The organism is Ralstonia psammae (genome assembly GCF_958405935.1).
GTDB classification, from domain to species: Bacteria; Pseudomonadota; Gammaproteobacteria; order Burkholderiales; family Burkholderiaceae; genus Ralstonia; species Ralstonia psammae.
In genome coordinates this window covers 1-53,742 of sequence record NZ_CATZBU010000009.1, presented here as the reverse complement: position 1 = coordinate 53,742, position 53,742 = coordinate 1, and the positions used below count along the sequence as shown (strand labels likewise).

Sequence of the window (53,742 nt, the reverse complement as noted above, 5' to 3'; positions counted from 1 at the left end):
ATGGCGTCGACCACGCCTTGAGCCTGCGCGGGCAAGTTGACAAGGGTCACTAGCAGCAGCGCACAGATGGCGGCTGGCAATCCCAAGAGTCGGCTGAGCTTCATGACGTTTTCCTGTTGCGCGTGTGTCGTCTGCCTGTGCCCGTCAGACTTTCACGATCTTGACGGCGCATTTCTTGAAATCCGTCTGCAGCGAGATCGGGCAGGTTGCATCCAGTGTGACCTTGTTGATGAGCTGGCTCGCGTCGAACCAGGGCACGAAAACCAGGCCCTTCGGCGGCTGGTTGCGGCCGCGCGTTTCAATGCGGGTGCGCATCTTGCCGCGCCGCGAGATCACCTCGACCTCAACACCACGTCGCAGCCCCAGCGTCTTCGCATCTTCCGGGTGCATGAAACAGACCGCATTCGGGAACGCGCGATACAGCTCGGGCACACGGCGCGTCATCGAGCCTGAGTGCCAGTGCTCCAGCACGCGGCCGGTCGACAACCAGAACGGGTATTCCTTGTCCGGCACTTCTGGCGGCGCCTCATAGGGCAGGGCGAAGATCACCGCCTTGCCGTCGGGGTTGCCGTAGAACTGATAGCCGGTGCCGGCCTTCACATATGGATCGCTACCTTCCTTGTAGCGCCAGCGCGTTTCCTTGCCGTTGACCACCGGCCAGCGCAATCCGCGCGCCTTGTGATAGTCGTCGAACGGTGCCAAGTCATGGCCGTGGCCGCGCCCGAAGCTTGCGTATTCTTCGAACAGGCCCTTCTGGAGGTAGAAGCCGAACGCCTTGGCTTCGGCATTGCTGTATTCCGGGTCGACGTCCTTGAGCGGAAACTTGTCGACGTTGCCGTTGCGGTAGAGCACGTCGTAGAGCGTCTTGCCGCGCAGCTCCGGCTTCTTGGCGATGAGTTCTTCCGGCCAGACTTCTTCTACCTTGAAGCGCTTGGAGAATTCCACCAGTTGCCACAGGTCGGAACGCGCCTCACCCGGCGCATCAACGAGCTGATGCCAGAACTGCGTGCGGCGCTCGGCGTTGCCGTAGGCGCCTTCCTTCTCAACCCACATCGCGCTCGGCAGAATCAGGTCGGCAGCCAGTGCGGTAACGGTCGGGTACACGTCGGAGACAACGATGAAGTTCTCCGGATTGCGATAGCCCGGATAGCCTTCCTGGTTGATGTTGGCCCCGGCCTGGATGTTGTTGTTGACCTGCACCCAGTAGGCGTTGAGCTTGCCGTCCTTGAGCATGCGGTTCTGCAGCACGGCGTGATAGCCCGGCTTTTCCGGGATCGTGCCTGCCGGCAGCTTCCAGATGTGCTCGGCTTCTTCGCGGTGCTTCGGGTTGGTCACCACCATGTCGGCCGGCAAGCGGTGCGAGAACGTGCCCACCTCGCGCGCGGTGCCGCAGGCCGAAGGCTGGCCCGTCAGCGAGAACGGGCTGTTGCCCGGCGTGGCGATCTTCCCCGTCAGCAGGTGCAGGTTGTAGATCATGTTGTTCGCCCACGTGCCACGGGTGTGCTGGTTGAAACCCATGGTCCAGAACGACACGACCTTGATCTTCGGATCGGCGTACAGCTCGGCAAGCTTCTGGAGCTGCTGCTTGAACTCCTTTTCCTTGCTCTTGTCCGGGTTCGCCAGCTTGGTGGTGTAGTCCAGGTCGTACGTCGAGACGAACTTCGCAAACTCGTCGAACGAGATCGGCTTGGAGTCGCCCACCTTGTCGGCGTTCTTGGCGGCCTTCTGCACGGGGTTGTCGGGCCGCAGGCCGTAGCCGATGTCCGTCACGCCCTGCTTGAAGACGGTGTGCTTGTTGACGAAGTCGGTGTTGACCTTCTTGTTGGTGATGATGTAGTTCGCGATGTAGTTCAGCATCGCGAGATCGGCCTGCGGGGTGAAGACGATCGGGATGTCGGCCAGATCGAATGAGCGATGCGTGAACGTCGACAGCACCGCCACCTTCGTCTTGGGCGCGGACAGGCGCCGGTCCGTCACGCGCGACCACAGGATCGGATGCATCTCCGCCATGTTCGAGCCCCACAGTACAAACGCGTCGGCCACTTCGAAGTCGTCGTAGCAGCCCATCGGCTCATCCATGCCGAAGGTGCGCATGAAGCCCGCCACGGCAGAGGCCATGCAATGGCGCGCGTTGGGGTCGAGGTTGTTCGAGCGGAAGCCCGCCTTCATCAGCTTGACGGCGGCGTAACCCTCAAAGATCGTCCACTGGCCCGAGCCGAACATGCCGACAGCGGTCGGGCCCTTTTCCTTGATGACGCGCTTGAACTGCACCGCCATCTCGTCGAACGCGCGGTCCCAACTCACGGGCGTGAAATCGCCGTTCTTGTCGTACTTGCCGTTCTTCATGCGCAGCAGCGGCTGGGTCAGCCGGTCCTTGCCGTACATGATCTTCGAGAGGAAATAGCCCTTGACGCAGTTCAGGCCGCGATTGACCTCGGCCTTCGGATCGCCCTGCGTGGCCACCACGCGGTTGTCCTTGACGGCAACTTCAACGCCGCAGCCCGTGCCGCAGAACCGGCAAGGCGCCTTCGACCACTTCAGCTGCGTCAGTTCTTTGTCGGTGACGAGGTTGGCGGCACTGGCAGGAAGCGTGACGCCCGCGACCGAAGCGGTAGCGGCAGCGGCGGTCTGCTTAATGAACGCGCGGCGAGAGACTTTCATCGTCCATTTCCTCATTCATGGCGTCTGCCATTTCGTTGTGCTGGTAGATCAGGGCGGTGTTCAGCACGCCGTCGATCTGCTGAATGAACGTCAGGTGGGCCGCGATGGCGCGCGAGCTGGGCGCTTCAAGCGTGACCACGAGCTTTCCGTTGTCGCTGGCTGCATGAATTTCACTGCCGGCGAGGGTTTCGATGGCTTCGCTTACCGATGCAATATGGGTTGGCTGCGCCTGGACCATGACCCCGGCGATATGCCACTCGTCGTCATCGAGCGGCGCGGGCCGAACGGGGATATCTATTTCTTTTTTTGTGTTTCGCATGACCCTGTTTTAGCGATAAACGCCTTTTCTAATCAGTGCTGCGCGAACATACGACCCGACTCGCCCTCAAAACCCCCGAGCGGGTAAATCAATGCGTTGGCGGGCCGCTCAGCAATTGGGTTGCCCACACGATAAAGCCGTATCCTGCGACGATAATGACGGAAAGAACCGGCACCATGACAGCCGTCAGAAACAGAAAGCTTCGCAGCTCTTCGGATTTACGTTGCGCGTCGATGTTTTGGGGCTGTTCCACGATGACTCGACCAATAAGGGCGGCGCAAATGGCGCGCGAACGTTTTCCAGTAAAGTGAACGTTACACAGGAATTCAAGGTTTTCGCATGATCCCCGTGGGACATGTGTGGCGCAACCAATATGTCGGAGGGGTGTGATCTAGCGCAAGACTTGCCGAATTCACGAGCACGAAGCATTGACGGGCACGCGCCATAAATACCAGGCGGCGACGGTTCGATATGGGCTCCATGCAAGACCGATGGTCTCCATCTGCCTGCGGGTGGGCGTGGTATCGAGCCGCTTCAGACGGCGGTAGCCATCGCGTACGCCGAAATCGTCGGCGGGCAGGATGTCGGCGCGCTCCAGCGTGTAGATCAGCAGCATCTCGACCGTCCATCGGCCCACCCCGCGCAGTGTCACCAGCCGATCGATGAGCGCTTCGTCGGGCATCGTCAGCGCGTGTTCGCGTGTGGGGACGACGCCGTCGAGCGCGGCTTGTGCAATGCCGCGAATGGTCGCCAGTTTGGTCGCAGAGAAACCGCACGCGCGCAGCGCTGCCTCCTCCGTGGCGAGCACCTGCTGCGGTGCAGGAAATGTGGCGGCCGGATAGAGCGCGAGGAAACGGCCGAGGATGGCGTCGCCCGCCTTGGCGTGCAGCTGCTGATAGGCGATGGCCCGGATCAGCGCTTCATAAGGTTCACGTGCAGGCTTGGCGGCGTGGCGGCACGGGCCGATGGCGGCGATATGCCGAGCCCAATCTTCGTCCAGCGTGGCCAGGAAGGCTGCGGCTTGCCGGTGGGCACTTGCGGACAGGTCTGCGGCGATGGTCATGCGGTGGTTTGCCGGTCAGCCGGCCTTGCGAAACGTGAGGTTGATGCGCTGACTGCCCAGCAATGGGTGCGGGTGGTCTTTGAGCGGCGCAACGCCGTGATAGCGCAGGCGGTCCGGCCCGCCCCAGACGACCACATCACCGTGAAAGAGGGGAATGCGCTGCGTCTTGTCGGCGCGGCGATGTCCGCCAAACAGGAAGATGGCCGGCATGCCGAGCGATACGGAGACGATGGGGGCGCCGTAGTCCTGCTCGTCTTTATCCTGATGCAGCGACAGGCGCGCGCCTGGCACATAGCGGTTGATGAGACAGGCATCCGGCGTGAAGCCCGGGAAGCCTGCTTCGGCGGCAGCGCTGCTCGCCAGGCGCAGGAACACCTCGGGCAGCGGCGGCCACGCGTTTCCCGTGAGCGGGTCGAGCGTGGCGTAGCGGTAGCCGCGGCGGTCTGAGGTCCAGCCGAGCGTGCCGCTGTTGGTGAGCGCGACCGACATCTCGAAGCCGCCCGGTGTGACCATGTGGCGAAACGCTGCCTGCTGCGCGATGGCATCCACCGCTGCGAGCAGGGCCGGCGCATCCGCCAGCGCAATGCCGCGCAGTACAAACGCCGCCTCGCCGAGCACGATGCGCGCGTCGTCAGCGGGTGTGTGGTCGGCAAACAGATCGCCGGTCGTCATGGTGGGCTGGCTATAGCGCGTCATGGAAGATGATGCCCACAGTATGCCGCTGGCCCGAACGCAGGCGGCTCACACCGTGGCGCATGTTCACGCGATACGTGCCGCGTGTGCCTTGTACGGGTCGATGGTGTACCGCAAAAACCACGGCATCGCCTTTGCGCAATGGCACCACCTCGGGCCGCGACTGCATCCGTGGGCGCTGCTCCGTCATGACGAACTCGCCGCCGGTGAAATCCACGCCGGGCTCCGACAGCAGGATGGCCACCTGCAGCGGGAAGACGTGCTCGCCGTAGAGGTCCTGATGCAAGCAGTTGTAGTCGCCGGGGCCGTATTGCAGGATCAGCGGCGTGGGGCGCAACTGGCCCGCTTCGTGGCAGCGGCGCAGGAAATCGGCGTGCTTGGTCGGGTAGCGCACGTCGATGTCCATGGCTTGGTTCCAGCGGTTGGCGATGGCGGCCAGCGGCGGGTAAAGCGACGTGCGCAACTGGGCGATCAAGTCTGGCAGGGGATAGGCGAAATACTGGTATTCACCGCGCCCGAAGCCATGGCGCTCCATCACTACGCGCGAGCGGTACAGGCGGTCGTGCGGGTACAGCGCGGCCAGGGCTTCGCAGGCGTCGTGGGCGAGCAGGCCCGGTAATACGGCGCTGCCGACATCGTTAAGGGCGTCTTCAACGGCATGCCAGTCGATGCCATCAGGATGGGGAGGATGCCCCGCGCTGGCACGCGCGGCGGCCGTGGAAGGCGGCATATGCGCTCCTTCGTCGGAGATTCGATATGCCAAGCCTACGCTCACGGGAGTGCGCGTGGCACTCCGGAGCTTGCGGTCAAATTCAGGCTTGTGCGGCTAGGCTGACGGGCATGGTGGTGGCGGCCAGCTTGGTCAGCGCATCACCGGTGGCGCGGCAGATGCGCCACTCGGGCAGCACATCGGCGCCCATGGCTTCGTAGAAGGCGATGGACGGCGCGTTCCAGTCGAGCACGCTCCATTCGAAGCGGCCGCAGTCCCGCTCTTGCGCCAAGCGCGCCAGGTGGATCAGGAGTGCCTTGCCGATGCCCAGGCCGCGGTACTCGGGCTCCACGAACAGGTCTTCCAGATACAGACCCGGCTTGCACAGGAAGGTCGAGAAGTTGTGGAAGAACAGCGCAAAGCCCACGGCCCGGCCATCGACTTCCGCCAGCACCGCTTCGCAATACGGGCGCGGCCCGAACAGCATCGTCGCCAGCGCCTCGGGCGTGGTCTGCACGAGGTGCGTGAGCTTTTCGTACTCGGCCAGCGCAGAGATCAGACTAACGAGCGAGGCACAGTCATCCGGCGTGGCGGGTCGCAGCGTGAAGCGGGTCGCAGTGGTGGTTGTCATTGTGATTGCGATTCGAGTGAGGTTTGGACCAGGCGTGCCACCTGGTCGACGTAATCGGGCGCGAGGCAGTCGACCACGTGCCGCTCGGGCGTGCTGCGCAACCACGTGATCTGGCGCTTGCACAGCTGGCGCGTCGCAGCGATGCCTTGTTCGCGCAGGGCAGCCATGTCGATTTCACCGTCGAGGTAAGCCCACGCCTGGCGATAACCGACGCAGCGGATGGACGGCAGCGTAGGCGAAAGATCGCCGCGGCGGCGCAGGCGCTCCACCTCGTCGAGCAGGCCGCCGGCGAGCATCGCATCAAAGCGCTGTGCGATGCGCGCATGCAGCACGAGGCGGTCGGACGGCTCCAGCGCAATTGTCAGATAGGGCGCGGCCGCATCGTGCTGCTGGAACGCATTCGCGCCGACCTCACGCGCGAGCAGGGCAGACATGGGCTGGCCCGTCAGCCGATACAGTTCCAGCGCGCGCTGGATGCGCTGCGCATCGGTCGTGTGCAGTCGCGCAGCCGTCACCGGATCGACCAGGGCGAGTTTCGCGTGCAGCGCCGGCCAGCCATCGCGCGCGGCTTCGGCATCGATCTCTGCGCGGATGGCAGGATCGGCGCCGGGCAAATCGGAGAGGCCTTGCGTGAGTGCCTTGTAGTACAGCATCGTGCCGCCGACGATCAGCGGCAGCTTGCCGCGTGCGCGGATGGCATCGATCAGCGCATTCGCATCATTTGCAAACTGCGCGGCGGAATACGCATCCAGCGGATCAATGATGTCGATCAGGTGATGCGGTGCGATGGCTTGTTCTTCGGCGCTGGGCTTGGCGGTGCCGATGTCCATGCCGCGATACACCAGCGCGGAATCCATGCTGATGATCTCGATCGGCCAGCGCTCAGCCAGCTTCAATGCGGCGGCGGTTTTGCCGGACGCAGTAGGCCCGAGTAGGCAAATGGCGCGCGGTGCGCTCGCAGCAGACACAGTCATCGGAATTTACTGGCCGCGCAGGAAGAGGCGATCCAGGTCCGCTACGGTGAGCTGGATCCACGTCGGGCGACCGTGGTTGCATTGGTCGGCGCGTTCGGTGGCTTCCATCTGGCGCAGCAGGGCGTTCATCTCGTCCAGGTTCAGGCGGCGGTTGGCGCGCACGGCGGAGTGGCACGCCAGCGTGGCAAGCAGTTCGTTCTGGCGTTCGGCCAGCACTCGTGAGCCGCCGTAGGCTTGCAGATCGCGCAGCACGTCGCGCGCGAGGGCTTGTGCATCGGCCTTCTGCAGCAGCGTTGGCACGGACCGCACTGCCAGCGTGGTGGGCGACACGGCGGAGATATCGAAGCCGAGCAGCGTGAGCGTGTCGCGGAATTCCTCTGCGGTGCCGATCTCCACCGGGCTTGCGGCAAACGTGACCGGAATCAGCAGCGGCTGCACTTCGACGCGCTTGGCTTCCAGTGCGGTCTTGAGCTGTTCGTAGAGGATGCGCTCGTGCGCGGCATGCATGTCGACGAGCACCATGCCGCGCGTGTTCTGCGCCAGCACGTAGATGCCGTGCAACTGGGCGACGGCAAAGCCGAGCGGGTGCGCATCGTCGTCATCGGCCTGTGGCGCAGCAGCAGGTTCCGCGACGGCGGCAGCAGGCGCTTGCGCAGTCGCGGTGCCGCCATCGAACAACGTCGCGGCGCTCGGGACATCGGTCATCCAGGCGGGGCGGCTCGACGGCATTGGCGCGCTATCGCCGCGCATCATCGACAGATATTCCGCACGCGGCTGCGCAATGCCGAGCGACGTCTGCCGTGCGGCCATCTGATTGATCCAGCGTGTGGTGTTGTCGATGGGCGAGGGCGGCGTCGTGAATCCGGCAACTTCGGGCGCCTCGGCGATGTCGGTGCGTAGGCTGTCGCCCTGTTCGCCGGCGTGGCGCGACAGTGCGCGCTGCACCGCGTGATAGACGAACTGGTGCACCGCGCGGCTGTCGCGGAAGCGCACCTCGATCTTGGACGGATGCACGTTCACGTCCACCGCTTCGGGCGGCAACTCCAGACACAGCACATAGGCGGGGAAGCGGTCGCCATGGAGCACATCTTCGTAGGCGCTGCGCACGGCGTGCGTGAGCAGGCGGTCGCGCACGAAGCGGCCGTTGACGTAGAAGAATTGGTGATCAGCCCGGCCGCGCGAGGCGGTCGGCAGGCCGGCAAAGCCGAAAAGGCGCAGCTCGCCGGCAGATTCTTCGAAAGGCAGGCGTGCGCGGGCGAATTCGGTACCGAGCACGGCCGCCGAGCGTGAATCCGCCTGCGTAGCGTTCCAATGCTCCAGCGGCTTGCCGTTGTGATGTACGGAGATGGCCACGTCGGGCCGCGCCAGCGCGGTGCGGCGGATGACCTCCATGCAGTGGCCCAGCTCGGTCTGCTCGGTCTTCAGGAATTTGCGGCGCGCCGGCGTGTTGAAGTACAGATGCTGCACGTCGACCGTGGTGCCGACGCCGCCCGAGGCGGGCTGGGCTCGCCCCGTTTGTGCAATGATCTGCGTGGCGTGCGGGTCATTGGCTGTGCGCGACGTGAGCGTCAACTCCGCCACCGAGGCAATCGAGGCAAGCGCCTCGCCCCGAAACCCCAGCGTCGCCACCGATTCCAGCTCCTCCAGCGAGCCGATCTTGCTGGTCGCATGCCGCATCAGCGCTACGGGCAGTTCGCTCGCCGGAATGCCGCCACCGTTGTCGGTGATGGCGATGCGTCGCACGCCGCCTTCCTCCAGCTTGATCTGGAGCTGCGTGGCGCCTGCGTCCAGCGCGTTTTCCAGCAGTTCCTTGACGACGGACGCCGGCCGTTCGACCACCTCGCCGGCCGCGATCTGGCTGATCAACTGGTCGGGAAGCGGGCGGATGGGGCGGCGGGAAGTCGGGGCGGAAGTCATCGCGGCATTATAAATGTCACGCCCGGTGCGGCGCACCGACGCAAGCCCCGCAAGCGCAAGGGGAAAATGAATTCACATCCGGTATCATTCCCCGCTGCTCAATCGGGGGTTGGTTTGGATATCGTGATGCAACTGGTCGACATCGTTCTGCATGTCGACAAATCGTTGGGAATGCTCATTCAGCAGTACGGCGCGTGGGTCTACGTGCTGCTGTTTGCCATCGTCTTTGCCGAGACCGGCCTGGTGGTGCTGCCCTTCCTGCCGGGTGACACGCTGCTGTTCATTGCCGGCGCGATGTGCGCTGCGGGTCAGATGGACGCCTGGCTGCTCATCGTGCTGCTCGTGACTGCCGCGGTAACGGGCAATACCGTCAATTATTTCGTCGGCTCCTGGATCGGCCCCAAGGTATTCGACGGTCACATCCGCTTCCTCGATCACGAAGCGCTGCTTAGAACACACGCCTTCTACGAGCGCCATGGCGGCAAAATGCTTGTGATGGCACGCTTCATTCCGGTGGTGCGCACGTTCGCGCCGTTCGTGGCCGGCGTGTCGAAGATGACGTTCGCCAAGTTCCAGCTCTTCAATATGATCGGCGCCGTGCTGTGGGTTGGCTTGTTGGTTCTGGCCGGCGACCTGTTCGGCAACGTGCCGATCATCCGCGAGCACCTGAACACGATCGTGCTCATCGGCCTGGGCGCAGCGATTGTGCCGCTGGCACTGGGCGGGCTGTGGAAGCTGCTCAGGCGCCGTCGCGGCGCTGTGGCGCCGAAATAGGCGTCAATTCAAGTTCTTGCTCATGGCGCGCAGCGTTGGCATGCGCTCCTTGAGCTTGGCCGTGTCGGCTGCATCGGGCCGGGCGTCCACGTAGGCTTCCAGATCTTCCAGCGCGGGCCGGAAGCATTCCAGATTGGCGTAGGCCAACCCCCGGTCGCGCACTTCCTCAATTGAATCGGGCAGCAGGATCACCAGCCGCTGCTGCACCGCCAGCAGGCGCTGCCAGCGCGATTCCTGCAGATAGATCGCCTTCAGATTGCGCAGCATGCGCGCGATGATCTCGCGGTGCGTGGCCACTTGCAGGAACACCCCGAGCGGCACCGTGTTGGGGTCTTCGATACCCTCCTTCTCCAGGTAGGGGTCGAGCATGTCCTGCAACTCTTCCTTCGACAGTGTCTGCCCCGTCAACGGATCGAGCACGACCTCGCCCGCAGGAATGCTCATGCGCACCAGGAAGTGGTTGGGGAAAGACACCCCCTTGAGCGGCAGGCCGATCTGCTGGCCGATCTCCATTAGCAGCACCGCCAGCGAGATCGGAATGCCGCGCCGGCTCTGCAGCACGATATTCAGGTAGGAGTTCTCGGGATCGTAGTAATCGTTTGCATTGGGCCCGAAGCCCAGCTCGCGGTAGAAAAACTGATTGAGCAGGCGCAGGCGCTGGATGGCCGGCGTGCCGTCGGCGATGCGGTTTTTGATCCGCGCGACCAGCACGTCAATGGCGGCCAGCTCTGCTTGCAGGTCCAGGTCCGGATACGCGTCCTGCGCAATCGACAGGGCGGTTTCTGTGAGGGGGATGCTGTCGTCGTCCGCGACCAGGGCCGAGAAATAATCGAGGACTTTAGTGGTCATCAGATGGCCTTCTTTCGGAACGTGGAAAACTTCAATCCAGTGAGCCACAGTGTACCGAAATAGACCACCGCGCACAGGACCAGGCTTGCCCCCAACAGCGCGATGCGCACGAGCGGCCTGGCGCCCAGTCCAACCCAATCGAAATTGTGCGCGAGCCACAGCAGCACGCCGGCCAGCAGCAGTACGGCCGACATCACCTGCGCGATGAACAACCCCCAACCCGGCAGCGGGTGGTAATAGCCGCGCCGGCGCAAGCCGAAGAACAGCAGCGCCGCATTGATGGTCGCGCCAAAGCTGATCGACAGCGCCAGCCCGGCGTGTCCGAAAATCGGCACGAAGACATAGTTGGACAACTGCGTCGCCACCAGCACCACCAGCGCGATTTTCACCGGCGTGCGGATGTCCTGCCGCGCATAGAAGCCCGGCGCCAGGATCTTGATGACGATCAGCCCGATCAGCCCCACGCCGTACGACGTCAGCGCCTGGCGCGTCATCTCGACGTCCATGCCGGTGAACTTGCCATAGTGAAACAGCGTGGCCGTGAGCGGCGCGCCAAACACGAACAGCCCCACCGCCGACGGCACCGCCAGCAGCACGGTCAGCCGCAGGCCCCAGTCGAGCAGCGACGAGTACTCTTCCCGGTTGTTGTCCGCGCTTGCCTTCGACAGGCTTGGCAGCAGGATCGTCCCGAGCGCCACACCCAGCAGCGCGGTCGGGAATTCCATCAGCCGGTCTGCATAGTTCAGCCACGACACGCTGCCCGTCGGCAGGCGCGACGCAATGTTGGTGTTGATGATCAGGCTGATCTGCGCGACCGATACCGACAGCGTGGCAGGCAACATCTGCTTGAGCACGCGCCGCACGCCCGGGTGGTGCCATGCCGCCCGCACGTTGAACGACACACGCGGCAGCATGCCCACGCGGCGCAATGACGGAATCTGAACGGCAAGCTGCAAGATGCCGCCCACCATCACCGCATAGGCCTGTGCGTAGATGGGCGTTTCAAGGTGCGGCGCCACAAACACCGCTGCCACGATGAACGACAGATTCAGCAGCACGGGCGTGAAAGCCGGCACCGCAAACTGCCGCCATGTATTCAGAATGCCCGACGCCAACGCCACCAACGACACGAGCCCGATGTACGGAAACATCACGCGCGTCATGAAGATCGCCGAGATATAGGCCTGGTTCTCGTGCTCCTTGAAGCCGGTCGCAACAGCGGTGACGATCAACGGCGCGCCGATCACGCCCAGCGCCGAGATGATCACCAGGAACCACGTCATCACCGTGGCCACGGAGTCGACGAGTGCGCGTGTTTCGGCTTCGCCCTGACGGTTCTTGAATTCGCCCAGGATCGGCACGAACGCTTGCGAGAACGCGCCCTCGGCCGAGAGCCGGCGCAGCAGGTTGGGGATGCGGAAGGCGACGTTGAAGGCGTCGGTATAAACCGAGGCACCGAAGGCGCGGGCGATCAGCGTCTCGCGAATGAGCCCCGTGATGCGCGAGAGCATCGTCAGGCCGCTGATCGTGGCGAGTGTTTTGAGGAGATTCAAGATGAATGCTTGGTTGGGCGCCGGCTGAGAGGTAAACGCGGCGATGGCGGTCTGACCGACGGCGCCATCCCGGGTTCGCGCCCGGCGTGACTGACGTGACCGGAGGGCACAATTGCGGCCGTATTATAGGGACCGGCTTGCCATGCGCCCAAAAGTGCCGCAAAAGCCGCAATCTGCCGTTATCCGGGCGATTTCACAACAGGGTTTGCGTTGAGTGCGGAAGTCTGCGTATAATTGCCGTCTTTCACCAATTTGCGCGCTTCGGCCTTCCGTGTCTCCCGGGGCGCTTGCTACCGTTTCTTCAGGGATTTTTCCATGGCAAACACCGCACAAGCACGCAAGCGCGCACGCCAAGCCGTCGTTCAGAACGCTCACAACTCGGCTCTGCGCTCGCGTCTGCGTACCGCAATCAAGGGCGTTCGCAAGGCTGTGGCCGCCGGCGACAAGACTGCCGCTGCTGCTGCATTCAAGACTGCTCAAAGCACGATCGACAGCATCGCTGACAAGAAGATCGTCCACAAGAACAAGGCTGCACGCGCAAAGTCGCGTCTGTCCGCTGCCATCAAGGCAATGGCTGCCTAAGTTCGGGTGATGCCGGCCAAGCCGGCATGGCGCGACGATCAACGTCGTGCTCCGACGAAAAAAAGCCCGTCTTCGGACGGGCTTTTTGCATTCTGCGCGCCTGCAATGTGCGAGGCGCTGCATCAGGTGAACGGGGAAAGATTAGCCTTTCGCGGGGGCGCCGCCTTCCGGCAGGATGCAGGCTTCCACGAGCTGGAGGTTGTTGTCGTGCGCGAAGTTGAGCACGAAATCCAGCGCCTTGGGTTCGATGTCGCGCAGGCGCTCGTCGACGAACACGCTCCGGATGCCGCCCGACATGACGGGGCGCACATAGGGAGAGTAGGTGAAGCGGGGATCTCCGGTATCACCGGCGGGGCGGAACTGCGCCATCACACCGCACAGCCGATCGGCCCAGTCGCTCGGGCGGAAAGTCTTTCCGTCACGGGTGACGCCCTGAATAAAGAATTGGCGAGGGTTGGCTGCCATGGACTGCGTGGGGCTGTGGAGATTTGCAAACGACTTCGACCGCGCGGGTGCTGCAACGTTCGAACGGGGTGCACTTGTGGTGCGGATGATGCGCTTGCCTGGTTGCCGATTCATGAACCGGACGGGCCGGCTTGTCATGCCGGTTTGCGGACGGTTGGGGCATCCGAAGCAGCGAGTATTATATCTTATATAAGACTTTCATCGGCCTTTCACGCGCCCTTTATGGCAGCCGGCCCGCGCAGGCGCGAAACTCGCCAAACGGGTGGCGATCCCGTATGATGGGCTGAATCTTCAACAGGCAAGGCGGCTAGGGCGACGTGCTACGGGATGTTCCCGGTGCGTCATCTGCGGGCCGCCTTCGTTGTTTTATGAACCCACCAAGCTCGATCAAGCACTACCTGCAGTTCAAGGACTTTTCGCTGGAAGAGTACGAATACCTGCTGGACCGTTCCGCGATCCTCAAGGCCAAGTTCAAGAACTACGAGACATGGCACCCGCTGCACGACCGCACGCTGGCCATGATCTTCGAGAAGAATTCCACGCGTACGCGCCTGTCGTTTGAAGCTGGCATTCACCAGCTTGGCGGCCATGCGGTCTTTCTGAACACGCGCGATTCCCAACTAGGGCGCGGCGAGCCGATTGAAGACGCGGCGCAGGTCATCTCACGCATGACTGACATCATCATGATCCGCACCTTCGGGCAGGAGATCATCGAGCGCTTTGCCGCGCATTCGCGCGTGCCGGTCATCAACGGGCTGACCAACGAGTACCACCCTTGCCAGGTGCTGGCCGACATCTTCACCTTCATCGAGCAGCGCGGGCCCATCAAGGGTAAGACCGTCACGTGGGTGGGCGATGCCAACAACATGGCGTACACGTGGATCCAGGCGGCTGAGATTCTCGGCTTCCGCTTCCATTTTTCTGCACCGAAGGGCTATCAGCTTGATCCGGCCATGGTGGCCGATTGCGCTCTGCCGTTCGTTCATGTGTTCGAAAGCCCGCTCGAAGCCTGCGACGGCGCACATCTGGTGACCACCGACGTGTGGACCAGCATGGGTTACGAAGCCGAGAACGAAGCGCGCAAGAAGGCCTTTGGCGACTGGATGGTCACCGAGGCGATGATGCAGCGCGCGCAACCCGATGCCCTGTTCATGCACTGTCTGCCCGCGCACCGCGGCGAGGAGGTCGAGGCGGCCGTCATTGACGGCAAGCAGAGCGTCGTGTGGGACGAGGCGGAAAACCGCCTGCACGTGCAGAAGGCGCTGATGGAATACCTGCTCTGCGGGCGCTACTGAGCCCGCAGCAAAATCAGGCTGCCGCCATAAAAAAGGCCGCTCCGATTGACGTCGGAGCGGCCTTTTTGCCTTGATGCGGCAGGCAGTTACTTCTTGCCGCCGTCGAGCTGGGGCAGTGCGTTGGCGGTACCCAGCGACAGCAGGCCGGCCTTCGAGTAGATCGACAGCTTGTCGCGCGTGTCCATCAGGTCCAGGTTGCGCATGGTCAGTTGGCCGATACGGTCGGCCGGGCTGAACGGTGCGTCTTCAACCTTCTCCATCGACAGACGCTCAGGTGCGTACGTCAGGTTCGGCGATTCGGTGTTCAGGATCGAGTAGTCGTTGCCGCGGCGCAGTTCCAGCGTGACGGTGCCGGTCACGGCGCGGGCCACCCAGCGCTGGGCGGTCTCGCGCAGCATGATGGCTTGCGGATCGAACCAGCGGCCCTGGTACAGCAGACGGCCCAGGCGCAGACCGTTGATGCGGTACTGCTCAATGGTGTCTTCGTTGTGGATGCCGGTCACCAGGCGCTCGTAGGCGATGTGCAGCAGCGCCATGCCCGGGGCTTCATAGATGCCGCGGCTCTTGGCTTCGATGATGCGGTTCTCGATCTGATCGCTCATGCCCAGGCCGTGGCGGCCGCCGATGCGGTTCAGCTCCAGGAACATCTCCACCGGGTCGGCGATTTCGCGGCCGTTGACGGCGACCGGACGGCCTTCGTCGAAGGTGATCGAGACTTCTTCCGCCTTGACCTCGACTTCGGGCTTCCAGAACGCCACGCCCATGATCGGGTTGACGATGCGGATGCCGCTGTTCAGATGCTCCAGATCCTTGGCCTCGTGCGTGGCGCCCAGCATGTTGCTGTCCGTCGAATAGGCCTTCTCGGCGCTCATCTTGTAGCCGAAACCTTCCTTGGTCATGAAGGCCGACATTTCGGCGCGGCCGCCCAGCTCGTCGATGAAGGTCTGGTCCAGCCAGGGCTTGTAGATCTTCAGTGCCGGGTTGGTCAGCAGGCCGTAGCGGTAGAAGCGCTCGATGTCATTGCCCTTGAAGGTCGAGCCGTCGCCCCAGATGTTGACGTCGTCTTCCTTCATGGCGGCGACCAGCATGGTGCCGGTTACGGCGCGGCCCAGCGGCGTGGTGTTGAAGTAGGTAATGCCGCCGGTGCTGATGTGGAAGGCGCTGGACTGGATGGCGGCAATCCCTTCATTGGCCAGTTGCGGGCGGCAGTCGATCAGGCGGGCCTTCTCTGCACCGTATTCCATGGCCTTGCGCGGGATGGCATCGTAGTCTTCCTCGTCGGGCTGGCCGAGATTGGCGGTGTAGGCATAGGGCAGGGCGCCCTTGTTTTTCATCCAGCGCAGCGCTGCGCTGGTGTCGAGACCGCCGGAGAAGGCAATGCCGACCTTCTGGCCGACGGGAACGTGTTGCAGGATGGTTTCCATACTCTTTCTCTTCAGATGATCGCTGCTGGCGCTTAGGCGCGCTTAGGCATAGTGGCAGATGTAGTGGTAGCTCTCAGTCACGCGAATGTCGAACTTCGAGTTGGCCGGAACCTGGAAGCTTTCGCCAGCCCCGGATGTCTTCCACTCATTGGTGCCGTCGAGCTTGTACTCGCACGAACCGCCCACGCATTCCATGATCTCGGCGGCGGCCGTGCCGAAGGTCAGCGTGGCAGGCAGCACCACGCCCACGGACTTCTTGGTGCCATCGGGCAGGGTAAAGCTGTGGCTGACGCACTTTCCGTCAAAGTACACATTGGCCTTGGTGGTCAGGCGGACGCCGTCAAAGGTTTCGGTGATCATGAAATGGAACGCGAAAAGGGGAGTCGTAGGGTCAAACCAGCCATTTTAGGCCATTGGGTCGACCGCGGGTACGTCAGGCGAGGGCTGCCTGGCCGCATACGGATGGGATGTGGCGCAAGATGCCCAAGGAGCCCATCCGCCGGGCCTTTCACACCACCACAGGTTCGGGTTCGATGCGCACGCCAAAGCGCGTATGAACCGCGTCCTGGATCTCGCGCGCCAGCGTCATCAACTGGGCCGCGCTACCGCCGCCCCGGTGCACCAGCACCAGCGCCTGCTTTTCATACACGCCCACCGCGCCGCTCTGTCGGCCCTTGAAGCCGCATTGATCAATCAACCAGCCGGCGGCAAGTTTGTAGGTGCCATCCGGCTGCACGTACCCGACCAGATTCGGGAAACGCGCGGCGAGCGCATCGCGCGTGGCGGCATCGACGATGGGGTTCTTGAAGAAGCTGCCGGCGTTGCCGATGAGGGCCGGATCGGGCAGCTTGCGGCGGCGGATCGCGACCACCGCATCGAAGATGTTCTGCGCCGTCGGGCTGGCGATGTTCTGCGCAGCCAGTTCGCGTGCCAGTTCGGCGTAGTGCGTGTCGGGCTGCCAGTCGACCGGTAGGGCGAAGGTGACTTCGGTGATGATGTAGCGATCGGTGCCGGCGCGCTTGAAGAGGCTGTCGCGATAGCCGAAAGCGCAATCGGCAGCGGTGAGGGTGACGAACTCACCGGCGTGGCGGTCGTATGCGCGCAGCGAGTGGAAGCGGTCCTTGATCTCGACGCCGTACGCGCCGATGTTCTGGATGGGCGCCGCACCCACCGTACCGGGAATCAGCGCCAGGTTTTCCAGCCCAGGCAAGCCATGAGCGACGGTGTAAGCGACCAGGCCGTGCCACGATTCGCCACCGCCAGCGCTGATGGTGCGGACTTCGCGGCCATCGATCGTGCTTTGGCCGGTCGCGATGCCGGGAATCTCCATCAGCAACACGAGGCCTTCGAAATCGCGCGTGAGCACGACGTTGCTGCCACCACCGAGCACCAGCACAGGCAGGCCCTGCACGCGCGGGTCGGCCAGCGCGGCGGGAATGTCTTCCGGCGTGCGCACGTGCGCGGCGTACCGGGCAGCGGCCTCAAAACGGAACGTGTTGTGCTGGCCTAGGGGATAATGCGTGTCGAGCAACGCCATGGCGCTAAATCTGCTGGGAAAGCCGAGATTATAGAAGCCAAGACGTACGCGGCACCCCGAGCGAGGCGCCGCAGCAACCCGAATTCAAGTCTGCAAGGAGAATACGATGCCGTCGTTTGACGTGGTATGCGAAGCCAACATGGTGGAAGTGAAGAATGCCGTGGAACAGGCCAACAAAGAGATTTCGACGCGATTCGACTTCAAGGGCTCGGATTCCCGGGTCGAGCACAAGGAACAGGAACTGACCCTGTTTGCCGATGACGATTTCAAGATCGGACAGGTGAACGATGTGCTCATGAACAAGCTTGCCAAGCGCAACGTTGACGTGCGCTTCCTGGACTATCAGGACAAGCAGAAGATCGGCGGCGACAAGATGAAGCAGGTCGTCAAGATCAAGAAGGGCGTTTCGGGCGACTTGGCCAAGAAGATCGTCAAGACCATCAAGGACAGCAAGATCAAGGTGCAGGCAAGCATCCAGGGCGATGCAGTGCGTGTGACCGGCGCCAAGCGTGATGATCTGCAAAGCGTGATCGCCATGCTGCGCAAGGACGTGAGCGACACGCCGCTGGATTTCAATAACTTCCGCGACTGAGCCGGGCCATTCCCGACAAAAAACGCCCCGCATGACTGTTCATGCGGGGCGTTTTGTTTTGCTGCCACGCTACGATCAACGGCCGTACAGCGCGCTGCACGCGCGCACCGTTGATAAGCGCTTTCTGGGCGATGGCCGTGGCAACCTGTCACTGCGATAGCTTGGTCACCTTCAACGCCGGATCGGCGGCGATGGCGGCTTCCGAGAACGGCAGCCGGTTCCAGCGCTTGGCCGAGAACTCGCGCATCTGGTCAAACGCATGCGGCGAGGCCGGATCGCTTGATTCACCGTAGGTCAGAAGCGCATCGGCCACCGGGCCCTGGTCGTCGAACGTGACGGCCTGGATGTAGCTCGTGCCGAAATACACCTGCAAGCCCTTCGGCCCGATCGGCGTGCTTTGTAGCTTGTTGAGCACGCCCTCGTACTCTTCTCCGCCGTGCAGGGCGACGTCGCCGCCGGGCGCGTGTGCTGCCTGCACCATGCCCAGCGGTGCATCCAGCGCAAAGCCGGCAGTGCGGACGGCGCCTACCGCATCCTTCAACGCTTTGAACACGGCCGCGCGCACGGCTGCATCGCTTATGCGCAGGCCGCGTGGCGTGTGGATCGGATCAGCCGGGTTGAAGTCGACTGCGTAGACATGCGGGATGTCCTTGGCGCGCATCCAGAACTCGCGGAACAGGTGCGCCGCGCGAGCATCGACGTTGCCCGTGAGGTTCCATTGCGCGAGGGCAGCGCAGCCGTTGGCCACATCGGCATCCAGGTTGGCCGTGGCTTTGCAGGCGGCCAGGAGATCGTCGCGCACGAGGTGGCCGGCGAGATTGGCGTCGCGGAAGATCATCGCCTGCAGGTTCGGCAGGTTCACCTTGTTGCCGGGCAGGCCATCGGTGCCGGCGAGGCGGCGTTCGATCTCGATCAGGCCGATGCGGGTGCGCAGGCGTTGCGGCACGTCGGCCGAGCCCATCACCGGCGAGAAGCCCGTCAGTTTCTGCGCAGGATTGCTCAGCCACGAGCTGTCGTTGCTGTTGGCGACGTAGTCCTCGCGCTCCAGCACCGGCATGCGTGCGGGTGCCACCAGGCCCGGCACCGGCGATGCCGGATCGACCTGCCAGTTGCACGCACTGCGTGAGCCGTCGAGCAGCACCAACCCCACACCGTTGAACAGCTTGTCGGCCAGCGGCGACGGTGCGCAACGCTTGAGCGCCTGCGCCGACACGTCCGGCATGGTCGACACATCGGCAAACAGCGCACGGCCGTGGCGGTCGGTGGCGATCGTATTCACCCAGGGGATGCCGAGGTTGCTGATCGCCTGCCGGATGCCCGCCACGTCGTTGGCCTGTGCGATATGCAGCCAGGTATCGATGGAGCGCGTGTTGTTTCGATTGACGTCGCGCAGCGTGTAGGCCTTCTGCGAGGTCCACGGCATGCCGCCGGCAGGCATCGACAGCACGGGGCCGTACAGCGTGTTGTAGAAGGTGTGTGTGCGGTGTTCGATGCGACCGTCCGACAGCTTCACGTCAAACGCCACGGTGCGCGTGGTCATCTTGTGCGGCTTGCCGTCGATCAGGTAGGTGGTCGGGTCACCCTCGGCCAGCTTGAGTTCGAACAACGTGAAGCGGCGGCCGGTGGAGACCGTGTGCGTCCACGCCACGTCTTTGTTGAAGCCGATGCTGACGACGGGGAAGGCGGCAATCGACGCGCCCATCACGTCCAGCTTGCCGGGCACGGTCAGGTGGACTTGGTAGAAGCGGTTGGTGGTCGTCCATGGGAAGTGCGGGTTGCCGAGCAGTACACCGCGGCCGTTATCCGTGGCGGTTCTGCCGAAGGCCCAGCCGTTGGAGCCGATCGGCATGTCGCGCAGTTGCAGATCGCGGTCGAGCGCGGCGGTGTCGACGGCATGCGGGGGAATGACAGCGGATGTCGGTGCGCCACCCGGGGGCTGTGCGGCGACGATGCTCGCCAGCATGGCCCCCGCGCTGGCCTGGATGGCCTTTTCTTCGCCCATCCGCATCATGTCGGCCACCGTGAGCGGACGCACCCAGTCGGCATTGCGGCAGGCTGCCGGGCGGTTGGCTGCCGGCGTGTCTTTCAGATAGCGGTTGTAGCCTGCGATGTAGCCGCGCAGCAGCTCGCGCGCTTCAGTCGACATCTGTGCGTAGCCGGCGCGCAGGCCCGCCTCGTCGAACACGCTCTTGAAGAATGCATCGGCTTGCGTGTTCGGCACCGGCTTGAACGACACCACGACCGTGCCGTCCGGCCCGAACGTCTTCGAGCGCTCGCCGCGGACGGTGACGACCTGGTCGGCCAGCAGGCAGACGTTGTCCTGCGCATAGGCATAGGCCATGCCGAAGCCGAGGCTGGCGTAGTCATTGGCACGGACGTGCGGAATGCCGAAGCGGGTGCGGCTGATTTCAGCCGAAAGTCCCGTGTCCGAAGGCGTGGTCCAGCCGCTGTCGGTGCTTGCGCAGCCGGCCAGCGCCGCAAGCGCGGCCACGGCAAGCGTGCCGCGCCGTGCGAATCCCTGCATGAATCGCTGCATTGTGCGTTGTCTCCTGATGTCGGTGTCGTTATGGGCGGTTGCGTCTGCGCGCAGCCACCGTCGCATCGTCGATCGGGGGAGTTCGATTCGAAAGAGGTATTCCCGCCAGAATTGGAGCCAATGCCGCCATCTCTGACCTAGCTTGTGCCTATACTGCGGCATGCCGAGCATCGACTTGCTGATCTTTCCCGACGCCTTTTTCTCCTCGCTGGCAATCGCCGCCGATACGCTGGGCGTGGCCAATGCGCTGTCTTCCATGCAGGCCGGCAAGCGTGCCAACGCCGCCAACGCGACCGTGTTCGGCTGGCGGCTCGTCGCGCGGGACCCAGCGCGTTGGCAGGCGGCGGCAGAAACGCTCGCTTGCCGTTGTGACGCGCTGCCGGAAGACGACACGCAGCTCGGCGATGCGTTGATCGTCCCGCCGCTGAATTTCGACCACATCGGCACGATGGAGCAACGGCTGGCGCTGCTCGAGGTGGAGCGCGCCACGATCCGCCGTTATCTGGATGCGGGGCGGCTGGTGGCGTCGCCCTTCACCGGTGTGGCGATGCTGGCCGACGTGCTGCCCGCCGGCCAACGGCTGACGGTGACATGGCTGATCTCAGGTTGGCTGCAGGGCAACTTTCCGCATTTGAAAGCCGCGCCGGCGCAGGCCATCGTCAGCAGCGGCAACGTCATCACCGCGCGGGCGATGGAGCATGGCGTGGCACTGATGCACCGCGTGGTCGCGCGGCTGGCCGATGCGCGGCTCGCGCGCACACTGGGCAATACGGCGCTCGACCACCCCTCACGCGGAGAGGCCATCGGCATCTGGCTGCGCAGCAAACCGGCCATGCGCAACAGCGTCGTGCTGCGCGCGCGGCGTTACCTGCAGCAGCATCTGCACGAACCGTTTGATCTCGGAAAACTCGCTGCCGCCGCCTCAACCAGCGAGCGGACGCTGCTGCGGCATTTTGCGAAAACGGTGGGGATGTCGCCGCTGCAATTGCTGCACCGGCTGCGCGTGGAGCGCGCGTGCCATCTGCTGGAAGTCAGTACGTTGAGCCTGACGACGATTGCCGAGCGGTGCGGCTACCAGGACATGTCCGCCTTTCGGCGGTTGATCCGGCGGCACACGGGGCGGCCGCCGGGGGAACATCGGCGCGCGCATTCGGTGCGCGCCGAGTTGCGAAATTAAGCGGCTTTCTTCTTCTCGCCAATGCGGCTTTCCTTGCCGGCCAGCAGCTTGGCGATATTGGCGCGGTGGCGCGCGATGAGGAGCACGGCCATCACCGCAACCGCCCCGGCAATCCAGTCGAAGCCGTTCATCAGCACGTAGAAGAACGGCGCGAACACTGCCGATACCAGCGCCGCCAGCGACGAGTAGCGAAAGAACACGGCGATGATGAGCCAAGTGGCCAGTGTCGCCAGCCCCAGCCACAGGTTCAGCGCGAGCAGAATGCCTGCCGCGGTCGCCACGCCCTTGCCGCCCGCAAAGCGGTGGAACACCGGATACAGGTGGCCGAGGAACACGGCGATCACCACCAGCGCGATGCCAGTCTCATCAACCCCAAAGCGCGGTGCGAGCAATTGTGCCAGCCACACCGCGAGCCAGCCTTTGGCCGCATCACCGAGCAGCGTGAGGATGGCCGCCTTCTTGTTGCCCGAGCGCAGCACATTGGTGGCGCCGGGGTTGCCGGAGCCGTAGGTGCGGGGGTCTGCCAGACCCATCGCGCGGCTGACCACCACGGCAAACGAGATCGAGCCGATCAGGTAGGCGGCCACGGTAAAAATGACGGTTGCGACGACTGGTGACATATGGAATGTGAGAAATCAGGCTGCGCGATTGTAGCGTGGCGGCAAGCGTGCCCCAGCCGGCGCGTTCGTTTCAATCGGGGTTTGCACAATTGACGGGCTGTGCATTCAGCACCGTCGTCAACACGCCGGGCGCCAGGCCCACCAGAAAGCCGCGCCGCCCCCCGTTGATATAGATGCGCTCCAGCTCCAGCACGCTCGCCTCCACATACACGGGCATCGCCTTACGCACGCCAAACGGCGATGTGCCGCCGACCAGGTAACCGCTATGCCGCTGCGCCACTTCGGGCTTGCACGGCTGCACATTCTTGCGGCCGGTCTGCCGCGCGAGGTTCTTGGTGGAGACCGAGCAGTCGCCATGCATCAGCACGATCAGCGGCTTGGCGTGCTCGTCTTCCATGACCAGAGTCTTGATCACGTGATGCTCGTCCACGCCCAACTGGCGCGAAGACTCGGTCGTGCCGCCCTTGTCGACATAGTCGTAGGTGTGTTCGGTAAAAGCGACGCCGTGCGCCTTGAGGTACTGCGTGGCGGGGGTCTCGGAAACGTGCTTGGACTTGCTCATACGGGGCAGGGAAGAACGATCGCTATCCGCGCGGATGGTGCTGCGCATGCAGCGTGCGCAGCCGCTCGCGTGCGACGTGGGTGTAGATCTGCGTGGTGGAAATATCCGCGTGGCCGAGCAGCATCTGCACCACGCGCAAGTCTGCGCCGTGGTTGAGCAGGTGCGTGGCAAACGCGTGCCGCAGCGTGTGCGGCGACAGCGGCGCGTGAATGTCGGCGAGCAGCGCATAGCGTTTGATGAGATACCAGAACGCCTGGCGCGTCATGCCTTCGCCGCGCGCGGTGACGAAGAGGGCATCAGTCGTGCGCTCGCCGAGCAGCGCCGTGCGGCCATCGCGCAGGTAACGCCGCAGCCAGTCGCCGGCCTCGGCGCCGAACGGCACCAGGCGGTCCTTGCCGCCCTTGCCGCCAATCACACGCACCACCCCTTCGTTCAGGCCCACTTCCACCGTTTTCAGCGCGACGATCTCCGACACACGCAGGCCGCTCGCATACATCAGCTCGATCATCGCGCGGTCGCGCAGGCCGAGCGGCGTGTCGATATCCGGTGCGTTGATGAGTGCCTCGACTTGCGTTTCGGACAGCGTCTTCGGAAAGCGCGGCGGTTGCTTGGCCGTCGGCAGCAGGCGCGATGGATCGGTGGTCACAACGTGCTCGCGCAATGCCCATTGAAAGAAGCGCTTGAACACCGTGCGGCGCCGGTTGGCGGAGGATGCGCGGCTCTCAGCATGGCGGGCGGCAAAGTAGTCGGCCAGGTCACCGTCTTCGGTTTCGGCGATGGACTTGCTGCGCTCGGTCAGCCAGTGCGCGTAAAGCGTCAGGTCGCGCCGGTACGCATCGAGCGTATTGCGGGCGAGGCCATCCTCCAGCCACAGGGCGTCGCAAAAGCGCTGGATGGCATCTGCGCTTTGCGGCGGCAGGATCGGGGCTTCGGCGTCTTTCAGTACAGCCTTTCTCATATCAGCATCACGCCTTCGTGGCGCAGCAGCCAGTGCTTGATGTTCAGAAGGTAACCATCAGTGTGGTGCGAAAACCCGCCGATGCCGGATGCGCTCACCACGCGGTGGCAAGGGATGAGGATCGGGAACCAGTTGTCGCCGCATGCCTGCCCCACTGCGCGCGGCACACTGCCGATCTGGCGGGCGATGGTGCCGTAGGTGATGACGCTGCCGCACGGGATGGCGCTGATGGCATGCCACACGCGGTGCTGGAAATCCGTGCCGGCGGGCGCAAGCGGGATGTCGAACGTCGCGCGGGGATTGTTGTAGTACGCGTCGAGCTGGCAGGCCAGCGTGGCGATCAAGGCGTCCGATGACCCGACGGTGGGCGTGCTTTCGGGCAGATAAACGAGTTCACGCAGGGCGCCGTCGACCACGCGCACGCCCAGCTTGCCGAAGGGCGCTTCGAGAACGGCGTCGAAAGGGGATGGCATGACAGGGGCCGGCGCTGGAAAACAATCCTGCGAATCTAGCACAGGCCCCCAGGCGGCCAGCGTTACTGTTCCAGCTTGATGTTCTGCTGCTTGACCAGCGTGCGCATCTTGTCAAATTCGCGCTTGATCTCGGCCGTGTATTGCTGCGGCGTATTGCCGACAGGCTCGGCGCCGGCACCGCGGAATCGATCGACCAGGGCCGGGTCTTTCAGCGCTTTCACCGAGGCTTCGTTGAGCTTGCGGATGATGTCGTCAGCCGTGCCGGCTGGTGCAACGAGCCCGTACCACGCCGGGTCATTTGCGTCCTTCAGGCCGACTTCGGCAAAGGTGGGCACGTCGGGCAGGCTATCGATGCGCTTGTTCCACGCCACCACGATCGGCCGCAGCTTGCCACCCTTGATGAACTGCATGGACGAGGGCAGGTTGTCGACCATGATCGGCACCTGGTTGGCCAGCACGTCGTTCAGCGCCGGCCCCGCGCCGCGATACGGCACGTGGACCATCTGCGTTTTGGTCAGCACCTTGAACTCTTCACCCAGCATGTGGCCGATGCCGCAGGTGCCCGAGGTCGCGAACGAATATTTGCCGGGGTTGGCCGTCAGGACCGCCACAAATTCCTTGTAGTTCTTGGCCGGAAAGGTCGGGTTGACTGCAATCACGTTGGCCACGGTGGCCAGGTTGGTGATCGGCTTGAAATCCTTGAGCGGGTCGTACGAAAGCTTCGGGTTGCACGCCGGGTTGACGGCATGCGTGGAGACGGTGGCGATGCCGATCGTGTAGCCATCCGGCGCGGCCTTGGCAATGGCATCTGCGCCAATCGAACCGCCGCCGCCGCCCTTGTTTTCCACCACCACGGCTTGGCCCAGCACCTTGGAAAGCTGATCGGCCACGCCCCGCCCCACGATGTCCGTCGTGCCGCCCGGCGGAAACGGAATGATCAGCTTGAGTGGCTTGGCCGGGTAGTTGTCGGCCAGCGCCGGCCCGCATAACAGCGTTCCAACGGCTGCGATCAGGCTGGCGATCAAAGATCCCTGGGTCATCGTCATCCTCCTTGTGGCTTGGTGTGCGTTCTGCGTTCTTGTGGAGAAACTGCTGAATAGCACAACTGCAAACACCAACCACGCGGCAACCGGGGAAACCCTGAAAAGCCAATCGTCAGATTGTCAGGTTCCGAGCAGCCCGCTTTTCAGATCCCGGTCGACCGGGCTGTTGCCGATGAAGATGCTGAGCACGGCCTGGTAGAAATCTTCGCCGGGGATGGCCTTGGCGCGCGTCAGGCCATTGATGCTGATGGTGGTGCCGGCCTCGGGTGCGTAGTCGAAGTTGATGGTGTCGCCGCGCTTGGTGGAGCCGATCTGGCGCATCGCGTCTTCCAGTTGCGTCAGGCGGTCGGCCAGCCTCTGCACCTGAATTTCCGTCTGGTTGCGGTGGATGCCGTCGTTCAGCGCGTGGATGAAGGTGTCGGCGCCCACATCACGCAGCGGGTGGATCTGCAGCCGCTTCGGCCCCTTCATGCCGAGGACGACCGCCGCGTTCTTCGCGCGCTCGGGCAGGTACAGGCCCGCCACATAGCCCTTGATGACGAACACCGAGCGCAGGCCCGTGCCGTTGAGCAGCAGTTCGCGGCCGGCCACGCGTGCGGCGTCGTCGAATGGCACGCCCTCGACGTTCACCGTTGCCCATGCCGGGCTCATGCAGGCAGCGCAGAGCATCGCGCCCATGATGCCGCCGCGCCACGCGCGTGCCATCAAGGATGAGCGGGCACGCACAGCAGCCTGCAATGCGCGACGGAGATCAACAAGAGCGGAAAACATCGAAGTGAGCGGTTTGGGATTAGGCCGCCATTTTCCCGATATTTTATTTGCACACAATTGGTGTCTGCCCTGATGCGCAAGCGTTTGCGTACTAGGCGGTATAAGGGCCTGCCGGCATTCGCGTCAAGCAGGCATTCATGGTGTTGTGCTAGGCGCGCATTATTTGGTTTTTAAACCAATCGGTGCGCCAATATGGAAAGCAGATTTAAGACGCATCACAGTCCGGATGCGTTGGCGTGCCTAACCCGAGCGAGTGCTTACGTCGTCTGCGCCAGCGCCCAGGCCACGTGTTCACGCACGAGTTCCGAGGCGTCATCAGCGCGTGCGCGCAGGGCGGCAGTCAGTTGCGTGCGCGTGGCATCCGGCAGCGGGGCGTCCAGTGCGTTGCCGATCGCCACGGCAATGTTGCGCAGCCACCGCTCGTGCCCGATGCGGCGGATCGGACTGCCTTCCAGTCGCTGGTTGAATTCGGCGTCGGTCCAATTGAACAGCTCGGCCAGCGTGGCCGCGTCCAGTCCGTTGCGCACGTCAAAGTCGTGCACGTTGGCCGGCACTGCAAACTTGTTCCACGGGCAGATGAGCTGGCAGTCGTCGCAGCCGTAGACGCGGTTGCCCATCGCCGCGCGCAGCTCGACCGGGATGCTGCCCTTGTGCTCGATGGTCAGGTACGAGATGCAGCGGCGTGCATCCACCGTGTACGGCGCGACGATGGCCTGCGTGGGGCACACGTCGATGCACCGCGTGCAATTGCCGCAATGCGCCTCCACGGGCGGATCCACGGGAAAGGGCAGGTCGACGAGGATTTCGCCGAGGAAGAACATCGACCCCGCATCGCGGTCAAGCAGCAGCGTGTGTTTGCCGCGCCAGCCGAGGCCACCGTTGCTGGCCAGTGCCACTTCCAGAACCGGCGCCGAATCGGTGAACACGCGAAAGCCATAGGGCCCAACGGCGCCGGCAATCTTTTCTGCCAGCTTCTGCAGGCGTTGGCGCAGGACCTTGTGATAGTCGCGGCCGCGTGCGTAGAGCGAGATGGTGGCGTCTTCCGGGCGGCGCAGGCGGTCCCACTCGATGGCGCGCCAGTCGCTGCCGGCCGTTTGCGGACCGGTCAGATGTGGCAGATACGGCATCCGCGCGACGATGGCGCGTACCGTTCCGGCAACAAGTTCGGCCGGGCGGGCGCGGAGCATGCCATGGTTCGCCATATAATCCATGTCACCGTGAAACCCCTGCGCAAGCCATGTCTGGAGCCCTTCTTCAGCGTGCGACAGGTCGACATCGGCGATGCGGACCGCATCGAAACCGAGTTCGGCACCCCAGGAGCGGATCTGCGCCACAAGCGCGTGCATGCCGGCCTCATCGGCTGGCAAGCGTGCATCCAGGTTCGTTTCGTGCGATGGCGTGGGGGTGGCGGACATGCCCAAATTGTACGCAATGCCCACCGTGTTTCCTGCTGATGCGCCTCCTGGTCTGACCTCTCCGCTCGCCGAGCGCACACTTTCGCTCGTCGATGAAGGGGCCACGTCGGCCTTTGGTGCGGCGCTCGCGCAGGCCGTGCTGGCACTGGGCGCGCGGCCCGTGCAGGTGCAGCTCTCCGGCGATCTGGGCGCTGGGAAGACGACGCTCTCGCGCGCCATCCTCCGCGGCCTCGGACACACCGGGCGCGTGCGCAGCCCCACCTATACGCTGGTCGAGCCGTACGACGTTGCCGGAACTACGGGCACGCAAAAGGTCTATCACTTCGACCTGTACCGCTTTACCGATCCCGAAGAATGGACTGACGCCGGTTTCCGCGATTGCTTTGCTGAACCCGCGCTGTGCCTGGTCGAATGGCCCGAGAAGGCGCAGGCGCTGCTCGGCACGCCCGATCTGCACATCGCTTTATCGGTCGACGTTGTGCACGAAACCTACGATGACGGCGTTGAGCATGCACCGCGCCTTGCACGCCTGAGCGCACGCACGCAGACCGGCCTTCAACTTCTACAGTCGTTGCAACACCTGTTCCCATGCTGATCAAGCATCTGCCGACCGACCATCCGGATGACCCCCACCTGCCGAGCCAGGCCCGCCGCCAATGGCTCACGCGCATGGCGAAGGCCGGCGCAGGCACGGTCATCCTGAGCCTGGTGGGCCCGCAGATTGCGCGCGGCGCCAATATCGTCGCGGTGCGCGTGTGGCCCGCCGAGGACTACACGCGCGTGACCATCGAGTCCGACGTCGCGCTCAGGGCCACGCATCAGCTCATCAAGGACCCGGATCGCCTGATGGTCGACATCGACGGGCTCGACCTGAACCCGACGTTGCGCGAGCTGGTGGCCAAGATCACACCGAACGATCCGTACATCCGCCAGGTGCGCGTGGGTCAGAACCGGCCGAGCGTCGTGCGCCTGGTGTTCGACCTGAAGGAAAGCGTCAATCCGCAGGTGTTCACGCTGCTGCCGATTGCCGGTTATCGCAATCGGCTCGTGTTCGATCTGTACCCGACTAATCCGCCCGACCCGCTCATGCAGCTCGTGCAGGCCACCGAGGGCAAGCAGGAACGCTTTGCTGCGTCCGGCGGCACGCCGATGCCGGCACCGTCGGATGACGATGACCCGATCGCCGCGCTGGCGCGCCGCAACAGCGGCGACAGCCCGACCAAGCCGCCGATCGAAGAGCCGCAACACCCGGCGCTTGCCAGCCGTACGCCACCGCGCAAGACGCCGCCAGCCGCGCCTGCCGCGCCGACGAACGCGCCCTCGACGCTTGCCAACGCGCCGAACACGCCGTCGCTGGAGGTCGTTCCCGAGCAGCCTGTGCCGCGCGCACCGTCGAACGGCCCGCGCATGCGCCGCCTGCTCACGGTCGCCATCGATCCTGGCCATGGTGGCGAAGACCCGGGCGCCACGGGCGGTGCCGGCACGCACGAGAAAGACGTGGTGCTGTCGATTGCCCGCATGCTCAAGGCCAAGATCGACGCGCAGCCCAACATGCGCGCCATGATGACGCGCGATTCCGACTACTTCGTCCCGCTGGGCGTGCGCGTGCAAAAGGCACGCCGCGTGCAGGCGGATCTGTTCGTCTCCATCCATGCCGATGCGTTTCTCTCGCCGGAAGCACGGGGGGCATCGGTGTTCGTTCTGTCCGATCGCGGCGCTTCGAGCGCGCAGGCCAAGTGGCTGGCCAACAAGGAAAACGCCGCGGACATGATCGGCGGGGCGAATCTCGGTTCGAAAGACGCACAGGTCACGCGCGTGCTGCTGGACTTGTCGACCACCGCGCAGATCACCGACAGCATGAAGGTCGGCAAGGCGGTGCTGGACCAGATTGGCGGCATCAACCGGCTGCACAAGGGGCAGGTCGAGCAAGCGGGCTTTGCGGTGCTCAAGGCGCCGGACATTCCGTCGATCCTGGTTGAGACCGCCTTCATCTCCAACCCCGAAGAAGAAGCCAAGCTCAACGACCTTGGTCACCAAAACCAGCTTGCCGACGCCATCCTGCGCGGCATTCGCGCCTACTTCGCCAAGAACCCGCCGCTGTCGCGCAACCCGGGCGTCTGACGTATGACGACGCTTGTGCTACGCGAAGGCGGCGCGTCTGACGCCAGCACCATCGCCGATATCCACACGCGAAGCTGGCAGAACGCGTATCGGGGGCTCGGCATCTTGTCTGACGCGTATCTCGACGGCGTGGCCAACGCAGAGATGCAGGCCAAGTGGCGTGAACGCATGACTGCACCCGTGGCCGGGCAATACGTGTGGTGTGCTGATCTGGGCAGCGAGACCATCGGTTTTCTCTGCGCCCTGCGTGAAGACGACACGCCCTGGGGCGCGCTCGTCGACAACCTGCATCTGCTTCCGGCTTCACGCGGCCATGGCGTGGGCAAGCGCCTGATGGGCGAAGCGGCGCTCTGGGCCGCTGCCCAGGGCATCACACAGTTGCATCTGCTGGTGTACGAGGCGAACACCGCCGCAATCGGCTTCTACGAAGCCCTGGGCGGTGTGGCGGTCAGCCGGGATTGGCTGGAGACGGCCGATGGCGGGCACGCTTGGGTGCGCACGTACCACTGGCCGGAAGCGGAACTCGCAGGTTTGACGGGTTTGCGCTGATCAGGCCGCGCGGCTGGCCGCGGCGCCTGCGCTGGCCTCGGCATGCGAAACGCGATCGGCATACTTGCGCGCCAGCGTCGAGCACACGATCAACTGCAACTGGTGATAGATCATCAGCGGCAGCACGATCAGGCCCAGCGCAGGGTTGCCGGCAAACAGGATCTTCGCCATCGGCACGCCGTTCGCCAGGCTCTTCTTCGAGCCGCAGAACACGGCGGTGATCTCGTCGGCCAGGCTGAAGCCCGCGCGCCGCGACAGCCATGTCGTCGCACCGAGCACAACGAACAGCAATGCGCCGCTCATGACGGCCACGGCCACGATGGTCTCCCACGGATACTTCGACCACACCCCCGCGTGCGTCGAATCGGCAAACGAGTTGAACACGATCAGCAGGATGACCGCGCGGTCGACCTTGTTGATGATCGCCTTGTGCTTGTTGATGAAGCCGCCAATGACCGGGCGCAGCAACTGGCCCAGCACGAACGGCAGCAGCAGTTGCTCGGCCACGCCCAGCAGCGCCTTGCCGACCGAGAGGTCCGCACCTGATGCCTGGATCACGAAGCTCATCAGCAGCGGCGTGGCAATCATGCCGATCAGGCCCGAGATGGTCGCGTTGAAGATGGCGGCCGGCACGTTGCCCTTGGCCATCGCCGTCATCGCCACCGACGATGACACCGTGGACGGCAGCGCGCACAGATAGAACACGCCCAGCAGCAGCTCGGCCGGAATGAACGGCTTGCACACAAACAGGATGACCGCGCCGATCAGCGGAAACAGGACGAATGTGCAGCTTTGCACAAACAGATGCAGGCGCCAGTTGCGCGCGCCTTCCACGATTTTCTCGCGCGAGAGCGCCGCGCCGTGCAGGAAGAACACGAGCGACACGCCGACGATGGTGACGATGTCCAGCCGCAGCGGACCGTCGCTCGCGCCGAGCGCCGGGAAGAACAGGGCCAGCGCGACCATCACCAGCATGGCGCGAATGAACCCATCGATATGGGACAACAACGGAGACAACAGCGGGATCTTCATGTGCGTGCGCCGTCACCATTACGTGACGGCGCGGGTTGGATGGCGGGATAGGCGCTATTGCACAACATCCCCATCTAGAATACAAATGCATTGATCGAATCAATTCATACGTAGTCAGCATGAATGTGACCTTGCGCCAGTTGCGCGTCTTCCTCGCCGTGGCACGTGCGCACAGCTTCAGCCGCGCGGGCGATACCATCGGCCTGACACAGCCGGCCGTCAGCCGCTCGATCTCGGAGCTGGAAGGCGAGTTGGGCTTGAAGTTGCTCGATCGCACCACCCGCGAAGTCGTGCTGACAGAAGTGGGCCGCTCGCTGGCGACCGCGCTCGATCGCCTCGTCGCGGACCTCGACGACACGCTGCAACAGGCGCGCCAGGTGGGCGAGCAACGGCGGGGGCGCGTGGTGGTGGCGTCCAGCCCAACCGTGTCGACACGCCTGATGCCGGTATATGTGGCGGAGTGTGCGGTGCGCTATCCGGACATCCGCATGATCGTGCGCGACTCCGTGCAGGTCGACACGCTGCAATTGATCCGCACGGGCGGAGCGGATTTCGGTGTGGTGGTGGAGCCGCTCGATACCGAAGGTCTATGGACCGAGCCGCTGCTGATCGATCCATTCTGCCTGGTCTGTCGCAAGGATCACCCGTTCGCGCAGCGCAGCAGCGTGCGCTGGAAAGATCTGCACCGCACAGCGGTCGTCCTGCTTGACCATGCTTCGGGCAGCCGCCCGCTCATCGACCGCATCTTCTTGCGCCACGGCGTTCACCCTGACGTCGCACAGGAGATGGGCCATAGCAGCGCTGTCTTCGGCATGGTGGAGGCGGGCATCGGTGCGGGCGTGGTGCCGTCGCTGTCGTTGCCGCTGCCGTCGTCGTCGCCATTGGTGGCGGTGCCGCTGTCACCCAAGGAGACGCGCGCCATTGTGCTGGCGCGCCGGCATGACCGGTCGCTCTCGCCGGCGGCCGAGGCGGCGTGGCAGATGATTCGCCGGATGGCGCTGCCTGCCGCCTGACGACCTGAGCGCCGCGCTTATTTCGGCTGCATGCGGATGGCGCCATCCAGGCGGATGGTTTCGCCATTGAGCATCGGGTTCTCGACGATCGCGCGCGCGAGCTGCGCATACTCCGCCGGCTTACCGAGGCGCGGCGGGAACGGCACCATCTTGCCCAGCGCGTCCTGCACTTCGGCCGGCATGCCGAGCAGCATCGGCGTCTCGAAAATGCCCGGGGCGATCGTCATCACACGGATACCGTCGCGCGACAGGTCGCGTGCAACCGCCAGCGTCATCGCCACCACGCCGCCCTTGGATGCCGCATAGGCTGCCTGGCCGATCTGGCCGTCAAACGCCGCGACCGATGCCGTGTTGATGATCACACCGCGCTCGCCGCCGGCGTTGGGCGTATTGGCGGCCATCGCCGTCGCCGCCAGGCGGATCATGTTGAACGTGCCGATCAGATTGATGTTGATCACACGTGCGAACTGGTCCAGTGGATGCGGCCCCGTCTTGCCCACCGTGCGCGAAGCCGTGGCGATACCCGCGCAGTTCACCAGCCCGCGCAGCGTGCCCAGCGACGTGGCAGCGTCCACCACCGCTTGCCCGTCCGCTTCCGACGCTACGTCGCAGCGTACGAATCGGCCGCCCAGCTCCTGCGCCAGCGCGGTGCCCGCAGCCTCGTTCAGGTCTGCAATCACCACCTTGCCGCCGGCTTCCGCCAACATGCGTGCCGTGCCCGCGCCGAGTCCCGACGCGCCGCCGGTGACGATGAATACCTGATCGCGAATCTCCATGCCGTGTCTCCTCGTTTGTGGTTTGCGAGTTACTTGACGTTTACGTCAACGTCATATGGTAGCGCGAAGCAGCCGACGACCGCGCAAAAAAAACGGCGCCTCGATCATGAGGCGCCGTTTTTCTTGGCGGGTAGTGCGGGGTGCGCTTAGTCCTGCAGCGCACCGAACACGCGGGCCGTGATTTCGTCCACATTGCCCACGCCGCTGATCTTGCGGTACTTCGGCGGCGTAACCTTGGCCGCGCCGTTGCCGTTGGCGGCCCATTGCGAGTAGTAGTCCACCAGCGGACGCGTCTGGTTCTCATACACGTCCAGGCGCTTGCGCACGGTTTCTTCCTTGTCGTCGTCGCGCTGGATCAGCGGTTCGCCGGTTTCGTCGTCCACGCCTGCAGTCTTGGGCGGGTTGTACTTGACGTGGTACGTGCGGCCCGATGCCACGTGCACGCGGCGGCCGCTCATGCGCTCGATGATGGCGTCGAACGGCACGTCGATTTCCAGCACGTAGTCGATTGCCACGGCGGCGTCTTTCATGGCTTCCGCTTGCGGAATGGTGCGCGGGAAGCCGTCGAACAGGTACCCGTTCTTGCAGTCAGGCTGCTGCAGGCGGTCTTTCACGAGGCCGATGATGATGTCGTCCGACACCAGGCCACCGGCATCCATCACCTTCTTCGCTTCGATACCCAGCGGGGTACCGGCCTTGACGGCCGCGCGCAGCATGTCGCCGGTGGAGATCTGCGGAATGCCGAACTTTTCGCAGATGAATTTGGCTTGCGTACCTTTGCCGGCGCCGGGCGCGCCCAACAGAATCAACCGCATGTGACGAGTTCCTCAAGTTTTCGAATCCTGTCGCGCTGTCAGGCCGTATGAAGCGCGTTGGGAATCGGTCCGAGAGGGCGGATTCCCAATACGCCTGGTGATCAAGCCATGGCGATGCAATCGACGCAAACAGGCAGCCTAGCGGGCGAAGTTGACGCCAGCCTTACCGGACTCTGGGGAATCAGGCGTCCGCCGGACGGCGGCACCCATGGCTCGATTTGTCTCCCTGTCGCCGCTGCGGCGCCTGCGTGGGCGCCGTCATGCGGCTTGTCGTCCTCGCGATTATGCCATGGCGGGGCCGGGGTTTTAGCAGCCACGCGCGCAAAGTTCAGAGAAATCGCGGGTTCAGGGGCCGTCCTGGGCCAGGAGTTCGGCCCAGGCAGCGCGCACCCGGGCCAGGTCTTCCGGGGTGTCGACGCCGGCGGCGGGGGCGTCATCGGTGGTCAGTACAGCAATGCGTTCACCGTGCCACATGGCGCGCAACTGCTCCAACTGCTCGGTTTGCTCGATGGGGGCGGCGGCCAGTTGCGGGAAGCGGCGCAGGAAACCGGCGCGGTACGCGTAGATGCCGATATGGCGCAGCACGGGCATGGCCGGCAACGGGCGCTCCGCAACGGACCGCGCCATGACGGCGGGCGTCCAGGTGTCGCGCGCCCAGGGCAGCGGTGCGCGCGAGAACAGCAGTGCGCGCTCAGCAGCGTCCAGCACGACCTTGACGACGTTCGGGTTGAACACGTCGGCCGGATCGTGGATCGGGTGGGCTGCGGTGGCGATGGCGCAATCGGGGTGGTCGCGCAGGTGCGCGGCCACGTTGTCGATCAGCGTGGGGGCGATCAGCGGTTCGTCGCCTTGCACGTTGACGACGATGGCGTCATCGGGCAAGCCCAGCACGGTCGCCACTTCGGCCAGACGGTCGGTGCCGGAAGCGTGGTCGGCGCGCGTGAGCACGGCTTCCACGTGATGCTGCATGCAGGCGTCGGCGACCGAAACCGCATCGGTGGCGACCACCACGCGTGCGGCGGACGACTGATGTGCGCGTTCAGCGACGCGCACCACCATTGGCTTGCCGTCGATGTCCGCCAGCGGTTTGTTGGGCAGCCGCGTGGACGCCAGCCGCGCGGGAATGACAGCGATGAACGGCGCGTGCGACATGGCGGCGACCTCGGTATCAGGCCGGATCGACCGGCGTGCCTTCCACGGTCTGGCGCGCTTCGTCGGCCAGCATGACCGGGATGCCGTCGCGGATCGGATAGGCCAGCTTGTCGACGTGACAGATCAGTTCGTTATTGGCGCGGTCGTGTTGCAGCGTGCCCTTGCACAGCGGGCAGACGAGGATTTCCAGCAGGCGATTGTCCATGGCGGTAGAGGCTCCGTGGCGGCCGCTCAAGGGGTAGGGCGGCGCGCCGGTACAGCGGATAGGGTGGCGTTATTGTGCGCTTGCCTTGAGCGTTGCGCGATCGGCCAGGGCGCGCACGCGCTGGCAGACCTGTTCGACCAGCGCCGGGTCGACCACCGGTGTGGTCGGCACCACCCAGATGCGCGGGTCGTCGAGATGGCCGCATTTTACGGCATCCTTTTCGGTGATCAGGATGACCTCGGCGTGGCTGTCGGTAAAGGGGGTGTCGGCGAAATCGTAGTGATCGGGCAGGGGCAGCGTGCTCGGCTTGAGGCCCACGGTGCGCAGCGAAGCGAAGAATCGCTCGGGATTGCCGATGCCGGCCGCGGCCAGCAATCGTCCGCCTTCGATGCGCGCGAACTGGGCCAGCGGGCGACGCAGCGCCGGGTCGGCCAGGTTGTAAGCGTCCTGCAGCTCGAGGTGCATGCCGAACACGTTGGGGCGGTCGGGCGTGGCGCGATAGTTCGGGTCGTTGATGAGCGTGGCGTCACGGTGGCGCGCCATCGGCTCGCGTAACGGGCCGGCGGGCAGCAGGAAGCCGTTGCCACCCATGCGCGTGTCGAACACGATGATTTCGATATCGCGGCGCAGGCGATAGTGCTGTAGGCCGTCGTCGCAGACGATCACGTTGCAGCCTGGGTGCGAGGCCAGCAGCGTCTGCGCGCACAGCACGCGGTCGGGGAAGACCCACACCGGCAGATCGGTGGCGCGGGCGATCAGCAGCGGTTCATCGCCGACGTCTTCTGCGCGGGAGTGTTCGCGCACAGGGCGGGGATGCTTCAGTTGCGCACCGTAGCCGCGCGAGACGATGCCCGGTCGCAGCCCGGCGTCAGCCAGCGCCGACGCCAGCGCAATGACGGCGGGCGTCTTGCCGGCCCCCCCCACGGTGACGTTGCCGATCACCACCACCGGCATCGGCAGCCGCACCGAACGCAGCACGCCGAGGCGGAACAGCAGCCGGCGCAGGGCGCTCACCCCACCAAACAGCCACGACAGCGGCCACATCACCCACGCGAACCAGCCGCGTTGCTGCCATTGGCGGGTGACGAAGCTGGCGAGGCGGTGCTGGGCGACGGGCATGCGGGGTGATTGTGGTTTAGAGACCGTTGAAAAATGAAGCGAGGCGATTCTGACGGTTCAGCCCCGACGCAGACAGTACACAAGGTATGACAAGGCGGGGCGGGGCCGTCAGAAACATTTTTCCGCGGTCTCTTAGCGGGCGTTGCCGGTTTGCGTGGCGAAGGTCAGGTGCGAGAGACCGGCCACACGCGCGGCTTCCATGACATTCACCACTGCCTGATGCGCAGCTTGCGCATCGGCATTGACGATGACGATGGGCTCGGGGCCGCCGGCCTTGCCTGCGGCATTGCGTAGCGCATCGGCCAGGCTGGTCACATCGCGGGTGTCGAGCACTTGCTTGTCGACAGAGTAGACGCCGTTGGCTGTGACGGACACGACGATCTGGCCCGGGCGCTCGGTGGCTTTTTCAGCCTCGGCGGTTGGCAGGTTGACCTTCAGTTCGGTATAGCGGGAATACGTGGTCGTGATCATCAGGAAGATGAGGATCACGAGCAGCACGTCGATCAGCGGGATCAGGTTGATCTCCGGCTCTTCGCGGGCACGGCGCGGGCGGAAGCGCATGGCTGTTTCCAGTAGGGCGTTGCCCGGATCAGCCGCGCCGCGGCGGCAGGATCGCGTCGAGGTACGTGGTGGAGAGATGCTCCAGTTCCACCACGTAGTTATCGACCACGCCACGGAAGTAGCGCCAGAAGATCAGTGTCGGGATGGCCACCACCAGGCCCAGCGCGGTGTTGTACAGCGCGACCGAGATGCCGTGCGCCAGCGCCTGCGGGTTCGTGCCCGCGGCGGTCTGGCTGCCGAAGATCTCGATCATGCCGACCACCGTGCCGAACAGGCCCATCAGCGGGGCCACCGAGGCAATCGTGCCGAGCGCGTTCAGATAGCGCTCCAGGCGGTGGGCAACGTTCTGGCCGGCTTCTTCCACCACTTCCTTGGCGGCGTCGCGCGTGGTGTTCGGATGCAGCACCACGTGGCGCAGCGCGGCGGCCAGCAGGCGGCCCAGCGGCGAGCCCTGTTCCAGCGTGTTCACCACTTCCGGTGTGGCACGGCGCTGATGCGCGACGGCCAGCGCCTCGTCATACACCTTGGGCGGAATGATCTTCTTGTGTTGCAGGGCGACGAAGCGTTCGATGATGAGCGCGAGTGCGAGCACCGAGGCGATCAACAGCGGCCAGATCGGCCAGCCGGCGGCTTGAATGATGGAAAACACTGGACAACCCGTTTTGTCGTTGTGGAAGGAGTGTGATTCTGGTTTGTTGCTCGTGCCGTCCGCGTCCCCGAACGCTGTCCGTTGCGGCAAAAACAGGCAGCACTCTAGCGCGTCGGACCTGCCTCGGCAACACGATGGAGCAGCATCGCGACATGCGCAGACGATGGTCAACGCGCTGTCATGAAAGATGCTGGCCGCACAATCCACAGCCACGCGGGACAGTCTTGTGGACGGGTTGTGGACATTGCCCGAACAAGCAAACTAAGTGCTTGATGCGAAAGGGAGTTCGGTGCCGTGCTTAAAAAATATGCAAGCGGCATTCCAGTGGCCAATCCGGGAACAAAAGCCTCCGGACCGCGCAAACCGGCGGGTAATCCACACTGTGGCGGGACAGTCTTGTGGATGGGTTGTGGACATTGCCTCAACAAGCACACTAAGTGCTTGATCCAAAAGGAAGTCCGATGGCGCGCTTAAAAATGAGGCAACCGGGGTTTTGGCGTGCATCCGGAGGGAAATGGGGGCGCGCCTTGAAAGACCGCGAGGAAATCCACACCGATACGGGACAGTCTTGTGGACGGGTTGTGGACATTGCCCGGACAAGCACCTTAAGTGACTGATTTAAAAGGGTGTTCGGCGCTATGCTTAAAAGTTGTGCAGCGGGGTTTCCCAAGAAAAGATGGGGCTGCCCGCCTCGAACGTGTGAGAATCGACGCCGGATTTATCCACTGCCCAGGCGTCACACCCCGGTTTTCCAGCGCTGCTGTGGATAACTTTGTGAACATCCTTGGGGCGCCCGCGCTAAATGCTTGACGCAGAACGAAATTACTTGCGCTGCTGAAATTTTGACATGGGCGGATTTATCATAAAAATCAACGGGTTGCGTCAAAATGCAGAGAGCGCGTCACCTGCCCTCTGTCAAGCTTGACAAGCACGTTATGCTGTGGACAGGTCGCCCGCTCAGCGTGAACTGCCTCCCCTATTCAAGGTAGAAGTTGCCCCCCGGTCTCATCGTTTTGCGCTCCTCGCACCACTTATGACCCCTCCGCCGTCTTCCCGTCGACCGTTCTGGATGGATGCCCCTGCACCCGCATCCACACCCGAGATGTCGGCCGCACCCGCCGCTGCCTCTGCACCGACTCGGGGCTCGCAGGACGTGCTGACCGTCAGCGACGTCAATCGCCGCATTGCCGGGCTGCTCGAACGCAACTTCCCGCTGGGCTGGGTGCGCGGCGAGATTTCGAACTTCACGCGAGCGGCCAGCGGTCATTGGTATTTCTCGCTCAAGGACGCGGGCGCGCAGATCCGCTGCGTGATGTTCAAGGGACGCAACCAGTACGCCGATTTCACCCCGCGCGAAGGCGAGGCCGTCGAGGTGCGTGCGCTGGTCACGCTGTACGAAGCGCGCGGCGAACTGCAATTGAGCGTCGAGGCCATCCGCCGGGCCGGCCTGGGAAATCTGTACGAGGCTTTCCTGCGGCTGAAAGCCGCGCTGGATGCGCAAGGCTTGTTTGACGCCGACCGCAAACGGCCCCTGCCGCGGCACCCGCGCGCGATTGGCGTGGTGACGTCGCTGCAGGCTGCGGCCTTGCGCGACGTGCTGACCACACTGCGCCGGCGCGCGCCGCATGTGCCGGTGGTGGTCTATCCGGTGCCCGTGCAGGGTGCCGGTGCGTCAGAACGCATCGCCGCCATGCTGGGACAGGTCAATGCCCGGGCAGAGGTCGACGTTGTCATCCTGTGCCGCGGCGGCGGCAGCATTGAAGACCTGTGGGCCTTCAACGAAGAGCCCGTTGCGCGTGCGGTGGCCGCATCGGACATTCCCATCGTGGCCGGTGTCGGACACGAGACGGATGTGACCATCGTCGACTTTGTGGCCGACGTGCGGGCGCCCACGCCCACGGCGGCGGCCGAACTCGTCAGCCCCGACCGTGCCCGCATGCTGCGCGACGTGGGTCGCGACTGGGATGCGCTCTCCGCGCAGTTCCGCCGCCAGTTGGACCGCCGTGCCCAGACCGTCGATTGGCTCGCGCGCCGCCTGCGTAGCCCGCAGGCGCAGATGCGCGAACGCCGCACGCAGCTCGCCCACCTGGAGGGCCGCCTGCGCTTTGCCCTGACCGGCCGCGTGCAGCGTGCGGAACACGTGCAGCGTCTATTGGCGATGCGCCTGACCGCGGCCCGCCCCGACGCCACGCGAGAGCGCACCCGTCTGCAGCAAGCCGAAGCGACACTGGCACGTGTCATGCGTGAGACGCTGGCTCGCACCCACGAGCGCCTGGCACGTCAGCACACCGGCCTGGAGCTGCTCGCGCCGCAGCGCACGCTGGAGCGCGGTTACGCGGTGCTGCTCGATGCCAAGGGCCACGCCATCCGCGATCCGAAGGCACTGCATGCCCGGGCACGCATCGAGGCTCGCTTGGCGCAGGGCACGGCCGACATCGAAATCGCCCGGGTGCAACCCAAGCTCGAACTGTGACCGGCGCATGACCTTATAGCGGCAACGATTGCGATTCCGCACGCGTTTAGCGGGTATTCCGACTATTTGGCACGCGGTTTGCGCCGGTTTTGCAAGTCTCCTACAATCGTCGCTCCCAACCTGTACAACCCACAGAAGGCAAGAACAATGGAACACACGCTCCCCCCGCTGCCGTACGCCCAAGACGCTCTGGCGCCGCACATCTCCAAGGAAACGCTGGAGTTCCACTACGGCAAGCACCACCAGACCTACGTCACGAACCTGAACAACCTGATCAAGGGCACCGAGTTCGAGAACCTGAGCCTCGAAGACATCGTCAAGAAGTCCTCGGGCGGTGTGTTCAACAACGCCGCGCAGGTGTGGAACCACACGTTCTACTGGAACGGCCTGAAGCCGCAAGGCGGCGGCGCCCCGACCGGCGCGCTGGCTGACGCCATCAATGCCAAGTGGGGCAGCTTCGACAAGTTCAAGGAAGAGTTCACCAAGACGGCCATCGGCACCTTCGGTTCGGGCTGGGCCTGGCTGGTGAAGAAGGCCGACGGCTCGCTGGACCTGGTCTCGACCTCCAATGCCGCCACGCCGCTGACGACCGACGCGAAGCCGCTGCTGACCTGCGACGTGTGGGAACACGCCTACTACATCGACTACCGCAACGCCCGTCCGAAGTACGTCGAGGCGTTCTGGAACCTGGTCAACTGGGACTTCGTTGCCAAGAACTTCGCCTAAGGCGAATCGCTCCGGCGACCCAGAAAAAACCTCCGCACAAGCGGAGGTTTTTTTATGCGCGCACGCTGCCCAGCATGTCGTGCAGCTCGTGGCTCATCATCGCCAGGAACACGACCAGGCCGATGTAGTACACCGTGTAGGTCAGGCGCGATTCGTTGGAGATGCTGTAATAGGCGCGGTTTTCCGGCGCGTGCGGGTCGTAGCGCCAGGCCTTCATCAACTGCGGCACGGCCAGCACCGCAATCAAGATCAGGATCGGACTCGGCCGCCAGATGAATAGCGCCACCAGCACCGGCACGCCCAGAAACCAGATGCGCGGCGACAGCACCGCCGTAATGCGTCCGCCGTCAAACGGTGAGAGCGGGATCAGGTTGAACAGGTTGAGGAAGCAGCCGGCGTAGGCCAGCGCCAGCAGCAACTGGCTGTCGGTGTAGCGCGCGAGCCCGTAGCAGAGCATGGCGCCCACCGTGCCGGCCACTGGGCCTGCCAGGCCGATATGGGCTTCCGTTTCAACGTCCATCGGCTGTTCTTTCAGGTCGATCCAGGCGCCCACGAACGGGATGAAGGTGGGCGCTCCCACCGCCAGCCCGCGTTGGCGTGCCGCCATGAAGTGGCCCATCTCGTGGATGAACAGCAGCACCACGAAGCCCACGGCATAACGCCAGCCGAACACGAAGGCGTACGCGACCACCGACAGCAGCATCGTGCCGCCGGTGGTCAGCAGCTTGCCGAACTTCAGCCCTGAGAACAGCAGGATCAGCAGCTTGGCCACGGCTTATGCGCTTGGCTTGCGCTTGAAGAACTTGGCGATGGCCGCGCCAAAACCCGCCACAGCCAGGATCGCCACCTTGGCAAACTTGGCCAGGAACGCGGCCATCACGGCAAACAGGCCCAGCTTCTTGGCGGCGATGCCGCCGACCAGCGCGGCCAGGCCGTATTCGGCCACCTTGTCGGTCTTCGAGTTGAAATCGGTGTAACGCTTGCCATCTTTGAAATCGAGATCGGCGAGCAGCTTTTGCACGGCGGGTTTGTCCGCGTCGACATGGTCGCGGCCGGTGATCAGGTTCAGGCTGATGTAACCATCGCGGCCCAGAGCGTAGGTGTTGTAGTTGACCGCGCCCGGATCGTCGGCCGGCTGGCCCTTGGAGCGCGCTGCCATCGACCAGATCAGGCGGTGCGTGGCGGCGTCATAGTGCGGGCGCTCGACCCAGCCCTGGATCTCAAGTGCCGGGATGCCGCGCTTCTCACGCTCTTCGTTGGCGGCGGCGGTGCCTTCCTTGAGCGATTTGTACAGGTCATCGACGTTCCAGTCGCGGGCGTCGTCGTCCTTGATGTAGCCCGAGGCCTCGTACTTGGCGACGACCATCCATTCGTCATCGTCGCTGGTGGGCATGATCAGGCCGAGCATGTCGGGATTGTTGCTGTTGCCCATGGCGTGCATGAGCTGCCCGGCGGCCGGCTGCGGAATGAAGACCTGGTCCTTGCCGATCTTGAGTGCGGCCTGGTCACGCAGTTCGATCGACGTGGGGCCGACCTTCGCAGCGGCCTTGGCGGCGGCCCAGGCCTGCTTCATTTCCTGTTGCCGATCGCTGGCCTGTTGCGCGTGGGCTGCCGTAGCGCCCATCACGCCCATCACGCCCGTCACGCCCAGCACTGCCATGCAGGCGAGCGCGCCCGCCCAGGCGCGCAGTGCGCCCTGAAGCCCCTTTCCCATGTGCTTCTCCCGAAGATTTTTTTGTGTGTTGATTGACTCGATTCTTCTGATGCTTTGGCAGCCGCCAAGCGGTCTGCAAGCTGGGGCGAAGCATAGCGGGAGCAGGGAGTTGGGCTGTTAATGGGCGTTAACGAAGCCGTGAGGATTACGGTTGAAGACCCATCTGCCGCAGCAACGTCTGGTTGTCTTCCAGGTGCCAGTTTTCGGCGATCTTGCCGTCGGCGATCCGATACAGGTCGAAGGCCTGGAAGTCGATCGGTTGGTTCTGCCCATGCGTGCGGCCGAACTCGCCGGTGAAGTGTCCGCGAAACCGCAAATGAACCGAGACGCGGTCGCCGGCAACGACCATGTCTTCAATCTCCACGCGCATGTCGGGCACCGCCGTGCGGAACGCCTTGGATGCATCGAGTGGGCCTTGTGTGCCCTGCACGCGCCCCGCGGGCAATGTGCGGTCGACAAACGCGGGCGACAGCGCTTCCGTGGCATAGCGCGCGTCGCCGGTATGCCAGAAGGTGGCGTAGCGGCGTGCGGCGAGCACGGCAGCTGCAGCCTGGGGCGAGTCCGGTGCGGCGATGTGGTCGGCGCGGATGAGATCCGCATCGGACGTGGCGGCAGCGGCAGCGGGGGCGATTGCAACGGCAGCTGGCAGCGTCAGCACGGCGGCGGCAAACAAGGCGGGGCGGATAAACATGGTGGACTCCGTTGGGTGGCAATGTGCTGCACTGTAGATTTCCAACCGCACACGATAAAGGGCTTGTGAGTCGATCTGGTTTCAATCCAGGTTTGATGATCGCTTGCCATGCCGGTCGCCCGCACGAACGCAATGCTGCGCACGTGATAGTCGGTATCGCGCGCCCCACAGCGTTCAAATGGTCCGCGCTGCGCCGGGTTTTTCTAGACTGGCCCTCCATCGAACAGACACACGGAAAACAAGGGAGGGGACGATGGATCTGAGCCATATCCTGTCGCGCACGGAGCGCGGCACGCAGGAGTTGCACACGCGCAGCGGACACGTCACGCATCGGCAGCGGGCGATCCTGCTGCTGGTCAATGGCGAGCGCTGCGCGGCGGAAATCCTCGCGCAGTTGAGCAGTGCCGGCCCCGATATCGACGACCGCGCCGAAGACCTCGCGCGCCTGATTGCCGACGGCTATGTCGCAAGCCGCGCGCCAATCAAGGCAGCGCCCAGGCCCAAGGCGGTGCCTCCGCCGGCGCCTGCCGCGCCTTTTGCACCGCGCCACGTGCGGCAGGCCTCGATTGCCGACTGGCGCCTGAGCCAGGCGGGCGCGTTCTCGGCCCTGCAGCGCTATCTGGCCGAAGGTCCGGAAGCGCCCATCGACTTTCTCAACGGCCTGGCCGCGCCGCTGTATGCCGCGCTGACGACGTGCCGCAGCGAGGCATCCGCCCACGCCGTCGTCACGTTCCTGGAAGCGCGCTTGGACGAGGAAGCCTGGAATGTGACCGACGGGTCCTAGGTGTAAATACTGAATTCGCGATCCATTCTCGTTGAGTGGGAATATCGCGTTGATGTATTGGGAAAATCGTCGCATTCTCCGTCGCAACATCACTCGACGGAGTTTCGCGATGACCGAGCCCGGCTTGGCACCTTTGCCAGCACAATCCGGTGCCGCGACCAGCGGTTCGGACCGCGTGCTGATGGTGCTCGCCACCATCGCGCGCCACGGCCGCCCGGTGGCAGCGCGCGAGCTGGTCGAACTGACCGGCCTGCCGCAGAGCACGCTGTACCGTCAGGTGGCGATGCTCAAGCGCTGGGGGTTCGTCCTCGAATCGGCCGGCACCTATGCCCCCGGCCCAATCAGCCTGCAGCTCGCACTCGGTTTCGACCACGCTTCGCACCTCGTGCAGGAAGCTCGCATCGGCATGGCCAAGCTGGTGGCCGAGTCGGGTGAATCGGTCGGGCTGGTCGTAGCCGTCAAGGACCAGGCCGTCTGCCTGGAGATGGTTGAGAGCCAGCAGTCGCTGCGCTGCTCGTTCGAGAAGGGGCGCGGGGTGCCGCTGCTGGCCGGTGCCTCTGCCAAATCGTTGCTCGCGTTCATGCCGCCTGCTGCCGCGCGCGCCATCCTCGCCGACCTGCTGGCCATCGATGCCGACAGCCAGGCGCAACTGCAAGCCGAACTCACCGACATTCGTGCCGCGGGCTATGCGCTGTCCGAGGGCGAGGTCGACCCCGGCGTCTGGGGCGTGAGCGTGCCGGTGTTCCGGCTACCGGGCCACGCGCTCGGCTCCATCACGTTGATGGCGCCTGCAACGCGCGTGCGCGGCAAGGAGCAACGCCTGATCGACATGACCGTTGCAGCGGCCGCATCCATTTCTGCGCGGCTGCAGGACATCTGAATTTTTTTTCGCTTCTTTTTCTCACCCCACATGCACCACACAAGGAGACCACTCATGGGGAATCGTCGTCACTTCATGCATTCGATGCTGGCTTGTGCCGTGGCGTTGTCCGCTGCGGCGTCCTTCGCAACCGCTGCGCACGCTGCCGGCGAGCCGCTGCGCGTGGCGACCGACGCCACGTTCGCGCCGATGGAGTTTGTCGAAAACGGCAAGCGCACCGGCTTTGACGTGGACCTGATCGAAGCGCTGGCCCGCACCATGGGCCGTCCGGTCGAGTGGACCGACATCGACTTCAAGGGCCTTGTGCCGGGTCTGATCTCGCGCCGCTTCGACGTGGCCATCTCGGGCATCTACATCACGGAAGAGCGCAAGAAGGTGGTGGACTTCACGGTGCCGTACTACCACGGCGGCCTGGTCGCGATGGTCAAGCAAGGCAACACGGCCATCAAGACGCCGGCTGACCTGAACGGCAAGAAGGTGAGCGTGCAGGTGGGCACCAAGTCGGTCAACTACCTGCGCGAGAACTACCCGAAGGTCGAGCGCGTGGAAGTCGAGAAGAACAACGAGATGTTCAACCTCGTCGAGATCGGCCGCGCCGATGCCGCTGTCACGGGCCGCCCCGCTGCCGCGTACTACGTGAAGGCGCGTCCGGGCCTGCGCCTGGTTGAGCCGGCGCTGACCACCGAGGAATACGGCATCGCTGTGCGCCGCGACCAGCCGGAGCTGACCAAGGCATTGAACGCTGCATTGGAGAAGATCAAGGCCGACGGCACGTACGACCAGATCGTCAAGAAGTGGTTTGGCGCCGCTGCCAAGTAACAATCGACGGACACGCTGATGGAACTGGATTTCTCTCCCGTCTGGGCCGGCTGGCACGACATCCTGCGGGGTGCGCTCGTCACCGTTGAGGTGACGGCCGCCGCGCTGGTGCTCGGCTGCGTGCTGGGCTTGCTGATCGGCATCGGGCGGTTGAACCCGCGCCGCCGATTCGTCTACGGCATCTGCACGGTGTACGTGACGTTCATTCGTGGCACGCCGCTGCTGGTGCAGCTCTTCCTGCTGTTCTTCGGGCTGCCGCAGTTCGACATCCTGCTGCCGGCTTTCGTGTGCGGCGTGCTGGGGCTGGGCGTGTATTCGGGTGCCTATGTGTCGGAAATCGTGCGTGGTGCGATCCAGTCGGTGGATCGCGGGCAGATGGAGGCGGCACGCTCGATCGGCATGTCGTCGGCGCAGTCCATGCGCGCGATCATCCTGCCGCAGGCCGTGGTGCGGATGATTCCGCCGCTGGGCAACGAGTTCATCGCGCTGATCAAGAACTCGGCGCTCGTGTCGCTGCTCACGATCCATGACCTGATGCACGAAGGGCAGAAGATCATCAGCGTGTCGTATCGCTCGCTGGAGGTGTATCTGGCGATTGCGCTGGTGTACCTGGTGCTGACCAGCGCCGCCAGCTATCTGCTGCATCGGCTTGAGCGCAACATCCGTGCGGGAGGCATGGTGCAATGAGCATGACAAATGCGGCTCACCCGCAAACGCTTAAATCCGCGCTGGATGTCCCCATGATCCAGATTCGCGGCCTGACCAAATCGTATGGCGATCACACCGTGCTCAAGGGCATCGACTTCGAAGTCGATGCCTCGCAGGTGCTGGTCGTCATCGGCCCCAGCGGCTCGGGCAAGAGCACGTTCCTGCGCTGCTGCAACGGGCTCGAAACGGCCGAAGGCGGCACCATCGACATCTGCGGCAAGCGCCTCATCGACAACGGCAAGCTGCTGCCCGAGGGCGAGTTGAACCAACTGCGGCAGCAGGTCGGCATGGTGTTCCAGTCGTTCAACCTGTTCCCGCATCTTTCGGTGCTGCACAACGTCACTGTTGGCCCGCGCATGCTGCGTGGCCAGTCGAAGCACGAAGCTGAAGCGCAAGCGCGCGAACTGCTGCAGAAAGTGGGCCTGGCACACAAGGCCGACGCGATGCCCGCAAGCCTCTCCGGCGGCCAGAAGCAGCGTGTGGCCATTGCCCGTGCGTTGGCGATGCGGCCCAAGGTGATGCTGTTCGACGAGCCGACGTCTGCGCTTGACCCCGAACTCGTCGGTGAAGTGCTTCAAGTGATGAAGCTGCTCGCCAAGGAAGGCATGACGATGTTGGTCGTGACGCACGAGATGGGTTTCGCACGCGAAGTGGCCGACGTGGTGGTGGTGATGGACGGCGGCGGCATCGTCGAAGCCGGGCCGCCGTCGGTCATCTTTGGCGAGCCCAAGGAAGCGCGCACGCGTTCGTTCCTGCAAGCGGTGCTGACACGCGCATGAGGACGACGTTTGATGCCTCCATCTGGCAGGGGCGTGACGACACAGGCGAACGCGGTGACGTGACGCGCCTGTTCCGGGTCGCGCAGTCGGCCGATGCAGCCACGTTGTCCGGCGTGCCTGCGCTGCTGGGTTTTGCGTGCGATGCAGGCGTGGTGCGCAACCACGGCCGCGCCGGTGCCGCACAGGGGCCCCGCGAAATACGCCGTGCGCTGGCCAACGTGCCTGCGCATGGCCTGTCGGTGCTTGCCGACGCGGGGGATGTCACGTGTGACGACGGCGATCTGGAAGGCGCGCAAGCTGCACTCGGCGAAACCGTGTGCGAACTGCTCGATGCCGGCGCGCGTCCGCTCGTGCTCGGCGGCGGCCACGAGGTGGCGTTCGGCACCTATCAGGGCCTGCGTCAGCATTGGCAGAAACACGGTTGGTGCGGACGGTTGGCGGTCGTCAATTTCGATGCGCATTTCGACCTGCGCACGAGCCGCCCTGGCAACTCCGGCACGCCGTTTGACCAGATCGCCGAAGACTGCGCCGCACACGGCATCGACCTCACGTATTGCTGCCTGGGTGTGAGCCGCCTGTCGAACACGCCCGCGCTGTTCGACCGTGCCGAGGCACTGCACGCACACTACGTGGAAGACACCGACCTGCAGGAGCGCCACCTCGATGCGCGCATGGCCGATCTGGACGCGTGGCTGGCCGATGCCGATCACGTCTACCTGACCATCGACATGGATGTGCTGGCCGCCGCGGTGGCACCGGGCGTGTCCGCGCCCGCGGCCTACGGCATCACGCTGCCGGTGCTCGAAGCCCTGGTGCAGCACGTCTGCGCGACGGGCAAGGTGCGCGTGGCGGACATCGCCGAGACCAACCCCGAATACGACCAGGACCGTCGCACCGTGCGCGTGGCGGCGCGTCTGGCGTATCACTTGTTGCGCCGTTCATGAAGCTGATTCCTGCAGATGCAATGCGCCGCATGCCGTGGAAGAACGGCGGCGGTGTCACGACCGAAATCGCCATCGCACCGGCCGGTGCCACCCTGGACACTTTCGACTGGCGCGTGAGCACCGCGCAGGTGGATGCGGCAGGGCCGTTCTCGCGCTTTGTCGGCATGGATCGTTCGCTGGCGGTGATTGCGGGCGGCCGGCTGACAATGCATCGCGCCGACGCCGACGCCGTGATGCTCGCGCCCGGTGAAGCGCCCGTGCGCTTTCCCGGTGAAGCGCAGGTGCATGCCACGCTCGATGCGCCGCTGTCGGATTTCAACGTGATGACGCGGCGCGACGCCTGGGCGCATCACGCCGAGGCGATTGCCCTGGCAGCCGGCGAGCGCCGCTCTCTGCCGCGCGTGCATCCGGGCATGCAATGGCTGGTCTATTGCGTACACGGCGCGCTGTCGATCGGTGCCGACGATGTACCGCAGGGGGCTGCCGTATGGCTCGATGCAGAGGGTGATCCGGACATGCTTGTCGCGCGCGTCGGTTCGGTCGGTTATCTGGTGGGATTGTGGCCGGTCGCCTGACGTTGCGGCAGGTCAAACGCACCAAAAGAAAAGGGACCCCGTAGGGTCCCTTGCAAGTCTCCCGGTCCGGCACGCATGCCGGGCTCGGCAGAAGACTCTTACTTCTTCTTGTTCACAGCGTCCTTGAAGCCCTTGCCAGCCGTGAACTTCACGGTCTTGGTTGCCGGGATCTTGATGGCTTCGCCGGTGCGCGGGTTGCGGCCGGTGCGTGCTGCACGCTTGCCCGACGAGAACGAACCGAAGCCAACCAGCGTGATGGTGCCGCCCTTGGCGACGGTCTTCTTGATGTTTTCCAGCGCGGAGTTCAGCGCGCGCTCTGCGGCGGCGTTGCTCAGTTCAGCGTCTTTGGCAATGGCGGCTACGAGTTCGGATTTGGTCGTCATGTCAGTTCCCCACTTCAGGTTTGTTGGACAGCGTTGTACTGCGACCCGTTTTATATCACCGTTGCGAAGGGTTGCACATCCCCTAACTGCAAGGGTTTGCGGGCCGTTGCTTGCAGCCGACACTTGTCCCGTCTAGGTTTGCGGGCGGGTATCCGGGAAACACCTGATATCGACGGGGTTTGTTTGCATTTCCGCCAGCGTTCTTCACGCCGGAAACGCACCGAAAGCGCGCAGGCGGCACTGCAGCAAACCGGTTCGCCAGACGCCGTACACTGTGTTTTTGGGCCCGTGCAATCTTCATGGAGAACATCATGTCGAGTTCGCAAATGCCTATCGGACAAGGTTTTGCGGCCGTCGGCGAAGCGCCGGAGCAACCGCGCGGACCGGCCGTTCTGGTGGCCGGCGCCAACGGCTTGGTGGGCTGCGCGGTGGTGCGTCGTCTCGTCGCGCAGCCCTGGGCGGGCAGTGTCACGGCGCTTGTACGCCGGCGCGGGGCCTTGACAGCAGGGCAGGCGGCGCCCGGTCGATTGCGCGAATGCGTGGTCAATTTCGATCGCCTGGATGCGCCCGAAACCCAGTCAGCGTTTGCCGCCGATATCGTCATCTGCGCGCTTGGCACGACGATCCGGCAGGCGGGTTCCCAGGCGGCATTCCGGCGGGTGGATGTCGAGTATCCGGCTGAACTGGCGCGGTGCGCGTTTGCTGCCGGTGCGCATCATTTTCTGCTGGTGAGTGCGTTGGGCGCCGATACGCGTTCGCGTGTTTTCTACAACCGCTGCAAGGGCGAGGTGGAGGCCGAAATCCTGTCGGTCGGCTTTCCATCGGTGACGGTGGTTCGGCCTTCGTTGCTGCTCGGCAGGCGCGCAGAATTTCGGCTCGGTGAACGCATTGCGCAAGACCTGTCGCGCGCAATCGGATGGTTGGTACCCAAGACGTGGCGACCGGTCTCGGCGGAATCGGTGGCGGCGGCGCTCGTCACGGCAGCGCGGGTGGATGCGCCGGGTGTGCGGGTGCTGGAAAACGCAGCGTTGCTGGCCGCAAGAGACGAACGGCCGGTGGGGTGAACCACCGGCCGTGTTTCGCTCTTGTTTCGGCGGGGCCTAATTCGAGCGATTACTTTTCGATCGGCTTGCCCGTGCGGTCATGCATGAGCGACAGCGCAAACACGCTGATGATCGCAGCGACCATCACGTAGTACGACGGTGCCAGCTTGCTGCCGGAGCTGGCAATCAACCACGTCACGATCAGCGGGGCAAAACCACCGAAGATCGTGACCGCCAGGTTGTACGAAATCGACAGGCCGGTGGAGCGCACCGCCGTCGGAAACTGCTCGGCCAGCACGGCCGGCGCCGGGCCCGTGAACGCCGCCAGCAACACACCCAGGATCACCTGCACCTGCAGCAGCGTCTGCACCGTCGGGCTCACATTGAGCCAGTGGAAAAGCGGATAGGCTGCAGCTGCGATGACGAGCGCCACCGTGCCCAGCATGCGCTTGCGGCCGATGCGGTCGGACAGCGCGCCCATGAGCGGGCACAGCACGAAGATGATCGCACCGCAAAGCGCCGTCGACTGGAACGTCGCGCCCAGCGGCAGACCAAGCTGCTGCTTGGCATACGTCGGCATGTAGAACACCAGCGTGTAGGTGCAGACCGTCCAGAGGATGGTCACGCCCAGACCGCCGAGCACTTCGCGCGGATGATCGCGCAGCACTTGCGACAGCGGTGCCAGACGCGGCTCCTTCGCGGCCTTCGCCTTCTGCGCTTCGAACGCGGGCGGCTCGTGCAGGTGCGAGCGGATGTACATGCCGACCGGCCCGATCAACAGACCGAACAGGAACGGAATGCGCCAGCCCCACGCATCGATCTGCTCGGGCGACAGGCTATTCGTGACGATTGCACCCATGGCAGCACCCAGAATGAACGAGATGCCCTGGCTCGCCTGCTGCCAGCTTGCGAAGTAGCCGCGCTTCTCGTCCGGCGAATACTCGATCAGGAACGCCGTGGCGCCACCGACTTCACCGCCGGCTGAGAAGCCCTGGATGAGCCGGGCGATCACGATGAGGATGGGCGCACCGATACCGATTTGCGAGTACGTCGGTGCGAGGCCGATGATGGCCGTGCCGATCGCCATCAGCATGATGGTGAGCGTGAGTGCAGCCTTGCGGCCAACGCGGTCGGCGTAGATGCCGAGCACGACGGCGCCAACGGGTCGCATGAAGAACCCCACGCCAAACGTGGCGACCGTCAGCATGAACGAGGTGAAGTCGTTGCCGGTGGGGAAGAACAGCTTGGCGATGATGACGGCGAAGAAGCTGTAGACCGTAAAGTCGAACCATTCGAGGCCGTTGCCGATGGTGGCGGCGATGATGGCCTTGCGTCGGGTGGCTGCAGTGATGGCGGGTGCCGGTGCCCGATCGCCGTGGGTGGGCGCTGCCGTGGCTTGCATGGATGTTTCCTCCAGTGTTTATGGGCATCGCCTGCCTCGATCTCTCCCCAGCACGGGCGGCGAAGCGGTCATGGTAAGTGATCCGGCAGCGATTCGCTGCGGCGGTATACGAAGTCCTTGGAATTGAACCCGCCAAACACTGTCGAACGCATATGCACATGCATCCAACGGAGCACATCATGAACCGGACATCGCAACCTGGCCGTCGTGTTGCCGCCATCCTGCCGGGCGCGGTGGCCGCGTGCGCGGTCGTCCTGCTCGGCGGCTGCGTGGTCGCACCGTACTACGACGCCTACGGCAACCCGATCGCCCCCGCAGCCGTGGCGCCCGCCCCTGTGGCAGCGTATCCGGCCTATCCGTACGATCCCTATTACTACTATGGGCCGGCCTATTACCCGGCGCCCGTCTTCGGCAGTGTGTGGATTGGCGGGGGCGGCTGCTGGGGCTGCCATCGCGGCTGGGGCGGCCGCGGGTGGGGTGGTCGCGGCTGGGGTCATGGAGGCGGCTGGGGGCATCGTCACTGAATCGTCATCGTCATCGTCATCGCCGACGTGACGAAGATGCCCATCCAGCGCGGCTGAACGCCAGTTCCGCCGCCAGTTCAATACGCGTGATTGCGTAACGGAATCTGTTGCATCGCGACATACAATCCTTCGCTCTTAAAAAGAAAAGCATGCGAGGAGATTGTCGATGTCCGTCATCATCGTGCTGGCTGCGCTGGCATTCCTGATGTTCGCCGCGTATCGCGGCTACAGCGTCATCCTGTTTGCGCCGCTGGCCGCCCTGGGCGCGGTGCTGCTGACCGATCCATCGGCCGTGGCGCCGGTGTTCTCGGGCATCTTCATGGAGAAGATGGTCGGCTTCGTCAAACTGTATTTCCCGGTGTTCCTGCTCGGTGCTGTCTTCGGCAAGGTGATCGAGCTGTCGGGCTTCTCGCGCGCGATCGTCGCGTCGGTCATCCGCGTGGTGGGGGCCAAGCGGGCGATGCTTTCCATCGTGCTGGTGTGCGCGCTGCTGACTTACGGCGGCGTGTCGCTGTTTGTGGTGGTGTTTGCGGTGTACCCGTTTGCCGCGGAGATGTTCCGTCAGGGCAATATCCCCAAGCGTCTGATCCCGGGCACGATCGCGCTGGGCGCGTTCTCGTTCACGATGGATTCGCTGCCGGGCACGCCGCAGATCCAGAACATCATCCCGACCACGTTCTTCCACACCACCTCGTGGGCCGCGCCGTGGCTCGGCACCATTGGTGCGCTGTTCATCATCGTGGTGGGCATGTCGTACCTGGAATGGCGTCGCCGCGTAGCGCTGCGCAATGGCCACGGCTACGACCACGGGCTGACCAGGCTGGTAAACGAGCCTGAAACGGCCGAGACCGGCACGCTCGCGCATCCGCTCGTCGCGCTGTCGCCGCTGGTGCTGGTGGGCGTGATGAACCTGCTGTTCACGCGCTGGATTCCGACGTGGTACGGCAAGGTCGTCACCGTGGCGTTGCCGGGCCTGCCCAAGCCGCTGACGGTCGAAGCCGACAAGCTGACCGCGATCTGGGCCGTGGAAGCCGCGCTGTTGATCGGCATCGTCGTGGTGCTCGCGTTTGGCTTCCGTGCAGTAAAGGGCCGCTTTGCCGAAGGCAGCAAGGCGGCAGTGTCGGGCGCGCTGCTGGCCGCGATGAACACGGCTTCGGAATACGGCTTCGGTGGCGTGATTGCCGCGCTGCCGGGTTTCCTGGTGCTGGCCGATGGCCTGCGCGCGATTCCGAATCCGCTCGTCAACGAAGCAGTAACGGTGAGCACGCTTGCGGGTATCACCGGTTCCGCATCGGGCGGCATGAGCATTGCACTGGCGGCCATGGCCGATCAGTTCGTGCAGGCCGCGCAGGCGACGGGCATTCCGATGGAGGTGCTGCACCGCGTGGCGTCGATGGCGTCGGGCGGCATGGACACGCTGCCGCACAATGGCGCAGTGATCACGCTGCTGGCCGTCACAGGCCTGACGCACCGAGAGGCGTATCGTGATGTGTTCTGCGTGACCATCGTCAAGACGCTGGCTGTGTTCTTCGTGATTGCCGTGTTCTACGCCACTGGCATCGTCTGACACAGAGATCGCCGCAATGAAAAAAAGCCGACGCGCAAACGTCGGCTTTTTTTCGGTTCTTCGAAGAATTCCGTGGGCCGAATCTCCACATTCCGTATGCTGGCGCCGACAAGGGCAAGTGTTCGGAGGCGGAATGCTGGATCGC

The 53,742-nt window shown here is 64.3% G+C and carries 58 protein-coding genes (1 of these 58 only partly in view); 21 read left to right on the top strand and 37 right to left on the bottom strand.

The window, feature by feature from the left end; translation table 11 throughout:
* The 10 genes from R2N16_RS17510 to mutL all read right to left on the bottom strand — a co-directional run.
* Positions 1-104: the 5' portion of a nitrate reductase cytochrome c-type subunit gene (locus R2N16_RS17510; RefSeq protein WP_316667053.1), read on the bottom strand. It extends 400 nt beyond the left edge of the window; the window shows 104 of its 504 coding nt (coding positions 1-104); its start codon is at positions 102-104; its stop codon lies off the left edge, out of view.
* Positions 105-144: 40 nt separating this feature from the next.
* Positions 145-2,661, bottom strand: a complete 2,517-nt coding sequence (napA, locus tag R2N16_RS17505; RefSeq protein WP_316667052.1) for a periplasmic nitrate reductase subunit alpha — start codon at positions 2,659-2,661, stop codon at positions 145-147.
* Entirely contained in the window at positions 2,633-2,980 is a 348-nt protein-coding gene (locus tag R2N16_RS17500) for a chaperone NapD (protein WP_316667051.1), read from the bottom strand. Before R2N16_RS17500 ends, napA begins: the two co-directional genes overlap by 29 nt.
* Before the next feature lie 88 nt (positions 2,981-3,068).
* Positions 3,069-3,233 (bottom strand): periplasmic nitrate reductase, NapE protein, encoded by a 165-nt coding sequence (gene napE, locus R2N16_RS17495; protein WP_428984142.1) that lies wholly within the window; start codon positions 3,231-3,233, stop codon positions 3,069-3,071.
* A 159-nt stretch (positions 3,234-3,392) separates the two neighbouring features.
* Positions 3,393-4,043 carry a DNA-3-methyladenine glycosylase family protein gene (locus R2N16_RS17490; RefSeq protein ID WP_316667050.1) on the bottom strand — a complete coding sequence of 217 codons (651 nt, stop codon included), beginning with the start codon at positions 4,041-4,043 and terminating at the stop codon, positions 3,393-3,395.
* Positions 4,044-4,058: 15 nt separating this feature from the next.
* Positions 4,059-4,715: a DNA oxidative demethylase AlkB gene (alkB, locus tag R2N16_RS17485; protein WP_316667197.1), complete on the bottom strand. Its 657-nt coding sequence runs from the start codon at positions 4,713-4,715 to the stop codon at positions 4,059-4,061.
* A 10-nt stretch (positions 4,716-4,725) separates the two neighbouring features.
* Positions 4,726-5,466 (bottom strand): 2OG-Fe(II) oxygenase, encoded by a 741-nt coding sequence (locus tag R2N16_RS17480; RefSeq protein ID WP_316667049.1) that lies wholly within the window; start codon positions 5,464-5,466, stop codon positions 4,726-4,728.
* Between the two features lie 82 nt (positions 5,467-5,548).
* Entirely contained in the window at positions 5,549-6,076 is a 528-nt protein-coding gene (locus R2N16_RS17475; RefSeq protein ID WP_316667048.1) for a GNAT family N-acetyltransferase, read from the bottom strand.
* Positions 6,073-7,050 (bottom strand): tRNA (adenosine(37)-N6)-dimethylallyltransferase MiaA, encoded by a 978-nt coding sequence (miaA, locus tag R2N16_RS17470; protein WP_316667047.1) that lies wholly within the window; start codon positions 7,048-7,050, stop codon positions 6,073-6,075. Before miaA ends, R2N16_RS17475 begins: the two co-directional genes overlap by 4 nt.
* Before the next feature lie 6 nt (positions 7,051-7,056).
* Positions 7,057-8,967 (bottom strand): DNA mismatch repair endonuclease MutL, encoded by a 1,911-nt coding sequence (gene mutL, locus R2N16_RS17465; RefSeq protein WP_316667046.1) that lies wholly within the window; start codon positions 8,965-8,967, stop codon positions 7,057-7,059.
* A 114-nt stretch (positions 8,968-9,081) separates the two neighbouring features.
* Between mutL and R2N16_RS17460 the strand changes: the two genes are divergently transcribed.
* A complete protein-coding gene (locus tag R2N16_RS17460; protein ID WP_316667045.1) occupies positions 9,082-9,741 on the top strand; it encodes a VTT domain-containing protein in 660 nt (219 codons plus the stop codon).
* 3 nt (positions 9,742-9,744) lie between these two features.
* On the opposite strand, the gene R2N16_RS17455 is transcribed toward R2N16_RS17460, so the two are convergent.
* Positions 9,745-10,590, bottom strand: coding sequence for a SirB1 family protein (locus tag R2N16_RS17455; RefSeq protein ID WP_316667044.1), 846 nt, complete (start codon positions 10,588-10,590; stop codon positions 9,745-9,747).
* Entirely contained in the window at positions 10,590-12,143 is a 1,554-nt protein-coding gene (murJ, locus tag R2N16_RS17450) for a murein biosynthesis integral membrane protein MurJ (protein ID WP_316667043.1), read from the bottom strand. Before murJ ends, R2N16_RS17455 begins: the two co-directional genes overlap by 1 nt.
* Positions 12,144-12,458: 315 nt before the next feature.
* Here murJ and rpsT point away from each other — a divergent pair, with 315 nt between their 5' ends.
* Positions 12,459-12,725, top strand: coding sequence for a 30S ribosomal protein S20 (rpsT, locus tag R2N16_RS17445; RefSeq protein ID WP_004631753.1), 267 nt, complete (start codon positions 12,459-12,461; stop codon positions 12,723-12,725).
* 141 nt (positions 12,726-12,866) lie between these two features.
* On the opposite strand, the gene R2N16_RS17440 is transcribed toward rpsT, so the two are convergent.
* Positions 12,867-13,190, bottom strand: coding sequence for a DUF3579 domain-containing protein (locus R2N16_RS17440; protein WP_316667042.1), 324 nt, complete (start codon positions 13,188-13,190; stop codon positions 12,867-12,869).
* Positions 13,191-13,558: 368 nt separating this feature from the next.
* Between R2N16_RS17440 and argF the strand changes: the two genes are divergently transcribed.
* The gene (gene argF, locus R2N16_RS17435) at positions 13,559-14,485 is read left to right on the top strand and encodes an ornithine carbamoyltransferase (protein WP_316667041.1); all 927 of its coding nucleotides are present in this window, start codon (positions 13,559-13,561) and stop codon (positions 14,483-14,485) included.
* An 86-nt stretch (positions 14,486-14,571) separates the two neighbouring features.
* On the opposite strand, the gene argG is transcribed toward argF, so the two are convergent.
* From argG to murB, 3 genes are all read right to left on the bottom strand, one after another.
* The gene (argG, locus tag R2N16_RS17430) at positions 14,572-15,909 is read right to left on the bottom strand and encodes an argininosuccinate synthase (protein WP_316667040.1); all 1,338 of its coding nucleotides are present in this window, start codon (positions 15,907-15,909) and stop codon (positions 14,572-14,574) included.
* Positions 15,910-15,951: 42 nt separating this feature from the next.
* Positions 15,952-16,269 (bottom strand): pyrimidine/purine nucleoside phosphorylase, encoded by a 318-nt coding sequence (ppnP, locus tag R2N16_RS17425; protein ID WP_316667039.1) that lies wholly within the window; start codon positions 16,267-16,269, stop codon positions 15,952-15,954.
* Positions 16,270-16,417: 148 nt separating this feature from the next.
* Complete coding sequence (gene murB / locus R2N16_RS17420) at positions 16,418-17,446, bottom strand: UDP-N-acetylmuramate dehydrogenase (RefSeq protein WP_316667037.1); 1,029 nt, start codon at positions 17,444-17,446, stop codon at positions 16,418-16,420.
* Positions 17,447-17,552: 106 nt separating this feature from the next.
* Between murB and R2N16_RS17415 the strand changes: the two genes are divergently transcribed.
* Positions 17,553-18,038, top strand: a complete 486-nt coding sequence (locus tag R2N16_RS17415; protein WP_009241389.1) for a YajQ family cyclic di-GMP-binding protein — start codon at positions 17,553-17,555, stop codon at positions 18,036-18,038.
* A 148-nt stretch (positions 18,039-18,186) separates the two neighbouring features.
* Here the strand turns inward: R2N16_RS17415 and R2N16_RS17410 are convergent, their stop codons facing one another.
* The gene (locus R2N16_RS17410; RefSeq protein WP_316667035.1) at positions 18,187-20,574 is read right to left on the bottom strand and encodes an acylase; all 2,388 of its coding nucleotides are present in this window, start codon (positions 20,572-20,574) and stop codon (positions 18,187-18,189) included.
* 160 nt (positions 20,575-20,734) lie between these two features.
* Between R2N16_RS17410 and R2N16_RS17405 the strand changes: the two genes are divergently transcribed.
* Entirely contained in the window at positions 20,735-21,751 is a 1,017-nt protein-coding gene (locus R2N16_RS17405) for a GlxA family transcriptional regulator (RefSeq protein WP_316667034.1), read from the top strand.
* On the opposite strand, the gene plsY is transcribed toward R2N16_RS17405, so the two are convergent.
* The 7 genes from plsY to queG form a co-directional block, all read right to left on the bottom strand.
* Complete coding sequence (plsY, locus tag R2N16_RS17400) at positions 21,748-22,371, bottom strand: glycerol-3-phosphate 1-O-acyltransferase PlsY (protein WP_316667032.1); 624 nt, start codon at positions 22,369-22,371, stop codon at positions 21,748-21,750. The two genes, R2N16_RS17405 and plsY, sit on opposite strands and share 4 nt — an antisense overlap.
* 70 nt (positions 22,372-22,441) lie before the next feature.
* Complete coding sequence (ybaK, locus tag R2N16_RS17395; RefSeq protein WP_316667030.1) at positions 22,442-22,933, bottom strand: Cys-tRNA(Pro) deacylase; 492 nt, start codon at positions 22,931-22,933, stop codon at positions 22,442-22,444.
* A gap of 22 nt (positions 22,934-22,955) precedes the next feature.
* Positions 22,956-23,891, bottom strand: a complete 936-nt coding sequence (gene xerD, locus R2N16_RS17390; protein WP_316667029.1) for a site-specific tyrosine recombinase XerD — start codon at positions 23,889-23,891, stop codon at positions 22,956-22,958.
* On the bottom strand, positions 23,888-24,364 hold the full coding sequence (locus tag R2N16_RS17385; protein ID WP_316667027.1) for a methylated-DNA--[protein]-cysteine S-methyltransferase: 477 nt from the start codon (positions 24,362-24,364) through the stop codon (positions 23,888-23,890). The genes xerD and R2N16_RS17385 overlap by 4 nt, the downstream gene beginning before the upstream one ends.
* Positions 24,365-24,426: 62 nt before the next feature.
* Positions 24,427-25,404 (bottom strand): tripartite tricarboxylate transporter substrate binding protein BugE, encoded by a 978-nt coding sequence (locus R2N16_RS17380; RefSeq protein WP_316667026.1) that lies wholly within the window; start codon positions 25,402-25,404, stop codon positions 24,427-24,429.
* A 123-nt stretch (positions 25,405-25,527) separates the two neighbouring features.
* A complete protein-coding gene (locus tag R2N16_RS17375) occupies positions 25,528-26,178 on the bottom strand; it encodes a chalcone isomerase family protein (RefSeq protein ID WP_316667025.1) in 651 nt (216 codons plus the stop codon).
* A gap of 257 nt (positions 26,179-26,435) precedes the next feature.
* Positions 26,436-27,593: a tRNA epoxyqueuosine(34) reductase QueG gene (queG, locus tag R2N16_RS17370; protein WP_316667024.1), complete on the bottom strand. Its 1,158-nt coding sequence runs from the start codon at positions 27,591-27,593 to the stop codon at positions 26,436-26,438.
* A gap of 16 nt (positions 27,594-27,609) precedes the next feature.
* Between queG and tsaE the strand changes: the two genes are divergently transcribed.
* Genes tsaE through R2N16_RS17355 form a run of 3 tightly spaced genes read left to right on the top strand, consistent with a single transcriptional unit; the run spans position 27,610 to position 30,263 of the window.
* Positions 27,610-28,188: a tRNA (adenosine(37)-N6)-threonylcarbamoyltransferase complex ATPase subunit type 1 TsaE gene (gene tsaE, locus R2N16_RS17365; protein ID WP_316667196.1), complete on the top strand. Its 579-nt coding sequence runs from the start codon at positions 27,610-27,612 to the stop codon at positions 28,186-28,188.
* Complete coding sequence (locus R2N16_RS17360; RefSeq protein WP_316667023.1) at positions 28,182-29,714, top strand: N-acetylmuramoyl-L-alanine amidase; 1,533 nt, start codon at positions 28,182-28,184, stop codon at positions 29,712-29,714. The genes tsaE and R2N16_RS17360 overlap by 7 nt, the downstream gene beginning before the upstream one ends.
* 3 nt (positions 29,715-29,717) lie before the next feature.
* The gene (locus tag R2N16_RS17355) at positions 29,718-30,263 is read left to right on the top strand and encodes a GNAT family N-acetyltransferase (protein WP_316667021.1); all 546 of its coding nucleotides are present in this window, start codon (positions 29,718-29,720) and stop codon (positions 30,261-30,263) included.
* On the opposite strand, the gene R2N16_RS17350 is transcribed toward R2N16_RS17355, so the two are convergent.
* A complete protein-coding gene (locus tag R2N16_RS17350; RefSeq protein ID WP_316667019.1) occupies positions 30,264-31,295 on the bottom strand; it encodes a bile acid:sodium symporter family protein in 1,032 nt (343 codons plus the stop codon). It lies immediately after the preceding gene.
* A 119-nt stretch (positions 31,296-31,414) separates the two neighbouring features.
* Here R2N16_RS17350 and R2N16_RS17345 point away from each other — a divergent pair, with 119 nt between their 5' ends.
* Entirely contained in the window at positions 31,415-32,308 is an 894-nt protein-coding gene (locus R2N16_RS17345) for a LysR family transcriptional regulator (RefSeq protein WP_316667018.1), read from the top strand.
* Positions 32,309-32,325: 17 nt separating this feature from the next.
* Here R2N16_RS17345 and R2N16_RS17340 read toward each other — a convergent pair whose 3' ends face one another.
* From R2N16_RS17340 to R2N16_RS17310, 7 genes are all read right to left on the bottom strand, one after another.
* On the bottom strand, positions 32,326-33,084 hold the full coding sequence (locus R2N16_RS17340; RefSeq protein ID WP_316667017.1) for a 3-hydroxyacyl-CoA dehydrogenase: 759 nt from the start codon (positions 33,082-33,084) through the stop codon (positions 32,326-32,328).
* 146 nt (positions 33,085-33,230) lie between these two features.
* The gene (adk, locus tag R2N16_RS17335) at positions 33,231-33,899 is read right to left on the bottom strand and encodes an adenylate kinase (protein WP_316667016.1); all 669 of its coding nucleotides are present in this window, start codon (positions 33,897-33,899) and stop codon (positions 33,231-33,233) included.
* A 345-nt stretch (positions 33,900-34,244) separates the two neighbouring features.
* Positions 34,245-35,051 (bottom strand): 3-deoxy-manno-octulosonate cytidylyltransferase, encoded by an 807-nt coding sequence (kdsB, locus tag R2N16_RS17330; RefSeq protein WP_316667015.1) that lies wholly within the window; start codon positions 35,049-35,051, stop codon positions 34,245-34,247.
* 16 nt (positions 35,052-35,067) lie between these two features.
* The gene (locus R2N16_RS17325) at positions 35,068-35,256 is read right to left on the bottom strand and encodes a Trm112 family protein (protein ID WP_004631803.1); all 189 of its coding nucleotides are present in this window, start codon (positions 35,254-35,256) and stop codon (positions 35,068-35,070) included.
* Positions 35,257-35,325: 69 nt separating this feature from the next.
* The gene (gene lpxK / locus R2N16_RS17320; RefSeq protein WP_316667014.1) at positions 35,326-36,375 is read right to left on the bottom strand and encodes a tetraacyldisaccharide 4'-kinase; all 1,050 of its coding nucleotides are present in this window, start codon (positions 36,373-36,375) and stop codon (positions 35,326-35,328) included.
* 132 nt (positions 36,376-36,507) lie between these two features.
* Positions 36,508-36,936 carry an ExbD/TolR family protein gene (locus tag R2N16_RS17315; RefSeq protein WP_004631807.1) on the bottom strand — a complete coding sequence of 143 codons (429 nt, stop codon included), beginning with the start codon at positions 36,934-36,936 and terminating at the stop codon, positions 36,508-36,510.
* A gap of 28 nt (positions 36,937-36,964) precedes the next feature.
* On the bottom strand, positions 36,965-37,585 hold the full coding sequence (locus R2N16_RS17310; protein ID WP_024542269.1) for a MotA/TolQ/ExbB proton channel family protein: 621 nt from the start codon (positions 37,583-37,585) through the stop codon (positions 36,965-36,967).
* A 1,069-nt stretch (positions 37,586-38,654) separates the two neighbouring features.
* On the opposite strand from R2N16_RS17310, the gene xseA reads away from it, so the two are divergent.
* Together xseA and sodB are read left to right on the top strand one after the other, a co-directional pair.
* Positions 38,655-40,058: an exodeoxyribonuclease VII large subunit gene (xseA, locus tag R2N16_RS17305; protein WP_316667011.1), complete on the top strand. Its 1,404-nt coding sequence runs from the start codon at positions 38,655-38,657 to the stop codon at positions 40,056-40,058.
* Between the two features lie 147 nt (positions 40,059-40,205).
* Positions 40,206-40,784 carry a superoxide dismutase [Fe] gene (gene sodB, locus R2N16_RS17300; protein WP_009241368.1) on the top strand — a complete coding sequence of 193 codons (579 nt, stop codon included), beginning with the start codon at positions 40,206-40,208 and terminating at the stop codon, positions 40,782-40,784.
* A gap of 52 nt (positions 40,785-40,836) precedes the next feature.
* On the opposite strand, the gene R2N16_RS17295 is transcribed toward sodB, so the two are convergent.
* From R2N16_RS17295 to R2N16_RS17285, 3 genes are all read right to left on the bottom strand, one after another.
* Positions 40,837-41,556 carry a site-2 protease family protein gene (locus R2N16_RS17295; RefSeq protein WP_316667009.1) on the bottom strand — a complete coding sequence of 240 codons (720 nt, stop codon included), beginning with the start codon at positions 41,554-41,556 and terminating at the stop codon, positions 40,837-40,839.
* 3 nt (positions 41,557-41,559) lie between these two features.
* Positions 41,560-42,498: a DUF2167 domain-containing protein gene (locus tag R2N16_RS17290; RefSeq protein ID WP_316667008.1), complete on the bottom strand. Its 939-nt coding sequence runs from the start codon at positions 42,496-42,498 to the stop codon at positions 41,560-41,562.
* 145 nt (positions 42,499-42,643) lie between these two features.
* Positions 42,644-43,189 carry an ester cyclase gene (locus tag R2N16_RS17285; protein WP_316667007.1) on the bottom strand — a complete coding sequence of 182 codons (546 nt, stop codon included), beginning with the start codon at positions 43,187-43,189 and terminating at the stop codon, positions 42,644-42,646.
* A gap of 253 nt (positions 43,190-43,442) precedes the next feature.
* On the opposite strand from R2N16_RS17285, the gene R2N16_RS17280 reads away from it, so the two are divergent.
* The 7 genes from R2N16_RS17280 to R2N16_RS17250 all read left to right on the top strand — a co-directional run bounded on the left by R2N16_RS17280 (position 43,443) and on the right by R2N16_RS17250 (position 48,678).
* Entirely contained in the window at positions 43,443-43,973 is a 531-nt protein-coding gene (locus R2N16_RS17280; protein ID WP_316667006.1) for a hypothetical protein, read from the top strand.
* A 109-nt stretch (positions 43,974-44,082) separates the two neighbouring features.
* Complete coding sequence (locus R2N16_RS17275) at positions 44,083-44,853, top strand: IclR family transcriptional regulator (protein ID WP_316667005.1); 771 nt, start codon at positions 44,083-44,085, stop codon at positions 44,851-44,853.
* A gap of 54 nt (positions 44,854-44,907) precedes the next feature.
* Entirely contained in the window at positions 44,908-45,672 is a 765-nt protein-coding gene (locus R2N16_RS17270) for a glutamine ABC transporter substrate-binding protein (protein ID WP_316667004.1), read from the top strand.
* 18 nt (positions 45,673-45,690) lie between these two features.
* Positions 45,691-46,359, top strand: coding sequence for an amino acid ABC transporter permease (locus R2N16_RS17265; RefSeq protein ID WP_316667003.1), 669 nt, complete (start codon positions 45,691-45,693; stop codon positions 46,357-46,359).
* Positions 46,356-47,159, top strand: coding sequence for an amino acid ABC transporter ATP-binding protein (locus R2N16_RS17260; protein ID WP_316667002.1), 804 nt, complete (start codon positions 46,356-46,358; stop codon positions 47,157-47,159). The genes R2N16_RS17265 and R2N16_RS17260 overlap by 4 nt, the downstream gene beginning before the upstream one ends.
* Complete coding sequence (hutG, locus tag R2N16_RS17255) at positions 47,156-48,103, top strand: formimidoylglutamase (RefSeq protein ID WP_316667001.1); 948 nt, start codon at positions 47,156-47,158, stop codon at positions 48,101-48,103. Before R2N16_RS17260 ends, hutG begins: the two co-directional genes overlap by 4 nt.
* Positions 48,100-48,678, top strand: coding sequence for a HutD/Ves family protein (locus tag R2N16_RS17250; RefSeq protein ID WP_316667000.1), 579 nt, complete (start codon positions 48,100-48,102; stop codon positions 48,676-48,678). Before hutG ends, R2N16_RS17250 begins: the two co-directional genes overlap by 4 nt.
* A 98-nt stretch (positions 48,679-48,776) precedes the next feature.
* On the opposite strand, the gene R2N16_RS17245 is transcribed toward R2N16_RS17250, so the two are convergent.
* A complete protein-coding gene (locus R2N16_RS17245) occupies positions 48,777-49,061 on the bottom strand; it encodes an HU family DNA-binding protein (RefSeq protein ID WP_003272088.1) in 285 nt (94 codons plus the stop codon).
* 311 nt (positions 49,062-49,372) lie between these two features.
* On the opposite strand from R2N16_RS17245, the gene R2N16_RS17240 reads away from it, so the two are divergent.
* Positions 49,373-50,125: an oxidoreductase gene (locus R2N16_RS17240; protein ID WP_316666998.1), complete on the top strand. Its 753-nt coding sequence runs from the start codon at positions 49,373-49,375 to the stop codon at positions 50,123-50,125.
* 49 nt (positions 50,126-50,174) lie between these two features.
* On the opposite strand, the gene R2N16_RS17235 is transcribed toward R2N16_RS17240, so the two are convergent.
* Positions 50,175-51,506 (bottom strand): MFS transporter, encoded by a 1,332-nt coding sequence (locus R2N16_RS17235; protein ID WP_316666997.1) that lies wholly within the window; start codon positions 51,504-51,506, stop codon positions 50,175-50,177.
* Positions 51,507-51,685: 179 nt separating this feature from the next.
* Here R2N16_RS17235 and R2N16_RS17230 point away from each other — a divergent pair, with 179 nt between their 5' ends.
* Both R2N16_RS17230 and R2N16_RS17225 read left to right on the top strand, forming a co-directional pair.
* On the top strand, positions 51,686-52,030 hold the full coding sequence (locus tag R2N16_RS17230) for a hypothetical protein (protein ID WP_316666996.1): 345 nt from the start codon (positions 51,686-51,688) through the stop codon (positions 52,028-52,030).
* 166 nt (positions 52,031-52,196) lie between these two features.
* Entirely contained in the window at positions 52,197-53,597 is a 1,401-nt protein-coding gene (locus tag R2N16_RS17225; RefSeq protein ID WP_316666995.1) for a GntP family permease, read from the top strand.
* The last annotated feature ends 145 nt before the right edge of the window (positions 53,598-53,742 follow it).

Excerpts from the sequence above, each read along its gene's own strand:
- napA (WP_316667052.1), bottom strand. The coding sequence starts at position 2,661 with ATGAAAGTCTCTCGCCGCGCGTTCATTAAGCAGACCGCCGCTGCCGCT.
- R2N16_RS17500 (WP_316667051.1), bottom strand. The coding sequence starts at position 2,980 with ATGCGAAACACAAAAAAAGAAATAGATATCCCCGTTCGGCCCGCGCCG.
- R2N16_RS17490 (WP_316667050.1), bottom strand. The coding sequence starts at position 4,043 with ATGACCATCGCCGCAGACCTGTCCGCAAGTGCCCACCGGCAAGCCGCA.
- alkB (WP_316667197.1), bottom strand. The coding sequence starts at position 4,715 with ATGACGACCGGCGATCTGTTTGCCGACCACACACCCGCTGACGACGCG.
- R2N16_RS17480 (WP_316667049.1), bottom strand. The coding sequence starts at position 5,466 with ATGCCGCCTTCCACGGCCGCCGCGCGTGCCAGCGCGGGGCATCCTCCC.
- R2N16_RS17475 (WP_316667048.1), bottom strand. The coding sequence starts at position 6,076 with ATGACAACCACCACTGCGACCCGCTTCACGCTGCGACCCGCCACGCCG.
- miaA (WP_316667047.1), bottom strand. The coding sequence starts at position 7,050 with ATGACTGTGTCTGCTGCGAGCGCACCGCGCGCCATTTGCCTACTCGGG.
- mutL (WP_316667046.1), bottom strand. The coding sequence starts at position 8,967 with ATGACTTCCGCCCCGACTTCCCGCCGCCCCATCCGCCCGCTTCCCGAC.
- R2N16_RS17455 (WP_316667044.1), bottom strand. The coding sequence starts at position 10,590 with ATGACCACTAAAGTCCTCGATTATTTCTCGGCCCTGGTCGCGGACGAC.
- rpsT (WP_004631753.1), top strand. The coding sequence starts at position 12,459 with ATGGCAAACACCGCACAAGCACGCAAGCGCGCACGCCAAGCCGTCGTT.
- R2N16_RS17440 (WP_316667042.1), bottom strand. The coding sequence starts at position 13,190 with ATGGCAGCCAACCCTCGCCAATTCTTTATTCAGGGCGTCACCCGTGAC.
- argF (WP_316667041.1), top strand. The coding sequence starts at position 13,559 with ATGAACCCACCAAGCTCGATCAAGCACTACCTGCAGTTCAAGGACTTT.
- argG (WP_316667040.1), bottom strand. The coding sequence starts at position 15,909 with ATGGAAACCATCCTGCAACACGTTCCCGTCGGCCAGAAGGTCGGCATT.
- ppnP (WP_316667039.1), bottom strand. The coding sequence starts at position 16,269 with ATGATCACCGAAACCTTTGACGGCGTCCGCCTGACCACCAAGGCCAAT.
- murB (WP_316667037.1), bottom strand. The coding sequence starts at position 17,446 with ATGGCGTTGCTCGACACGCATTATCCCCTAGGCCAGCACAACACGTTC.
- R2N16_RS17415 (WP_009241389.1), top strand. The coding sequence starts at position 17,553 with ATGCCGTCGTTTGACGTGGTATGCGAAGCCAACATGGTGGAAGTGAAG.
- R2N16_RS17410 (WP_316667035.1), bottom strand. The coding sequence starts at position 20,574 with ATGCAGCGATTCATGCAGGGATTCGCACGGCGCGGCACGCTTGCCGTG.
- R2N16_RS17405 (WP_316667034.1), top strand. The coding sequence starts at position 20,735 with ATGCCGAGCATCGACTTGCTGATCTTTCCCGACGCCTTTTTCTCCTCG.
- plsY (WP_316667032.1), bottom strand. The coding sequence starts at position 22,371 with ATGTCACCAGTCGTCGCAACCGTCATTTTTACCGTGGCCGCCTACCTG.
- ybaK (WP_316667030.1), bottom strand. The coding sequence starts at position 22,933 with ATGAGCAAGTCCAAGCACGTTTCCGAGACCCCCGCCACGCAGTACCTC.
- xerD (WP_316667029.1), bottom strand. The coding sequence starts at position 23,891 with ATGAGAAAGGCTGTACTGAAAGACGCCGAAGCCCCGATCCTGCCGCCG.
- R2N16_RS17385 (WP_316667027.1), bottom strand. The coding sequence starts at position 24,364 with ATGCCATCCCCTTTCGACGCCGTTCTCGAAGCGCCCTTCGGCAAGCTG.
- R2N16_RS17380 (WP_316667026.1), bottom strand. The coding sequence starts at position 25,404 with ATGACCCAGGGATCTTTGATCGCCAGCCTGATCGCAGCCGTTGGAACG.
- R2N16_RS17375 (WP_316667025.1), bottom strand. The coding sequence starts at position 26,178 with ATGTTTTCCGCTCTTGTTGATCTCCGTCGCGCATTGCAGGCTGCTGTG.
- queG (WP_316667024.1), bottom strand. The coding sequence starts at position 27,593 with ATGTCCGCCACCCCCACGCCATCGCACGAAACGAACCTGGATGCACGC.
- tsaE (WP_316667196.1), top strand. The coding sequence starts at position 27,610 with ATGCCCACCGTGTTTCCTGCTGATGCGCCTCCTGGTCTGACCTCTCCG.
- R2N16_RS17360 (WP_316667023.1), top strand. The coding sequence starts at position 28,182 with ATGCTGATCAAGCATCTGCCGACCGACCATCCGGATGACCCCCACCTG.
- R2N16_RS17355 (WP_316667021.1), top strand. The coding sequence starts at position 29,718 with ATGACGACGCTTGTGCTACGCGAAGGCGGCGCGTCTGACGCCAGCACC.
- R2N16_RS17350 (WP_316667019.1), bottom strand. The coding sequence starts at position 31,295 with ATGAAGATCCCGCTGTTGTCTCCGTTGTTGTCCCATATCGATGGGTTC.
- R2N16_RS17345 (WP_316667018.1), top strand. The coding sequence starts at position 31,415 with ATGAATGTGACCTTGCGCCAGTTGCGCGTCTTCCTCGCCGTGGCACGT.
- R2N16_RS17340 (WP_316667017.1), bottom strand. The coding sequence starts at position 33,084 with ATGGAGATTCGCGATCAGGTATTCATCGTCACCGGCGGCGCGTCGGGA.
- adk (WP_316667016.1), bottom strand. The coding sequence starts at position 33,899 with ATGCGGTTGATTCTGTTGGGCGCGCCCGGCGCCGGCAAAGGTACGCAA.
- kdsB (WP_316667015.1), bottom strand. The coding sequence starts at position 35,051 with ATGTCGCACGCGCCGTTCATCGCTGTCATTCCCGCGCGGCTGGCGTCC.
- R2N16_RS17325 (WP_004631803.1), bottom strand. The coding sequence starts at position 35,256 with ATGGACAATCGCCTGCTGGAAATCCTCGTCTGCCCGCTGTGCAAGGGC.
- lpxK (WP_316667014.1), bottom strand. The coding sequence starts at position 36,375 with ATGCCCGTCGCCCAGCACCGCCTCGCCAGCTTCGTCACCCGCCAATGG.
- R2N16_RS17315 (WP_004631807.1), bottom strand. The coding sequence starts at position 36,936 with ATGCGCTTCCGCCCGCGCCGTGCCCGCGAAGAGCCGGAGATCAACCTG.
- xseA (WP_316667011.1), top strand. The coding sequence starts at position 38,655 with ATGGATGCCCCTGCACCCGCATCCACACCCGAGATGTCGGCCGCACCC.
- sodB (WP_009241368.1), top strand. The coding sequence starts at position 40,206 with ATGGAACACACGCTCCCCCCGCTGCCGTACGCCCAAGACGCTCTGGCG.
- R2N16_RS17290 (WP_316667008.1), bottom strand. The coding sequence starts at position 42,498 with ATGGGAAAGGGGCTTCAGGGCGCACTGCGCGCCTGGGCGGGCGCGCTC.
- R2N16_RS17285 (WP_316667007.1), bottom strand. The coding sequence starts at position 43,189 with ATGTTTATCCGCCCCGCCTTGTTTGCCGCCGCCGTGCTGACGCTGCCA.
- R2N16_RS17280 (WP_316667006.1), top strand. The coding sequence starts at position 43,443 with ATGGATCTGAGCCATATCCTGTCGCGCACGGAGCGCGGCACGCAGGAG.
- R2N16_RS17275 (WP_316667005.1), top strand. The coding sequence starts at position 44,083 with ATGACCGAGCCCGGCTTGGCACCTTTGCCAGCACAATCCGGTGCCGCG.
- R2N16_RS17270 (WP_316667004.1), top strand. The coding sequence starts at position 44,908 with ATGGGGAATCGTCGTCACTTCATGCATTCGATGCTGGCTTGTGCCGTG.
- R2N16_RS17265 (WP_316667003.1), top strand. The coding sequence starts at position 45,691 with ATGGAACTGGATTTCTCTCCCGTCTGGGCCGGCTGGCACGACATCCTG.
- R2N16_RS17260 (WP_316667002.1), top strand. The coding sequence starts at position 46,356 with ATGAGCATGACAAATGCGGCTCACCCGCAAACGCTTAAATCCGCGCTG.
- hutG (WP_316667001.1), top strand. The coding sequence starts at position 47,156 with ATGAGGACGACGTTTGATGCCTCCATCTGGCAGGGGCGTGACGACACA.
- R2N16_RS17250 (WP_316667000.1), top strand. The coding sequence starts at position 48,100 with ATGAAGCTGATTCCTGCAGATGCAATGCGCCGCATGCCGTGGAAGAAC.
- R2N16_RS17245 (WP_003272088.1), bottom strand. The coding sequence starts at position 49,061 with ATGACGACCAAATCCGAACTCGTAGCCGCCATTGCCAAAGACGCTGAA.
- R2N16_RS17240 (WP_316666998.1), top strand. The coding sequence starts at position 49,373 with ATGTCGAGTTCGCAAATGCCTATCGGACAAGGTTTTGCGGCCGTCGGC.
- R2N16_RS17235 (WP_316666997.1), bottom strand. The coding sequence starts at position 51,506 with ATGCAAGCCACGGCAGCGCCCACCCACGGCGATCGGGCACCGGCACCC.
- R2N16_RS17230 (WP_316666996.1), top strand. The coding sequence starts at position 51,686 with ATGAACCGGACATCGCAACCTGGCCGTCGTGTTGCCGCCATCCTGCCG.
- R2N16_RS17225 (WP_316666995.1), top strand. The coding sequence starts at position 52,197 with ATGTCCGTCATCATCGTGCTGGCTGCGCTGGCATTCCTGATGTTCGCC.